The sequence below is a fragment of the Halobacillus rhizosphaerae genome, from assembly GCF_046719735.1.
Taxonomy (GTDB): domain Bacteria; phylum Bacillota; class Bacilli; order Bacillales; family Halobacillaceae; genus Halobacillus_B; species Halobacillus_B rhizosphaerae.
Genome location: NZ_JAUTWQ010000015.1, coordinates 57,672 through 115,342, shown reverse-complemented (window position 1 = coordinate 115,342; position 57,671 = coordinate 57,672). Strand labels below are relative to the sequence as shown.

At 40.4% G+C, this 57,671-nt stretch carries 55 protein-coding genes and 1 pseudogene (2 of these 56 cut by a window edge); 16 read left to right on the top strand and 40 right to left on the bottom strand.

What is annotated here, in order from left to right; all coding sequences use genetic code 11:
• The 3 genes in view from Q7A53_RS16165 to Q7A53_RS16155 are tightly spaced (at most 14 nt apart) and all read right to left on the bottom strand, a layout consistent with a single transcriptional unit that may run on beyond the window.
• Positions 1-373: the 5' portion of an ABC transporter substrate-binding protein gene (locus tag Q7A53_RS16165; RefSeq protein WP_411790218.1), read on the bottom strand. Its footprint begins 941 nt before the window's first position; only the first 373 of its 1,314 coding nucleotides appear in the window; the start codon lies at positions 371-373; the stop codon falls past the left edge of the window.
• Positions 370-1,302 (bottom strand): DUF1861 family protein, encoded by a 933-nt coding sequence (locus tag Q7A53_RS16160; RefSeq protein WP_411790217.1) that lies wholly within the window; start codon positions 1,300-1,302, stop codon positions 370-372. Before Q7A53_RS16160 ends, Q7A53_RS16165 begins: the two co-directional genes overlap by 4 nt.
• A 14-nt stretch (positions 1,303-1,316) precedes the next feature.
• The gene (locus Q7A53_RS16155) at positions 1,317-2,384 is read right to left on the bottom strand and encodes a BtaManbiosPhlase (RefSeq protein WP_411790216.1); all 1,068 of its coding nucleotides are present in this window, start codon (positions 2,382-2,384) and stop codon (positions 1,317-1,319) included.
• 263 nt (positions 2,385-2,647) lie between these two features.
• On the opposite strand from Q7A53_RS16155, the gene Q7A53_RS16150 reads away from it, so the two are divergent.
• The gene (locus Q7A53_RS16150) at positions 2,648-3,691 is read left to right on the top strand and encodes a LacI family DNA-binding transcriptional regulator (protein WP_411790215.1); all 1,044 of its coding nucleotides are present in this window, start codon (positions 2,648-2,650) and stop codon (positions 3,689-3,691) included.
• A gap of 178 nt (positions 3,692-3,869) precedes the next feature.
• Here Q7A53_RS16150 and betA read toward each other — a convergent pair whose 3' ends face one another.
• Together betA and betB are read right to left on the bottom strand one after the other, a co-directional pair.
• A complete protein-coding gene (gene betA, locus Q7A53_RS16145; protein WP_411790214.1) occupies positions 3,870-5,552 on the bottom strand; it encodes a choline dehydrogenase in 1,683 nt (560 codons plus the stop codon).
• A 135-nt stretch (positions 5,553-5,687) separates the two neighbouring features.
• A complete protein-coding gene (gene betB / locus Q7A53_RS16140; protein ID WP_411790213.1) occupies positions 5,688-7,160 on the bottom strand; it encodes a betaine-aldehyde dehydrogenase in 1,473 nt (490 codons plus the stop codon).
• 277 nt (positions 7,161-7,437) lie between these two features.
• Between betB and cudC the strand changes: the two genes are divergently transcribed.
• Both cudC and Q7A53_RS16130 read left to right on the top strand, forming a co-directional pair.
• Positions 7,438-7,989, top strand: a complete 552-nt coding sequence (cudC, locus tag Q7A53_RS16135) for a choline uptake/conversion transcriptional regulator CudC (RefSeq protein ID WP_411790212.1) — start codon at positions 7,438-7,440, stop codon at positions 7,987-7,989.
• Between the two features lie 186 nt (positions 7,990-8,175).
• On the top strand, positions 8,176-9,066 hold the full coding sequence (locus tag Q7A53_RS16130; RefSeq protein ID WP_411790211.1) for a glycine betaine ABC transporter substrate-binding protein: 891 nt from the start codon (positions 8,176-8,178) through the stop codon (positions 9,064-9,066).
• A gap of 155 nt (positions 9,067-9,221) precedes the next feature.
• On the opposite strand, the gene trxB is transcribed toward Q7A53_RS16130, so the two are convergent.
• From trxB to Q7A53_RS16090, 8 genes are all read right to left on the bottom strand, one after another.
• Positions 9,222-10,169 carry a thioredoxin-disulfide reductase gene (gene trxB / locus Q7A53_RS16125; protein WP_411790210.1) on the bottom strand — a complete coding sequence of 316 codons (948 nt, stop codon included), beginning with the start codon at positions 10,167-10,169 and terminating at the stop codon, positions 9,222-9,224.
• Positions 10,170-10,391: 222 nt separating this feature from the next.
• On the bottom strand, positions 10,392-10,814 hold the full coding sequence (arsC, locus tag Q7A53_RS16120; RefSeq protein WP_411790209.1) for an arsenate reductase (thioredoxin): 423 nt from the start codon (positions 10,812-10,814) through the stop codon (positions 10,392-10,394).
• Between the two features lie 24 nt (positions 10,815-10,838).
• Positions 10,839-12,137 (bottom strand): arsenic transporter, encoded by a 1,299-nt coding sequence (locus Q7A53_RS16115; RefSeq protein WP_411790208.1) that lies wholly within the window; start codon positions 12,135-12,137, stop codon positions 10,839-10,841.
• Positions 12,138-12,150: 13 nt separating this feature from the next.
• Positions 12,151-12,495 carry an ArsR/SmtB family transcription factor gene (locus tag Q7A53_RS16110; protein ID WP_411790207.1) on the bottom strand — a complete coding sequence of 115 codons (345 nt, stop codon included), beginning with the start codon at positions 12,493-12,495 and terminating at the stop codon, positions 12,151-12,153.
• 335 nt (positions 12,496-12,830) lie between these two features.
• Entirely contained in the window at positions 12,831-13,340 is a 510-nt protein-coding gene (locus Q7A53_RS16105) for a pyridoxamine 5'-phosphate oxidase family protein (RefSeq protein ID WP_411790206.1), read from the bottom strand.
• Positions 13,341-13,589: 249 nt separating this feature from the next.
• Positions 13,590-14,969 carry an FAD-binding oxidoreductase gene (locus Q7A53_RS16100; protein WP_411790205.1) on the bottom strand — a complete coding sequence of 460 codons (1,380 nt, stop codon included), beginning with the start codon at positions 14,967-14,969 and terminating at the stop codon, positions 13,590-13,592.
• A 952-nt stretch (positions 14,970-15,921) separates the two neighbouring features.
• A complete protein-coding gene (locus Q7A53_RS16095; protein WP_411790204.1) occupies positions 15,922-17,106 on the bottom strand; it encodes an alanyl-tRNA editing protein in 1,185 nt (394 codons plus the stop codon).
• 13 nt (positions 17,107-17,119) lie between these two features.
• Complete coding sequence (locus Q7A53_RS16090; RefSeq protein WP_411790203.1) at positions 17,120-17,713, bottom strand: TetR/AcrR family transcriptional regulator; 594 nt, start codon at positions 17,711-17,713, stop codon at positions 17,120-17,122.
• Between the two features lie 256 nt (positions 17,714-17,969).
• Between Q7A53_RS16090 and Q7A53_RS16085 the strand changes: the two genes are divergently transcribed.
• Positions 17,970-19,397: a DHA2 family efflux MFS transporter permease subunit gene (locus tag Q7A53_RS16085; RefSeq protein ID WP_411790247.1), complete on the top strand. Its 1,428-nt coding sequence runs from the start codon at positions 17,970-17,972 to the stop codon at positions 19,395-19,397.
• A 555-nt stretch (positions 19,398-19,952) separates the two neighbouring features.
• On the opposite strand, the gene Q7A53_RS16080 is transcribed toward Q7A53_RS16085, so the two are convergent.
• Positions 19,953-20,870, bottom strand: a complete 918-nt coding sequence (locus tag Q7A53_RS16080) for an aldo/keto reductase (protein WP_411790246.1) — start codon at positions 20,868-20,870, stop codon at positions 19,953-19,955.
• Positions 20,871-21,039: 169 nt separating this feature from the next.
• Here Q7A53_RS16080 and Q7A53_RS16075 point away from each other — a divergent pair, with 169 nt between their 5' ends.
• The 3 genes from Q7A53_RS16075 to Q7A53_RS16065 all read left to right on the top strand — a co-directional run bounded on the left by Q7A53_RS16075 (position 21,040) and on the right by Q7A53_RS16065 (position 24,696).
• A complete protein-coding gene (locus Q7A53_RS16075; protein WP_411790202.1) occupies positions 21,040-22,455 on the top strand; it encodes a hypothetical protein in 1,416 nt (471 codons plus the stop codon).
• A gap of 223 nt (positions 22,456-22,678) precedes the next feature.
• Positions 22,679-23,599: an ABC transporter ATP-binding protein gene (locus Q7A53_RS16070; RefSeq protein WP_411790201.1), complete on the top strand. Its 921-nt coding sequence runs from the start codon at positions 22,679-22,681 to the stop codon at positions 23,597-23,599.
• Positions 23,596-24,696 (top strand): ABC transporter permease, encoded by a 1,101-nt coding sequence (locus Q7A53_RS16065; RefSeq protein WP_411790200.1) that lies wholly within the window; start codon positions 23,596-23,598, stop codon positions 24,694-24,696. Before Q7A53_RS16070 ends, Q7A53_RS16065 begins: the two co-directional genes overlap by 4 nt.
• A gap of 273 nt (positions 24,697-24,969) precedes the next feature.
• On the opposite strand, the gene Q7A53_RS16060 is transcribed toward Q7A53_RS16065, so the two are convergent.
• From Q7A53_RS16060 to Q7A53_RS16040, 5 genes are all read right to left on the bottom strand, one after another.
• On the bottom strand, positions 24,970-25,986 hold the full coding sequence (locus Q7A53_RS16060; protein WP_411790199.1) for an oxidoreductase: 1,017 nt from the start codon (positions 25,984-25,986) through the stop codon (positions 24,970-24,972).
• A gap of 222 nt (positions 25,987-26,208) precedes the next feature.
• A complete protein-coding gene (locus Q7A53_RS16055; protein ID WP_411790198.1) occupies positions 26,209-27,120 on the bottom strand; it encodes a PTS system mannose/fructose/sorbose family transporter subunit IID in 912 nt (303 codons plus the stop codon).
• A 27-nt stretch (positions 27,121-27,147) separates the two neighbouring features.
• Complete coding sequence (locus tag Q7A53_RS16050) at positions 27,148-27,954, bottom strand: PTS mannose/fructose/sorbose transporter subunit IIC (protein ID WP_411790197.1); 807 nt, start codon at positions 27,952-27,954, stop codon at positions 27,148-27,150.
• A gap of 29 nt (positions 27,955-27,983) precedes the next feature.
• Positions 27,984-28,952, bottom strand: a complete 969-nt coding sequence (locus Q7A53_RS16045; protein ID WP_411790196.1) for a mannose/fructose/sorbose PTS transporter subunit IIA — start codon at positions 28,950-28,952, stop codon at positions 27,984-27,986.
• 429 nt (positions 28,953-29,381) lie between these two features.
• Positions 29,382-29,759 carry a DUF956 family protein gene (locus tag Q7A53_RS16040; RefSeq protein WP_411790195.1) on the bottom strand — a complete coding sequence of 126 codons (378 nt, stop codon included), beginning with the start codon at positions 29,757-29,759 and terminating at the stop codon, positions 29,382-29,384.
• 135 nt (positions 29,760-29,894) lie between these two features.
• Between Q7A53_RS16040 and Q7A53_RS16035 the strand changes: the two are divergent.
• A pseudogene (locus tag Q7A53_RS16035) lies at positions 29,895-30,213 on the top strand (ABC transporter permease); the annotation flags it as partial.
• 271 nt (positions 30,214-30,484) lie between these two features.
• On the opposite strand, the gene Q7A53_RS16030 reads toward Q7A53_RS16035, so the two are convergent.
• Genes Q7A53_RS16030 through paaA form a run of 11 tightly spaced genes read right to left on the bottom strand, consistent with a single transcriptional unit; the run spans position 30,485 to position 38,850 of the window.
• Positions 30,485-30,718 carry an indolepyruvate ferredoxin oxidoreductase subunit alpha gene (locus tag Q7A53_RS16030; RefSeq protein WP_411790194.1) on the bottom strand — a complete coding sequence of 78 codons (234 nt, stop codon included), beginning with the start codon at positions 30,716-30,718 and terminating at the stop codon, positions 30,485-30,487.
• Between the two features lie 22 nt (positions 30,719-30,740).
• Entirely contained in the window at positions 30,741-31,940 is a 1,200-nt protein-coding gene (locus tag Q7A53_RS16025) for a thiolase family protein (protein WP_411790193.1), read from the bottom strand.
• Between the two features lie 14 nt (positions 31,941-31,954).
• Positions 31,955-32,767 carry a 3-hydroxyacyl-CoA dehydrogenase gene (locus Q7A53_RS16020; RefSeq protein ID WP_411790245.1) on the bottom strand — a complete coding sequence of 271 codons (813 nt, stop codon included), beginning with the start codon at positions 32,765-32,767 and terminating at the stop codon, positions 31,955-31,957.
• A 59-nt stretch (positions 32,768-32,826) separates the two neighbouring features.
• Complete coding sequence (locus Q7A53_RS16015) at positions 32,827-34,353, bottom strand: aldehyde dehydrogenase family protein (RefSeq protein ID WP_411790192.1); 1,527 nt, start codon at positions 34,351-34,353, stop codon at positions 32,827-32,829.
• Positions 34,354-34,374: 21 nt separating this feature from the next.
• Positions 34,375-35,154, bottom strand: a complete 780-nt coding sequence (locus Q7A53_RS16010) for an enoyl-CoA hydratase/isomerase family protein (RefSeq protein ID WP_411790191.1) — start codon at positions 35,152-35,154, stop codon at positions 34,375-34,377.
• A 2-nt stretch (positions 35,155-35,156) separates the two neighbouring features.
• On the bottom strand, positions 35,157-35,930 hold the full coding sequence (locus Q7A53_RS16005; RefSeq protein WP_411790190.1) for an enoyl-CoA hydratase/isomerase family protein: 774 nt from the start codon (positions 35,928-35,930) through the stop codon (positions 35,157-35,159).
• On the bottom strand, positions 35,923-36,228 hold the full coding sequence (locus tag Q7A53_RS16000) for an EthD family reductase (RefSeq protein WP_411790189.1): 306 nt from the start codon (positions 36,226-36,228) through the stop codon (positions 35,923-35,925). The genes Q7A53_RS16005 and Q7A53_RS16000 overlap by 8 nt, the downstream gene beginning before the upstream one ends.
• A 14-nt stretch (positions 36,229-36,242) precedes the next feature.
• On the bottom strand, positions 36,243-36,740 hold the full coding sequence (gene paaD, locus Q7A53_RS15995) for a 1,2-phenylacetyl-CoA epoxidase subunit PaaD (protein ID WP_411790188.1): 498 nt from the start codon (positions 36,738-36,740) through the stop codon (positions 36,243-36,245).
• Between the two features lie 18 nt (positions 36,741-36,758).
• Positions 36,759-37,571 carry a 1,2-phenylacetyl-CoA epoxidase subunit PaaC gene (paaC, locus tag Q7A53_RS15990; RefSeq protein WP_411790187.1) on the bottom strand — a complete coding sequence of 271 codons (813 nt, stop codon included), beginning with the start codon at positions 37,569-37,571 and terminating at the stop codon, positions 36,759-36,761.
• Positions 37,568-37,924 (bottom strand): 1,2-phenylacetyl-CoA epoxidase subunit PaaB, encoded by a 357-nt coding sequence (gene paaB / locus Q7A53_RS15985; RefSeq protein ID WP_411790186.1) that lies wholly within the window; start codon positions 37,922-37,924, stop codon positions 37,568-37,570. The genes paaC and paaB overlap by 4 nt, the downstream gene beginning before the upstream one ends.
• Positions 37,925-37,956: 32 nt before the next feature.
• Positions 37,957-38,850, bottom strand: coding sequence for a 1,2-phenylacetyl-CoA epoxidase subunit PaaA (paaA, locus tag Q7A53_RS15980; RefSeq protein WP_411790244.1), 894 nt, complete (start codon positions 38,848-38,850; stop codon positions 37,957-37,959).
• Positions 38,851-39,163: 313 nt separating this feature from the next.
• Between paaA and Q7A53_RS15975 the strand changes: the two genes are divergently transcribed.
• Together Q7A53_RS15975 and paaX are read left to right on the top strand one after the other, a co-directional pair.
• Positions 39,164-40,501, top strand: coding sequence for a LuxE/PaaK family acyltransferase (locus tag Q7A53_RS15975; protein WP_411790185.1), 1,338 nt, complete (start codon positions 39,164-39,166; stop codon positions 40,499-40,501).
• Positions 40,502-40,631: 130 nt separating this feature from the next.
• Complete coding sequence (gene paaX / locus Q7A53_RS15970) at positions 40,632-41,477, top strand: phenylacetic acid degradation operon negative regulatory protein PaaX (RefSeq protein ID WP_411790184.1); 846 nt, start codon at positions 40,632-40,634, stop codon at positions 41,475-41,477.
• 28 nt (positions 41,478-41,505) lie between these two features.
• Here the strand turns inward: paaX and Q7A53_RS15965 are convergent, their stop codons facing one another.
• Entirely contained in the window at positions 41,506-42,030 is a 525-nt protein-coding gene (locus tag Q7A53_RS15965; protein WP_411790183.1) for a gamma carbonic anhydrase family protein, read from the bottom strand.
• A 63-nt stretch (positions 42,031-42,093) separates the two neighbouring features.
• On the opposite strand from Q7A53_RS15965, the gene Q7A53_RS15960 reads away from it, so the two are divergent.
• The 6 genes from Q7A53_RS15960 (at position 42,094) to Q7A53_RS15935 (ending at position 47,335) form a co-directional block, all read left to right on the top strand.
• The gene (locus Q7A53_RS15960) at positions 42,094-43,035 is read left to right on the top strand and encodes an NAD(P)H-dependent flavin oxidoreductase (protein WP_411790182.1); all 942 of its coding nucleotides are present in this window, start codon (positions 42,094-42,096) and stop codon (positions 43,033-43,035) included.
• A 216-nt stretch (positions 43,036-43,251) separates the two neighbouring features.
• Entirely contained in the window at positions 43,252-44,253 is a 1,002-nt protein-coding gene (locus tag Q7A53_RS15955; RefSeq protein ID WP_411790181.1) for an NAD(P)/FAD-dependent oxidoreductase, read from the top strand.
• Between the two features lie 53 nt (positions 44,254-44,306).
• Positions 44,307-45,671 carry a hypothetical protein gene (locus tag Q7A53_RS15950; RefSeq protein ID WP_411790180.1) on the top strand — a complete coding sequence of 455 codons (1,365 nt, stop codon included), beginning with the start codon at positions 44,307-44,309 and terminating at the stop codon, positions 45,669-45,671.
• Positions 45,672-45,681: 10 nt separating this feature from the next.
• Entirely contained in the window at positions 45,682-46,458 is a 777-nt protein-coding gene (locus Q7A53_RS15945) for an enoyl-CoA hydratase-related protein (protein ID WP_411790179.1), read from the top strand.
• Between the two features lie 15 nt (positions 46,459-46,473).
• On the top strand, positions 46,474-46,875 hold the full coding sequence (locus Q7A53_RS15940) for a thioesterase family protein (protein WP_411790178.1): 402 nt from the start codon (positions 46,474-46,476) through the stop codon (positions 46,873-46,875).
• A gap of 10 nt (positions 46,876-46,885) precedes the next feature.
• The gene (locus Q7A53_RS15935) at positions 46,886-47,335 is read left to right on the top strand and encodes a hotdog fold thioesterase (protein ID WP_411790177.1); all 450 of its coding nucleotides are present in this window, start codon (positions 46,886-46,888) and stop codon (positions 47,333-47,335) included.
• Positions 47,336-47,548: 213 nt separating this feature from the next.
• On the opposite strand, the gene vanZ-A is transcribed toward Q7A53_RS15935, so the two are convergent.
• The 9 genes from vanZ-A to Q7A53_RS15890 form a co-directional block, all read right to left on the bottom strand.
• Positions 47,549-48,043 carry a glycopeptide resistance protein VanZ-A gene (vanZ-A, locus tag Q7A53_RS15930; protein ID WP_411790176.1) on the bottom strand — a complete coding sequence of 165 codons (495 nt, stop codon included), beginning with the start codon at positions 48,041-48,043 and terminating at the stop codon, positions 47,549-47,551.
• Between the two features lie 43 nt (positions 48,044-48,086).
• Positions 48,087-49,016, bottom strand: coding sequence for a VanY-A/VanY-F/VanY-M family D-Ala-D-Ala carboxypeptidase (gene vanY / locus Q7A53_RS15925; protein ID WP_411790175.1), 930 nt, complete (start codon positions 49,014-49,016; stop codon positions 48,087-48,089).
• A 102-nt stretch (positions 49,017-49,118) separates the two neighbouring features.
• Positions 49,119-50,219, bottom strand: coding sequence for a HAMP domain-containing sensor histidine kinase (locus tag Q7A53_RS15920; RefSeq protein ID WP_411790174.1), 1,101 nt, complete (start codon positions 50,217-50,219; stop codon positions 49,119-49,121).
• Entirely contained in the window at positions 50,212-50,910 is a 699-nt protein-coding gene (gene vanR, locus Q7A53_RS15915) for a vancomycin resistance response regulator transcription factor, VanR-F/VanR-M family (protein ID WP_411790173.1), read from the bottom strand. The genes Q7A53_RS15920 and vanR overlap by 8 nt, the downstream gene beginning before the upstream one ends.
• 678 nt (positions 50,911-51,588) lie before the next feature.
• A complete protein-coding gene (locus Q7A53_RS15910) occupies positions 51,589-52,407 on the bottom strand; it encodes a carbohydrate ABC transporter permease (protein ID WP_411790172.1) in 819 nt (272 codons plus the stop codon).
• A 1-nt stretch (position 52,408) separates the two neighbouring features.
• Positions 52,409-53,299, bottom strand: coding sequence for a carbohydrate ABC transporter permease (locus Q7A53_RS15905; protein WP_411790171.1), 891 nt, complete (start codon positions 53,297-53,299; stop codon positions 52,409-52,411).
• Positions 53,300-53,376: 77 nt separating this feature from the next.
• A complete protein-coding gene (locus tag Q7A53_RS15900; protein ID WP_459178596.1) occupies positions 53,377-55,383 on the bottom strand; it encodes a glycoside hydrolase family 31 protein in 2,007 nt (668 codons plus the stop codon).
• An 85-nt stretch (positions 55,384-55,468) separates the two neighbouring features.
• Positions 55,469-56,692 carry an ABC transporter substrate-binding protein gene (locus Q7A53_RS15895; RefSeq protein WP_411790170.1) on the bottom strand — a complete coding sequence of 408 codons (1,224 nt, stop codon included), beginning with the start codon at positions 56,690-56,692 and terminating at the stop codon, positions 55,469-55,471.
• Positions 56,693-56,857: 165 nt separating this feature from the next.
• A protein-coding gene (locus Q7A53_RS15890) for a substrate-binding domain-containing protein (protein ID WP_411790169.1) crosses the window boundary here: on the bottom strand, positions 56,858-57,671 show its 3' portion. The gene runs 215 nt beyond the window's last position; only the last 814 of its 1,029 coding nucleotides appear in the window; its start codon lies off the right edge, out of view; it ends in the stop codon at positions 56,858-56,860.

The window sequence follows — 57,671 nt, the reverse complement described above, 5'->3', positions numbered from 1 at the left end:
GTTCGTCATAACCATCAAATTCGTCTAACGGCACTACGGCACTGCTTCCAGCAAGCTGAGCAGCAAATCCCCGGGAAATGTTTTCAGATATGGCAGGGGCATTACCAGCAGCAATCGCGGATTGAATACCCGCTTCAGAAGATGGACTTTCCGGCATTGGTGAAACTTTGATTTTCACATCTTCGTTTTCTTTCATATATTGTTTTGCCATGTCTTCCCAGAATACTTGCTGCGAAGGGTTAGGGGCTGCCCAGAAGTCAAACTCAACCTTTCCATCTCCTTCCCCGCTTGAACTATCAGATGAACAACCTGAGGCGATAAGAGCTACGACAAACAGTAGAATTATAAAACGATAATTACGAAACTTTTTCATACGTGTTCTCCTCCCTTAATTTGAAATGGATCCGGAATTCTGATCTTATGGGCTTCTGCATCACTGACCCCAACATACAACTCCACTTCTCCATGACCCACCTGAACGAGACCTCCGCTAAATAATACATCAGTTAAATCTTCACGTTTCGCTTCCCCTCCAGGAAAGTCGTCTCGAACGGCAATGATCTTCATCTCTTCCAGCTTCATCTCCTTGCGGTTCAATAAACAGGTCATTGGATAATAGTGGCGGTTCCCTGCTCCATCAAACCGGGCGATATGGCCAAGTATTCCAATCTTCCCACCATCGAAGAGATAAAGCTCATTCGCCCCGCCCCACTCTTCCTTTACGAAATGCTCCTTTAGCAATGGTGCATCCTCGATAACTTGAGCGGTCAGTTGATCAAGCGTTTCAATTTCGGTATAACCAATCTTTCCTCGTCCCCCTTTTTCTCCTTGAGGACGGGTGCAAATGCCAATTCGGTGGTCAGGCAGTTCGACTAAACGAATGTCCTTCATTCCTTTTGGTCCTTCTGCAAAGCGCTGCAGTTCAGAGATGTTCGCCCCTTTGTAAAACACCGTTTTCCATTGGAGCGCCCCTTCCTTTGCAGGATCTGGAGCGACTTCTACACCGCCAAATACGAGTTGCTCATGGATGGTGACTATAAAAGGATCTTGAAGCTCAAACGTGGGGGCAGCTTTTCTTGGTTTCCACTCCTCTCCCTCTTTTGAGAAAAACATGACCTCAGAGTACTCGGATTTCCTTGGTTCTACTCTGCCTGCGATTACTTTTTCATTTCTATCGGTAAATGGAGCGGTAATGTTGTAGACATCACGGTCTCCTACACCGGTAAAATGGAGCTTTTCTCCCTTATTGGGCGTGGATTGTTGTCGAAATTGATTCAGCAGTTGTTTGACAGTTAACGTCATCACTCTTCCCTCCCTTACACATCCGTTAGTCGAGATAATATGTCATCCAATGCTACCTCACAAACAGCCATTGATGTATCCGATACACCATAATAAATGCGCAAGCTCTGATTCTGTAACGTGACACCACAAGTGAACACAACATCACCAAAGAATCCATTAGTCTCGTAATCCGCTTCCGGGGCCAATATAGGTTCTTTCGTTTTAGCAAGAACTTTGGAAGGATCCTCTAAATCAAGCAGCACCGCTCCCAAGCAATAGCGATCGTCTCTATCTGCCGCATGATAAATCTCAAGCCATCCTTGGCTAGTTTTAAACGGGACGGCTCCACCGCCAATCCGGCCATTATCCCAGCCGTCTTCACTTAGACCTAACAAATGTTGATGATTTCCCCAGTATAGAAGGTTGTCCGACTCTGCCAGCCAAATCTCCGGCTGTCCAATCCCCTTAGGAACAGGGCGGTGAAGAGCGTAATACTTGCCATTCATCTTCTCCGGGAAAATAGCAACATCCTTATTTTCCGGGGGAAAAATCAGTCCTAACCGTTCATAACTTACAAAATCCTTTGTAGAAACGAGACCAACCGCAACCCCTTTATCAGATATCGCGCTGTATTGGATATAATATGTATCTTCAATTTGGGTCACCCGCGGATCTTCAACGCCCCACGATTCAGCAGCTATTTCTGGATAAATAAACGGTGCATCATCAACGGTGAACGATTTTCCATCTGAGCTTCTGGCAATTCGGATATAAGATAAGGAAGTTAAGAAAGCTGTTCTTCGTTGTGTTTCATTGAAAAGGATAGTGCGCGGATCCGAAAAGTCATAACCTTCGTCATCTTTTTTCAGAGACAGCACCTTTACCTGCGGCTCTCCATATGAAAAATCAACCACTGTAGTTTTTACTTCATCAGGATTGTTTTGGACGGGACGCTCTGCTACTCTTAAAAGAAGCAATGTTTCCCCATTTAACTCCGCCACACCTGCATTGAATACTCCGATTACTTCATGATCATCATGGTAAGCAGCAATATCTTCCGGCTTTAAAATTGGATTCTTCTCTAGACGATGCACAATCATGTCATTCTGATCCCCCATTCTTCATTGAAAACCCTTACATGAATTATTAAATAAAAAACATGACAAACATTATTATTCTGTTAAGTAATGTTATAATTAACCTTACAAACGATTATACTATTACTATTTGTCATGTCAATAACATTTTCTGTCTTAGCAAAGTTCTTCATTATCATTGAATTAATTGGAAGTTTTAAGTATATTATTAAGTAACGTTACAAAATAATGTTCGGATGACTGTTTATAGAAAGGTTGACTTATATATGAGAAAAAGAGTCACAATGCAAGACATTGCAGATCGACTGAATATATCCAAGAATTCTGTCTCTCAAGCTCTGTCTGGGAAACCGGGGGTGAGTGATGAGACGCGGCAGCTCGTGCTGAAAACTGCAAAAGACATTGGCTATCACTATAATCCAGGCAATGGTAACACGAAAGAGGAAGAGAAAATCACAGGCAATATTGCTTTAATTGCTTCTGAATTCGCCTTTTCCATGAAAAGCTTTTTCGGAGAAATTTACTTAAGTGTAGAAGAAGAAGTTAATAAGCGAAATAAGAACCTGCTGATCCAATCCATCAATAACCACTCAAGAGATCAGCTCATTCTCCCACCTTTTATTGAAAAACGACAAGTCGATGGCATCTTAATCTTATCTCATATTAGTAATGACTATATAAATAAGATTTTAGCTACAGGTATTCCGACCGTATTGATCGATCACCACCACCCGGAGATTAAAGCAGATGCCATCCTTACTAATAACCGTTTCGGCGCCTATACAGTTACCAAGCACTTGCTGGAACTGGGTCACAGAGACATCGCATTTGTAGGGAACATTGACTTCTCGCCAAGCTATCAAGAGCGCTGGGAAGGCTATCACCTTGCCCACAGAGAATTCGGAATAAAACCAAAGGAAAACTTTCAATTGAAAGATGCCCTGGAAGAAGCGCCAGTCATTAATTACTTCATTAACCAACTTGAAGAAAACCCGACCGCCTGGGTTTGTGTAAATGATGGGTTAGGCTACCTTGTGACTTCCGGCTTACAGTCACTCGGATTTAAAGTCCCTGATGATGCTTCTGTCTGCAGCTTTGATAATGGCCAGCTGTCTCAGCTGTCTACACCTTCGATTACGACGATGGACATCGATTTCAAAGCCTTCGGACAAAATGCGGTTGAAAAGCTGTTCTGGCGGATGGACAATCGTGATGAACCTCATCAGGAAGTTTTGCTGCCGACGACTTTGATTGAGAGAGAATCGACGACCAAGGTACGGAAAAAGAATAAATTAAAGCAGAATTCATAGAAAAACCAGCTGATAAATCCCCCCTCATTACTTGCTAAACCAAAAACCCGCACGATTGTAAATCAATTGTGCGGGTTTTTGATATGTAAACTACTTCTATAAAAAAGAGAAGGTACTCTTTTATAAACGTACGCTCACTAGCGAATACATTTAGAAAGAGTCCTTCTCTCTGAGTTTATTATTTAGTTACAGTACCTGCATCGGCTGGATGTACGCCATGACGATAGAAGTCAGCGTCAATTGGATCCAATGGTTTGCGTCCAAGGATGAGGTCCGCTGCTTTTTCGGCAAGCATCAAGACAGGTGCGTGGATGTTCCCGTTCGTAACGTAAGGCATAGCAGAGGCATCGACCACTCGCACATTGTCGAGTCCGTGAACCTTCATCGTTTCTGGATCTACTACAGCCATTGGGTCTGAAGCTGGTCCCATTTTCGCTGTACAAGACGGGTGAAGCGCGGTTTCCGCATCTTCTTTTACCCACTCCAGGATTTCCTCGTCGGTTTGAACGTTAGGACCAGGTGAGAGTTCCGCAGCATTGTAAGGTTTCATAGATGGCTGTGCCATAATCCTTCGAGTGACTCTTACTGCTTCCACCCATTCACGTTTGTCCTGTTCCGTAGAAAGATAGTTGTAAACCATGCTTGGATGCTCTTTCGGGTCTTTGGAACGAATCTTTAAGGACCCGCGGGCATCTGAGTACATAGGTCCGACATGAACTTGGAATCCGTGATCCGTAGGTGCCTTTTGGCCATCATATCGAACAGCAACTGGAAGGAAATGATACATGAGATTCGGGTAATCGACATCTTCATTCGAACGGACGAAACCGCCGCCTTCGAAATGATTCGTCGCTGCCGGCCCTGTGCGTCCGAACATCCATTGCAATCCGATCCAAGGCATGCGGGCTTTATTTAAATTCGGCTGTTCAGAAACAGGAAGCGGACAAGCATGCTGGATGTAAACTTCGAGGTGATCCTGGAGATTTTCTCCCACACCTGGAAGGTTCACTACCGGTTGAATTCCAAGAGATTTAAGGTGTTCAGCTTCACCTACACCTGACAATTGCAACAGCTGCGGCGTGTTAATCGCACCACCTGAAAGAACGACTTCACCTGCTTGAACTTGGTGAGTCTTTCCGTTGCGCTGATAGGTCAACCCCTTTGCTTTCGTACCGTCGAAGTCAATGCTCTTAACAAAAGCTCGCGTTCTAACGGTTAGATTCTCACGCTTCATAGCTGGATGCAGATAAGCGCGGGAAGCAGACAACCGCTGCCCTTTGTACACATGCTTATCGAACGGTCCGAATCCTTCCTGGCGAAACCCGTTCACATCAGGGGTTCTTGAATAGCCAGCTTCTACTCCTGAGTTAAAGAAAGCTTGGAATAAAGGATTTTTAGCAGGTCCACGTTCTAACTTAATAGGACCGTCGTGACCGCGAAGATCATCATCCGGGGATGCTAACGCGTTTTCCAATCGTTTGAAATAAGGTAGGCAATGGGCGAAATTCCACGTTTCCATTCCAGTATCGGCTCCCCACCGTTCATAGTCCATCGGGTTACCTCGTTGATAAATCATACCGTTGATGGAACTAGAACCGCCTAGTACCTTTCCGCGGGCATGCTTGATACGTCGTCCATTCATATAAGGTTCAGGATCTGATTCATATTTCCAATCGTAAAGGCTTTTTCCTGCAGGATACGGCAGAGCTGCCGGCATCTGGATCAATAAGTCCCAAGAATAATCACTGCGCCCCGCTTCTAAAACAAGTACACTTTTTTTTCCGTCTTCACTTAAGCGGTCGCCGAGTACAGAACCCGCACTGCCGCCGCCAACGATAACAATGTCAAATGATTCAGTCATAATTTGTTCCTCCTTGCATGGTGAATTCGGAAGGAAAGGGTTCAGACCTGTGCTCCAAACCCCTGCTTCCTTTATCAAATCTATTTATCTTTTTAATTCATTACTTAGTCTGCAATTAATCTATAGAGAATGAACTTAGAACCAGTTCATAGTTTCAGGTTTATGGTTACGGAAGATATGCTTGGTTTCTGTATATTCTTCCATGCCTAATCGGCCAAGTTCGCGGCCAATACCTGACTGCTTGTATCCGCCCCACGGAGCATGCGGGAAGTAAAGATTGAATTCATTGATCCAAACCGTACCCATACGCATTTTCGCTGCACAGCGTTCTGCTTTCGCAATATCGTTTGTGAAAACACCGCCGGCAAGACCGTAGATGGAGTCATTCGCAAGCTTAACGGCTTCGTCTTCTGCTTGGAATTTCTCAATCGTAATGACAGGACCAAATCCTTCCTCCTGCACAACACTCATGTCAGTCGTGCAGTCTGTGAAAATGGTAGGCAAGTAGAAAAAGCCATTTTGTAATTCAGGATCTTCAGGGCGCTTACCACCAACGGCAAGTGTTGCTCCCTCTTTAACCCCTGCTTCTACATAATTTTCTACTTTCGCAAGGTGTTCCGCTGAAATAAGCGGTCCCATTTGCGTATCTTCATCAAATCCGCTTCCTAATTTAAAGTTCTTCACTCGTTCTACAAGGGCTTGAACGAACTCATCGTGGATGCTTTCTTCGACGATGAGTCTTGTACCAGCGGAACAGATCTGTCCTGCGTGGAAGAAAACACCGTTTAACGCCTGATCAACGGCTACTTCGAAATCTGCGTCAGCAAAGATAACATTCGGATTTTTCCCGCCAAGCTCTAGGGCAAGATTCTTCACATTGGAACTCGCCGCCTGCATAATTTTCTTACCGGTATCAATGCCGCCTGTGAAGGAAATAAGATCAACATCTGTACTGCTAGACAGCTCTGAACCGATGGCAGCGCCTGTACCAAGAACCAGATTCGCTACACCCGCAGGTACGCCAGCTTCTTCGATCAGTTCAAATACTTTGATCGTCGTAAGCGGAGTAATTTCACTCGGCTTCATAATTAAAGTGTTTCCTGTCGCAATCGCCGGAGCCAGTTTCCAGGACGCTTGTAGTAAAGGATAATTCCAAGGAGTGATTTGTCCGCAAACCCCCACAGGTTCGTAGACTACTTTACTGCTGGAATTTGGAATAGGAGAATCGATCAGCTCTCCGCCATCCTTATCAGCAAGCTCTGAGAAATAGCGGAACACTCCAGCGATATCCTCCATGTCTCCACGGCTTTCTTCTACTGTTTTGCCTGTATCCAGTGATTCTAAATGAGCAAGCTCTTCCTTATCTCTTTCAATAAATTCAGCAATTTTCCTCACGAATGCCCCTCGCTCTGTTGCTGGGGTTGACGACCATTCGCCAAGATCAAAGGCTTCTCTTGCGGCAGCGATGGCTGCTTTGGCGTCTGATTCATCACCTTCTGGGACCTCGGCAATGACTTCCTGATTAAATGGATTAATAATCGTACGCGTGTTTCCTGAGTTTGCGTTCGTCCATTCTCCGTTAATGTATTGTTGTAGTTTTAGATTCAAATCTATCACTCCAATTTTTTAAATTAAGTTTGTTAAAAATTTATTTAATAACTAAAACACTAACATGTCTTTTTTAGGCTGTCAAAATAAGTGACAGATGATAAAGAAATCATTAAAATAAAGGTAGATGGTTAGAATGAGAAAGAGAATAACCGTTTTAAATAGGAAAAACCACCCCGTTCATTTGACATTTCATCTCAACAAGATAACATTAAGTTTATAAAGAAGATTCGATAATTATTTAACACGGTTTACTTTATATTGAAGGAGCGACCTTATGAGTGAATCTAATGAAAGTTCCAGAATTAAAATGGAAGAAGCTAAAGATAAAGTCATTGGTGCCATTGCAGAAACAATGGATTTATATGGGGTCACCCCCGCCGCTGCCAACTTATATGCGACCATGTACTTTGAGGATCAGATGACACTCGATGAAATGCGTACAGAGCTCGAAATGAGCAAACCAAGTATGAGTACCAGCGTCCGCAGGCTCCAGGAAATAGATATGGTGAAAAAAACATTCACCCGCGGTTCCCGGAAGCATACGTATGTAGCGGAGAAGAATTTCTTCCGCTCCTTCATGGCCTTTTACTGTCAGATGTGGGAACGAGAAGTGAAAATGAATTTCGAAGCGATCGAGGAGTCACAAGAAGATTTCATAGAGATTATCAAAGATCCTGACAGTACTCCAGACATCGTAGCAGAAGCCAAGAAATACTATGATCAATTAGAAGAATCTAAAACCTACTACCGCTGGCTCGATGATCTAGTTGCAAGTATAAGAAGCGGTAAGATATTTGAATTCCTGCCTAAAGATCGACGAGATTAAGGTACAGAAAGCTATCAGGCAGTTTAATGGCAAGCGGCTATTGACTGCCTGGTCCTCTGACTATTCCCTCTTTTTTTAAAAAATAAGCAGGCTTCGTTTTGCTTTTTTGTTAAATAAATTTTTAATACATTAAACTTTAAAGATGTATTTTAAATAATAAATACCTTCATGAAAGGAGTTTTGAACATGAATAAGCGGAAAACAGGATTTATGTTATTTTTAGCTATACTTATGGCAGCTGTACTCACAGCATGCGGAAGCACGAGCGGCGAGGATCAATCAGGATCAGACTCAGAGGAAAAGAGTAAAGAAATAACGATGGGCCAAATTAACTGGGCTGAAAATATTGCCATAACTAACATGTGGAAGGTCATTTTAAAAGATAAAGGCTATGACGTGAAGTTAAAGAATTTGAACATGGGATCTACCATGAAAGCATTAGAAAATGGCGATCTGGATGCTAGTTTAGAAATCTGGCTGCCCGTTCAGGATGCTAACTATCTGAAGAAATATAAAGATACGGTTAATTTCTCCGACGCTACTTGGTATGACCATGCAAAAGTAGGGCTTGTTGTTCCTGCCTATTTAGATGACATTAACAGCGTTAAAGACTTAAACGCCCATAAAGATATGTTCGATGGCAAAATTGTCGGGTTTGACCCTGGCGCCGGAACGATGGAAGTGACAGAGAAACTAATTAAAGACTATGACCTTGATTACGAACTGCAATCAAGCTCTGAACCTGCAATGTTAGCTGAGATTGGCAAAGCCATTGACGACAAAGAACCTATCGTTGCCCCGCTTTGGAGTCCTCACTGGGTATTCTCCAAATATGACCTAAAATTCCTCGATGATCCGAAGAAAACATTCGGTGGTGTTGAAAAGATTCACCATGCGACAAGACAAGGATTTGCAGACGATTATCCAGAAGTAAGCCAATGGTTTAAGAACTGGAAAATGAATGATAAACAAATCGGCTCGCTGATTGACAAAGTAGAAAACAGCGAAGAACCTCTTGAAGGCGCTAAACAGTGGGTAGATGAAAATCAAGATTTGATTGATGAATGGGTAAAATAACACGCCTAGAAAATATAAAGAAGCTGGTCTCCCATTATGGCAGAGACCAGCTTCTTTTGTTTATGGAATAGATACTAAGAATGTATTCCTGAGGCTATACAATTTATATAATCTTCAGCTGCATCTTCACGGATTTCAACTGTTTGCAGCTTTATTTAAAGACTTTGACTCCAGTCCATGATCGTTTCTCCTTCAATATATTTCTCCGCATCCATGGCCGCCATACACCCTGTGCCCGCAGCTGTAATCGCTTGACGGTACTTTTGATCTTGAACATCCCCACAGGCAAATACTCCCTGAATATTAGTATTTGTTGTCCCAGGCTCCACGAGAAGGTAGCCTTTTTCATCCATATTCAGCTTACCTTTAAGAAATTCGGTGTTAGGATTGTGTCCGATCGCTACAAAAATTCCATCGGTATCCAGAATTTCTTCTTTCCCCGTGTCGTTATCTTTTACTTTTAATCCAGCGATCTTCATACCGTCCGATACCATTTCTACAGGCGTCTGATTGAGCGCCCAAGTAATTTTCTCATTGTTTTTGGCACGGTCCTGCATAATCTTAGAGGCACGTAATTCGTTCCGGCGATGAACAATCTGAACCTCACTTGCAAACTTTGTCAGGAAGTTCGCTTCTTCCATAGCAGAATCTCCTCCGCCAACGATGATGACTTTCTTATCTCTAAAGAAGAATCCATCACAGGTTGCACACGTACTTACGCCTTTTCCGATGTTTTCTTTTTCTCCCGGGATTTCAAGCAGCTTGGCTGATGCTCCGGTGGAAATGATCAGAGACTGCGTCGTTACCTCTCCGATTCCATCGATTGATAACGTAAAGGGGCGTTCGTCAACTGCGGCATCGGTTACCCATCCCCTCTTGAACGTCGCTCCGAATCTCTCTGCTTGTTTCCTCATATTATCCATAAGCTCCGGCCCCATAATGCCATCTGAAAATCCGGGAAAGTTCTCTACTTCTGTGGTTAAGGTAAGCTGCCCGCCTGGCTCCGGCCCTTCAATAACTAAAGGTTCCATGTTCGCTCTTGCTAAATAGATCGCTGCTGTTAATCCTGCAGGTCCTGTTCCTAAAATCACTACTTTTTCCATGGTCATACCCTCCAATAAATGTTTCATCTTCATCTATTTCCTAACTTACTCTTTTTTCATTGGTCCGTTGAATAATAGCATTATCTTATGTGGAAATACCTTTACCATTCTCCGATTAAGTCTACTGGTCAAGTCCCACAGTTCCCTTATGATCCTCTATTAAAGTATAGACCTCGGAAACACCGGTTAAACATTTAGTAATCCTTGCCTTCATTCGTAGATTTAGTGCTTCTCTTCAGCAAATTGCTGGATACGATCAGCTATTTGGTCGCGAACACGCTGAAAGACCTCCCATTTCTCTTCTTCGTTACCTTCTGCCTTAGCTGGATCGTCGAATCCCCAGTGGAAGCGGGTAACGTGTGGAGGAGTGATCGGACATTTATCCTTCGCATCCCCGCAGAGAGTAATGGCAAAGGCTGAGTTGCTTAAAATATCTGCATCAATAATATCAGAAGTCTGATCACTGATATCAATATCCACTTCCTTCATCGCTTTAACAGCGTTAGGGTTCAGTCCGTGTGATTCAATACCAGCTGAACGAACATCAAACTCTTCTCCAAGATATTTCTTTCCAAAACCTTCTGCCATTTGACTACGGCAAGAGTTTCCTGTGCAAAGAAAATAAATAACGGGTTTGTTAGACATGATACATTTCTCCTTTTGTTAAGGTCATGATAGAATCAACAGCCAAACATAGAGACCGGCTAATGTAATAAATAGTGTGGGAACGGTTAGTATTACTCCAATTTTAAAATAGTAGCCCCACGGAATTTTTACTCCTTTAGCGGAAAGGACATGAAGCCATAATAAGGTAGCTAAAGATCCAATCGGTGTAATTTTCGGTCCAAGATCAGATCCGATCACATTAGCATAAATCAAGGCGTCTTTCATCGTCCCTGTCGCATCGGTACCAGAGATAGCAAGCGCATCAATCATAACAGTTGGCATGTTATTCATGATCGAAGAAAGAATAGCAGCAATAAATCCCATAGACACGGTGCCGATAAACAGTCCCTGATCCGCCGTAGCTTGGATAATATTAGCGAGAACATCCGTTAATCCGACATTTCGCAGTCCATATACCACCACATACATCCCTAAAGAGAAGAATACGATCGCCCAGGGTGCCCCCTTCACCACTTCTCCCGTTTTCACAGCAGCACTTCTTCGTGCCATGATTAAGAAGAAAATTGCTGCAATTCCAACGATAAAAGAAACGGGAATGCCTAGAGGCTCACTGGCAAAGTATCCAACTAACAGCACAGCCAGGACACCCCAGGACAGGCGGAACATTTTGTGATCTTTGATAGCTTCGCTCGGCTTTTTCAGCTGTGAAAGATCATACCGTCCAGGAATACTCTTCCTGAAAAATATAAATAACACAAGAACACTTGCAGCTAAGGAAAATAAGTCCGGGATAATCATTCGCGAAGCATATTCAACAAATCCAATATGAAAGAAGTCTGCAGAAACAATATTCACCAAGTTACTAATGACCAGCGGCAAGGACGTAGTATCCGCGATAAATCCACTAGCCATAATAAACGGAAGAATCATAGCTTGCTTAAAGTTCAAATTCCTTACCATCGCTAATACAATCGGTGTCAAGATTAGTGCGGCTCCATCGTTTGCAAACAAGGCAGCAACCACTGCACCCAATAAAGTAACGTAAATAAACATGCGTCTGCCATCACCTTTAGCTGCACGGGCCATATGAAGAGCGGCCCACTCAAAGAAACCTATCTCATCCAGTATTAAAGAAATAATGATAATTGCCACAAAAGCGAGTGTCGCATTCCAGACAATATCGGTCACCGCAGCTACATCATGAAAGTCCACGACGCCAAAGAGTAAAGCTAAGATAGCTCCCGTACAGGCTGACCAGCCTATACCGAGGTTTCTAGGCTGCCAAATGACAAGCACTAAGGTAAGTAAAAAAATAATAATTGCTATAATGGCCAAATTCAAAGGAATCCCCCTACTAGTCGCATTGGATTCGTAAACCGGCGTCCTCCAATGCGGTTAATTTCTCTTTTTGATCCGGTATTTGTTCTAAAATCTTCTGAATAACTGGGTACGTTTCATGTTGGGCGTTTATGGAGTAGAAGATCCACTGCCCTCTCCTCTGTTCTTTAACCAGCCCTGCATCCCGTAGTTTTCTCAAATGCTGACTGATCGAAGGCTGGCTCATTTGTAACACTTCTACAAATTCACAAACACAGCATTCACTATCTTTGATGAGCCCCATAATGGTTAACCGGGTTTTGTCTCCTAGCAGCTTTAATGTTTTGGCTGTACCTTCTAACTCAATGATGGTTTCCTTCATAAGAATCACCTCGATTATTAGTATATAAGTATATGCTTATATTAGCAATAAAAATGATCCACTTTGAATTACGGAAGACCGTTCATTTTCTTTCCCTTTGATTATACAAAGGGAAGTTATTTTGGCGAGAATGGAATTATAAACGCCTAAACGCCTAGCTTAGCTAGAAATCTGATCTATGTACACGACTTGAAAACAAAAAAGAAGCCAATCCATATTTTTTAGGATTGACCTCTTGATTACTAGTTATGATGGAGAGGATAGTCACTCGTGCACCACCGATTTACATGGCGGTTCGATCCTTCAGCTTTTTATCAAAATATACCTAAATAAAATTATCGTTTGTCTTCCTCAAAGCGAACCGTATCTTTTAAATCATTGCCGTCTTCAATTGAATGACTGCTTGCCACTTTTTTCGCAAATTCCTTAACGGTCTTGACGCTTAATCCGGATTCCCAGTATTCAGCGATTTCGGGTTTCACTTTAACCAAGACAACATTCGGATCCTCAGCAGAAGTGTTCAGCACTTTTTCAACAATCTTACTCATGTACTCTTTCTTCTTCTGCTCATCTTGGACAAATTCTGCCGTACCGCTGATCGAAACATAGGATCCGCCTGCATAAGCTAAGTTAACGGCAGGATTAAGGTTGATGTCCTTATATTTCTCTGTATCTTTCTCTGTAATAAACCAGATCTCTTCTTTATCCATTTGTACTTCCTGGGTGTGCATCGGCCGTGACATTAGCTTACCTTCGGGAGAAACGGTGGTCAGCATGGCTACCTTTTCATCTTTAATTAAGTCTTTAATATTCTTAATGGTTTTCTCGTTAGTTTGTTCAGACATATCCTTTACCTCCTTATGATCTTAGCAGCTTTTACTTTCCTGAAGAGGAAAATGAAGCAGTCTGCTGTCTATCACATCTTCTTCCCCCTTTTCCCGTAGAAAGGTTCGATTACACTTATCCCAGCCACGGACCGTAAAAGAGACCCTTCTTCCTATTTCTATGTACCTTCATATAATAAAAAATAGAATCTCCTCCGTCCATTTACTAGTTAGAGGGGATTCTATTTTTTTGCAGGGCGTAACCAGCCCTCAATTATCAACCAGCTTATTCGGATTCATAATTCCCTTTGGATCAAGTGCGGACTTGATCGCCTTCATTACTGTCAGCGCATTTCCATGTTCCCGCTCCTGATATTTCATTTTGCCAAGTCCCACGCCATGCTCCCCTGTGCACGTTCCGCCACAAGAAAGCGCATAGGTAACAATCTCTTTATTAAAATGTTCCGCCTTCTGCACTTCTTCCGGATCGCTTGTATTAATCATCAGTAAAGCATGATAATTACCGTCTCCCACATGCCCCAGAATTCCTGATACTAGATTTAACTCGTTAATTTTCTCTCTCGCATGTTTGATAGCCCCGCCAAGCTCTGTGATAGGCACACATACGTCCGTGACCATTAGCTTCCGTTCAGGATTGCCGTGAATATAGGCATAAGCCAAATTATGACGAGCATCCCAAAGTTTATTTCTCGAGGCGTTATCCTTTTCAAATTGAATGTCTTCACATTGATAGTCGGCCACTATTTCTTTCGTAAATAAAACGTCATGTTGGAGACCAGGTTCATTACCATGAAACTCAAGAAATAAGGTCGCTTTTTCTTCGTAATCCGTTTCACTGAAGCGATTGACCTGTCTGACGGATGCTTCATCGACTAACTCAACGCGGGCAATTGGTACGCCTGCCTGCAGAATCGCTACCACAGCATTCACAGCATGATCCACGGTTGGGAACGCAGCGCGCCCTGCTGTTATATGTTCGGGTATCCCATAAAGCTGCAGCGTTAATTCTGTAATGCATCCTATAGTACCTTCAGAACCAACTATAAGACTCGTTAAATCGTAACCAGAGACCGATTTTCTAGCCAAATTCCCAGTTCGAATAATTTCTCCATCCGCCATCACCACTTCCAGGTCCTGAACCTGATCTCTCATTACCCCGTATTTGACCGACGTCGTCCCACTGGCATTCGTTGCCGCCATACCTCCAAGAGTAGCATCCGCTCCAGGGTCCACAGAGAAAAAGAGGCCATACTTCTTCAATTCTTTGTCGAGCTGCGAACGCGTCACCCCGGGCTGGACTTTGACAAGAAAGTCATTCTCCCGCACCTCAATCACTTTATTCATCGCTGAAAAATCAATTGAGATTCCTTTATTATAGGGGATTGCATGCCCTTCTAAGCTCGACCCCAGTCCAAAGGGAGTCACAGCAATTTGGTGCGCATCCGCTATTTTTATAATGTGACTCACGTCTTCCGCACTTTCTGGAAAAACAACAAGATCAGGAGCGTTCCAGGCGTGGTAGGACTCGTCTTTGCTGTGATGTTCAAGTATGGTTTCGTTCGTGGTAATTTGGTATTCGTGCAAGTGACTTTTTAATTCATCTACTAAGGATTGTATCGTTTGTCTCATATGTAATCCTCCTCGTTTTTTATTGTATTGGGTCACATTATACTTATTTGTTTAATAATTACAATAATTCTGACTAGGTGTAACAGACCGCGCACAGATTTTCGCCACTCTCCTTTAATAAAAACAATCCCCTCAGCTATCGTGCTGAGGGGAAGCTTATTACTTTGGACGACGTTCTTCAATACCAATTAGGATTTCGAATTCGTTCCACATAGGAGATACCTCCTTTTTTGAGTCGCTATTCAAAAACTTAATGTTATAGAATTAACAAGCCCACATAACTGAGCACCTATGAATTTTCTTTTGCAGCACGTTACCTTTTAATCTCTGCATGATTTATAAAGATCGCTCACTTCTACCTCTGGCAGCACTTTCTTTTTTTCTCTTCCTATAGATAACGGTTGACCCAAAGAAAATGATGGAGACATATAAAAAATCCGCCGATTTTATGAGCAGCGGATTACGTTAGGAATTAGAAGAATATGAAAAATGGTGCACATCGAATTTCAGCCGTACGACCTGGCTGCCCTTACATCCAAATCCATAGGAGATTATCTCAGTATCTTTCTCTTTTTTCCCTAGCAACCGTTAAGTTGCCAGGTTAGTACATCCTATGAAATGACTAGAATGATGAGTGGGTTTTTTTCTTTAAACGGTGATATTTGGATAAATTACTCATGAAACTATGCTTGCTTGATAGAAGAAACAAACGTAAAGTTCCAGGCAAATAGAGATTCAAAGTAGAGATGCAGGTCGAAGGGAATATGAAATAAGGAGATATCCATCTGTTATTTATGATCTTTAAACCCTTGTGCCTGCTATTAACCCACTAAAAAACCTCTCAATCAATTTTGAGAGGTTTTACATTTTCTGGTATTCATTTCGCTAACTAAGCCAGATCAGATGAATTTAACATGCCAAAACATTCAAAGCACTCATCTCTCTACCAGGTTCAAAGTATTCTCTTAATCTGTTCAGCAAACTCCGCTCCGTCCAGCAGCCTAGGACCTCCACCCTGGACAAACTCAGGTTTTCCTCCTCCTTTTCCTTCAATAAGAGGCATGGTTTCTTTTGCAATTTCATTCATATTTCGATCAATTTCCGCACCACGGGCCAGGACAAACTGGAGCTGCTCCTGCTGTTCACTAATGAGAATCAGATAGGAGTTCGGCGCTTTTTCCGTGATCAATTTCCCCAGTGACTGGAGCGTTTTAAACATTCGGTCCTTAAAAACACGCACAATGACTTGAGCATTTTCAGCTTCAGATATGATTTCACGAGCTTCGTACTGAAGCAGGTGTTCCTCCATTTCAGCCAATCTCTTATCCTTCTCCTTGCTTTCTTTGATCAGCTGATTGACTTCTTCGGGCAGCTGCTGTTCCGGCCTGGAAATGAGCTGCTTCACTTCTGATAAAATGCGGTGCTTTTCCTCTAACCTGTCTAACACACGATAACCGCAGACAAACTCAAGGCGGACCTGCTGTTTATTTTTTGTCCAGCCAAGAAATTTCACAGCCATGATCTCTCCCGTAGAGCGTGGGTGTGTGCCTCCGCAGCCGTTGTAATCAATTCCCGGAATGATAACTAACCGAATATCTCCATCAACGGAAAGCGCCTTACGAAGCGGGTACGCCTGTGCTTCTTCTACAGACACCCACTTCGTTTCAACTGGCTCGTTTTGAAAAATCAGTTGATTAACCCGCGCTTCAGCTTGCTGCAATGTATGCTCGGAAAGATGATCGGTATCCAAATCGATCGTGACCGTATCTTTCCCTAAATGAAAGCTCGTGGTCGGAATACCGAACTGATCTTCAAATACTGCGGAGATAATGTGCTGACCGCAGTGCTGCTGCATATGATCAATCCTGCGTTTTTCATCCACCCTCCCATTCACTTGCAACGTATCTTTAGGAAGTTGTTCTTCTATGTAATGACGCACCTCATCCTGTACTTCTTCTACATCATAAACATATACTCCATTGATCGTTCCTTGATCATGCGGCTGTCCGCCCCCTGTTGGGTAGAACGCCGTCTCCTCAAGGACTACATAAATGCCTCGTTTGTCCTGATCCACCTTATTTACCATCGATTCGAAATCCAGAAGATAGGGATCTTCATAGTATAATTTCTTCGTCATGCCTCTTTCCTCCTTAATCAACATCCAAGTCTGATCTCGCTGTTTCGCCCCGGTTTCTCAGTAAATAGAACTGCTTCGCCATATGTTCAGGAGTGTATGGCCTATCGTTTTTCAGCCAGGCAATGATGGTTCCGATAAGGGCAGAGGAATCATACCAGACTAGAAAATCTTTTTCGATTCCCACTCGTTTCGCATAGGAATCCTTTCTTTCTACTCTTGTTATAATCCGGTGGGTTAAATATTCTAATAAGCGCTCCCGGAAGATAGGAAGACCTTTGGAAGTAAGCACCACCTTATAAAAATCGGCATTTTCTCCGATGTAGGCAAGCATCCGTTCAATGACCTTCCATCCTTCTGTTTGATTCGTGTCCTTACGTGCTGTTTCATAGACCTCAGCCAGCTCCTGCAGCATATCCTCTGCCATCTTTTCCTGCATGTCCGGGATATCGCGATAATGCAGGTAGAAAGTGACCCGATTGATTGTCGCCCGTTCTGCCAGCCGATTCACAGTAATTTTTTCAAGATCCATTTCTTTTATCAATGCGATAAAAGCATCTTTCAACAACTGACGTGTGCGGATCACCCTGGGATCCAGTTTCTTATCCATCACGGCTGCTCCCTTCTTCATTTACTCTATAAAAAACAAAACTTAAACGACACATTAAAATATTTTGTAAACTAATAAACATTTTATAAATAATTGTTCGTTGTAGTCAATGGCGGAGTGTACTATACTCTAATTTATACTTCGTTAACTATACTACAAACTGTAAATTAAATCACGAATCATAAGGAAAGGATGTATAGAATTGAGTGCCACAGCAGACACAGGTTCGATCAAGAAATTACCTATTTTAACCATCATGATTCTGGGTGCTTTCTTTGTAATCTTTAACCAGACAACAATGACAGTTGCGCTTCCCCCTTTAATGGAAGCCTTTGATATTAAACCATCTACCGGACAATGGCTGACAACGGGATATATGCTTGTGAACGGAGTATTGATTCCGGTCACAGGCTTTTTAATGAAACGATTCTCGACAAGACAGCTGTTTCTTGCAGCCATGTTTATTTTTCTTACTGGGACGCTCGTTTCAGCGCTCGCCCCTGCGTTTTATGTACTGCTGACAGGACGATTGATTCAAGCCGCTTCCACTGGTATTGTCATCCCGCTGCTCATGAACGTTGTACTATCCCTGTTCCCGCCAGAAAAACGCGGGACGGCGATGGGAACTGTCGGGCTTGCGATCATATTCGCACCCGCCATCGGACCAACTTTGGCAGGATATATTTTAGATGATTTCCCGTGGCAGGTTTTGTTCTACGGCATGATCCCGTTTGTCGTCGTAATTATTATCTGTGCGTTCATTTTTCTAAAGAATGTTTCCGAAACGACCGCGAGCAAGCTGGACTTCCTAAGCTTAATCCTATCGACGATTGGCTTTGGAGGACTACTTTACGGATTCAGTGAGGCAGGACAGGAAGGGTGGTCGAGTACTGAGGTCATCATTTCACTTGTGATCGGTTTCGTTACCATAACAGCTTTCACTTACCGGCAGCTCCGTTCCGTAGAACCGTTTCTTGATCTAAAAGTATTTAAATACAACATGTTCTCTTTGACGACGATCATTAACTGTACCATTACCGTCGTCATGTACGCGGACATGATTCTGCTGCCGTTATACTTGCAGAACGCACGCGGGTTCACGGCTTTAGAATCTGGCGTACTTATGTTGCCGGGTGCCTTATTAATGGGGCTGATTAGTCCGGCCATTGGAAAAGTGTTCGACCGCTTCGGCGTAAAGTGGCTGTCTATTATCGGCATTGCCGTGGTGCTGGCTACGACTTACAGCTTCACAAATCTGACCGACTCCATCAGCTATACCACGCTTATTGTCATGTACGCAGGACGGCGGATCGGCATGGCGTTGTTCCTTATGCCACTCCAGACGGCAGGATTAAATCAGCTGCCAAACAGCCTGAATGCGCACGGAACGGCCATTTCCAACACCGCCAGGCAGGTGGCCGGTGCGATTGGAACCTCGCTATTAGTCACCATCATGACCACACGCACGAAAGATCACCTGCAGGATATGATGACGAGCGGAGCAAGTGGAACGAAGCAGCACCTGGTGATGGAAGCGTCCATTCAAGGAATTAATGATGCCTACTTTGCTATGTTAGTCTTTGGATTGATTAGTTTAGTCCTTTCCTTCTTCCTGAAGCGCGTGAAACAGGCACCTGAAGAGTCAACAGGGACACAGAGCCAGACATTAGCAACCGAATCATAGAAAAAGCCTGGCACATTTGGAAAGGTTCACGGATTGAAAGTCGACCATCACGAAACCCCTGCAGGCAGAAAAAACCCTTGCAAGTATAGGAGAGCTGACCAGGCATTTAAAAACTGCCTAATAAGAAGGAGAATTTTAAACAGCCTCCCGTAATGAAATTACCTATTAAAAAGCTGTGACTGGGACAAAATCTGGTCAGGCATTATTAAACCCTAACTGTGAAGGGATTACATTACTTCACAGTTAGGGTTTTTTGTGCCCGGCACGAGGTAGGATTTCTTGACGTTTCTCTTAGTCAATTCCCCTTATGAATAGAAAATAGGGAGTGAAAAAGAGCAAAGCGTAGGAAATACACGGAGACTTCTGCGGGAGGAAGGCATCGGTTGGACCCCGGAGTGCAAAGCACGAGGAGGCAAGCCAGCCGCCCGCGAAAAGCGGAGTGTATTTCCGGAGCGGTCATTCGGAATAACACCCTGCTTTTCCCTTAATTATTGTCCTTTAGTTGGCAGACATTTGCTTTAATCCCAGAGCACTTCCTCTTGTGAACCTTCGAGTTTAAGGCAGATCGTTTCCTGCTGCACGATAAAGCTCATACCATTCTTCCCTTGTCAGCTCGACCTCTGAAGCTTTGGCAATGTCCTGCATCCGCCCTTTGTTCATCGTGCCAACCACCGGCTGGATGTTCGCGGGATGACGCAGAATCCAGGCAATGGCAATCGCTGAGTCTGTTACCCCTTTTTTCTCTGCGATTTCCTGAAGCTTTGCGTTCACGTCCGGGAATGCATCATTTCCGATAAAGGGTCCTTCAATCATACCGTGCTGGAAAGGAGACCATGCCTGGATGGAAATATCATTCAATCGGCAGTATTCAATCACATTACTGTCACGTACAATCGCCGGATCATTCTGCATATTTACATTAAATCCAGCATCAATCATCGGTGTATGTACAAGACTTAACTGCAGCTGGTTTACAATGAGGTCATCCTGTAAATACTTGCGCAGGAGTTCCATTTGCATGGGGTTTTGATTACTTACGCCAAAGTAACGAACTTTTCCGCTGTCTTTTAATTCTGCAAAGGCTTCTGCAACTTCCTCAGGTTCCATCAGAGCATCCGGGCGGTGCAGCAGCAGGCTGTCCACATAGTCCGTTTTTAACCGGCGCAGACTTCCTTCGACAGATTCTAAGATATGATCCTTGGAAAAATCAAACATCCCATCGCGAATACCGCATTTTGTCTGCAGCTTCATTTTCTCACGAACATCTTCGTTCATATGGATCGCGTCAGCAAAGACTTTTTCAGATTCTCCACCGCCGTAAATATCGGCGTGGTCGAACAAATCGACACCACAATCCATTGCATTCTCAATGACTTCCGCTGCATCCTTCTTACTGAGTTTATTGATGCGCATGCAGCCTAAAGAAATTTCGCCAACTTCCAGATCGCTTCTGCCTAATTTAACTTTTTTCAACATAGACACCTCTTTCCTGGATTTGGTTTAATCTTATCATTTTCAAGAAAAGAAAGCGTTTAATTCAACTTCCATGAATTTCAATAATGTGCAATTTTAAGCGAATTAACCTTCCATATGATACGATATGAACGATTCATACTATTAAACAAGGATTGGAGCATGCATCATGGTACAAAAGGCAAAACGAGGATACACCCTTTTTATAAGTTTATATGTGATCCTATATTTTATTGTTTCATTCATAGATGGAGAGATTCTCTCTACCTCTCTTTCCTTATTCGGTCTTGCTGCCTTTTTGCTTGGCTACTTCTTTCTGCCGATCAAGCAGGCTGGAATCTCACTTTTAATTCTTGTCATTGCTTTGAGCATCCATCTCTCTGCAGGAACTTCGCTCATTGAAGGGGTTTTATCTGGATTTAGTGTGATGGGCGGACTAATTGCCCTCTTACTGATCGTTCCTGCAATCAGCTGGGTATTCGAAGAGAAGCCATACATTCAATCCGTCATCAACTTCGCTCAGAACCTGCTCAACACGAGTCGCAAGTTCTATTTCGGAATGATGGTGATTACGCAGATTATCTCTTACTTTTTATTATTCGGTGCGATTCCTATGGTGTACAGCATGATCCACGACTTCTTAAGCAATCAAAAAGGAGAGGCATGGGAGAATTATAAGGGAACGGCATTGCTGCGGGCATTTTCGTTAACCACTATGTGGGTGATCAGCATTCCGAGTTTCATTTTCGCCGTTCATGCGCTCGATGCATCGCTTGGTTTATGCATTTTACAAGGCTTTATCGTGTCCTTTGCTGGTATTTTGTTATCGGTCCTCTTCTCCCATTTTCAAGAACGACATTACGGGATCGATCTTACGGCAGGTATCCAGGAAGAGCTCGCTAAGATCGCCGATGCAAAACAGCAGGATACGAGAGGAAATCGAGATGCGCTGGAGTTCGTATGGTTATTTGTAACCTTATTCGGTTCCATTTTCCTTCTTCATGCGATTTGGAACGTGGAATTACTGCTCATCATCCCGATCGTGATCGTCGCTTGGATCCTTCTTTACTTTATCGTTCGGAGAAGAACCAGGGCGATTAAGGAAAATGGGAAAATCTATTTAACTAAGAACATTCCAGATAAAGCCCAGCAGTTTTCCATTCTATTAGCAGCTGGATTTCTAATCCAAGCCGTGAATCAGTCTGGCTATGGCAAATATATTATTGACGGACTCTTTTATATAATAGACGCCGTTCCGTTCTTAAACTTCTTATGGGTCCTTCCTTTTGTGGTGATCATCTTAGGATTTATCGGACTTGGTCCCTTAACAGTCATCGTACTCGTTTCAGGAATCCTACAAGGCGTCGATCTTCCCTATCCGCCGGAGATCGTCGTTCTTGGAATTACTTCAGGAAGTGTGATTTCGATCATGGTATCTCCGTTGATTTTACCTTCAATTATTTTGAGTTCTGTGAACCGGCTCAGCATCGTCAAAAATGGATGGCTGTTCAACTACAAATACGCCATTGCTTTTTATGTAATGGTGCAGCTTTACCTTCAATCATTTGTCCTGTTCTTCTCATAATACTCTCGGTTAAAAGCGATCCACAAATGGGTCGTTTTTTTAGTTATAGATCGCTCCCCCATCATAGACTTAAAAAGGAACTAGTTAGGTGATAGAAAACTGTAATGAACTTCAAGTAGAAGTACGCATCAGAGAAGAATAAAGATATTATGCAGGTTTATGAAACGATCATAAGCCCTCTAATTAATTTCATGGTATATTGAAAGTGAATGGAGTTGATGTGATGTCAAATACAATGATCCATGTTGAAAAACTAGTAAAAAAATACGGAAACATGACCGCAGTCAATGGCGTTGAATTCGATGTAAGTGCCGGTGAGGTTTTTGGCCTGCTCGGACCTAATGGAGCTGGAAAAACCACTACGATTGAAATGCTTGTTGGCCTTCGTAAGCCAGATGGCGGAACAGCTACCCTATCAGGTTTCGATATTCGCAAAAAAATCGAAAAAGTTAAAGAGGTTATCGGTGTTCAGCTGCAATCTACATCACTGTTTGAATTATTAACCGTTCAAGAAATTATGCATATGTACGCAAGCTTTTATCCAACTCATGTCCCTATCCCAGAATTAATTGATGAAATGCTTTTATCCGAAAAGAAAAAGAATCGAATTAAAGGCTTATCAGGAGGACAAAAGCAGCGTCTTGCCATTGCCTTAGCCATTATTCATGACCCCGATATCATCTTTCTTGATGAACCAACCACTGGGTTAGACCCTCAAGCGAGGCGAACGCTGTGGGATATCATCGAAAACTTAAAAGCAAAAGGAAAAACCATCGTTCTCTCCACTCATTACATGGATGAGGCTCACGTATTGTGTGATCGCATTGGGATTATGGATCAAGGAAATTTGATCGCCTTGGATACGCCATCCAATTTGGTTAGAGAACTGCATTCTGACAGCGCCGTGGAATTCACACTCCCTGCCGATGAAGATGATACATTTATTCACCAATTACAAGGAGTTACTCAAGTCACTCGCAGACAGGAATGGTATGTCGTCTATACCGACGACCTCCAAGTAACACTCATTGATTTAATACAACATTCCCAGCAAAAAAACCTTAATCTACAAGATTTACAGACGAGAACAGCGACACTCGAGGATGTCTTTATACATATGACCGGAAGGAGTTTAAGAGAATGAAAGCTTATTGGCAGTTAACCTTAGCGCAATTAAGGATATTCGCACGAAATCGCCAGGTGCTTTTCTTTACGCTCCTCTTTCCTATTATTCTAATGTTGACACTCGGATCCTTTCTTGGAGACAACGGAGGCACGAGTATTTCCATGGCCGTTATCGACCATGATGGATCCACCGCTTCCAAGCAGCTGCTCTCCACTTTTCAAAAAAATGAAGCCATTCAACTTGATAAGAGCAACGATGTGGACGCAGCCTTGGATGATTTAAAAACCGATGATTATCAAGTCGTTATGGAAATTCCCAAAGGATACGGAAAACAATTAGAATCTCATACCGATGACAGTAAGGCATTTGAACTTCCCGTTTATTACAACGAAACCAATGCCTCAGCTTCCCAGCTCGGATTAACTGTCGTCAATGCCGCCGTTGATCAGGTGAGCAAAAACATCGAAGACTACTCGCCGGCCGTAGCCGTCCAGCCAAAAGGTGTACGTGCCCTGGATATTGGCTACATTGATTTCTTAGTTCCCGGCATTGTAGCGATGATGATTATGAATAACAACATGAACGGAGTAGCCGGCCAAATTTCTGCCTGGAGAGAGCGAGGAATATTGCGGCGCATGCAAGGAACCCGCCTTAAAGCTTCCACATTTATTGCCGCCCAAATAACCGCCCGGGTAGTACTGAACGGCTTACAGGCATTACTGGTGCTGGTCGTGGCAAGTCTGCTCTTTCATGTTCAAGTCAATGGCTCGTGGCTTGCCCTGCTCACTTTCGTAGTATTAGGAACACTCGCGTTTATGGCGATCGGCTTTATTATCGCTGGCCTTGCCAAAAACCCGGAAAGCGCAGGCCCGATTGCTGGCTTTGCGTCCTTCCCGATGCTATTTTTAGGCGGCGTGTTTTTCCCGATCAACAACATGCCGGAATATCTGCAGCCATTTGTCCATGTCCTGCCGATTTCTCATTTAAGTACTGCTCTGCGTGAAACGATGAATGTTGGCACACCCTTTTTCGCACTTTGGCATCACTGGCTTACATTAGGGGCCTGGTTAGTGGTCGCGTTTATTATTGCGAGTCGGACGTTTAAATGGGAATAAGCGAGAGCGACAGTTTTTCCCTTCCAATAATCTTGTGACGCCTGGGAACAAAACTCATTGAATCATTTCGTTCCATGCATATTTTCTCATAAATAAGAGGAAGATAATGTTCAGCGATTAACAACTACCTTTACTTGAATATGCAAAAACAAAAGAGGTCAATCCAAATATGCGGATTGACCTTGTTCGTTTAACTCTAGAATAATGAACGTATATTATTTCTTTAACCACGTGTAATGAGAGAGCGGTAAACATCAGAATCAGCAATTATTTTTACTTTAAGCTTCCAACTCCAGTTTCTAACATTTCCATTTGCAGCAGCGTCTGTTCATCTGTAATGGTTTTATCTTTACCATTTATGATAGCTTCATATAAATCATCATACACTCTTCCATAATCCCCACTTACTGATTTCACTTTTTCCTCGTGAATTGTCCCTTCCTCATCAATATAAGTCAGAATACCATAATGGTTTAATGTATCTATACCAAAATCCTTGTTATCAGGCATGTAAAATAACTTTAAATGTTCTTCCTGACGATCTTTGGTTTTTTTCACAAAGCATCCTTTATTTCCATGAACGACGAAGCTAGGCCGTTCTTTAAGTCTAAAATAGCTGGATTTTACAGATACTTTTAACTTCCCATAATATAAATCTAAATCGAAATAATCATTCATTCTCCCTTGTCCTAATAATTGTCTTACATCATAATGGATATGATCTGGCTTGCCAAAAAGGCTGATAACCTGATCTAGTGTATGACAACCATGTCCATATAAAAATGATGAATTAGGATTAAAAGTATGAGCAGACTCAGGTACTTCAGGACGATAATAGTCAAAATGCATTTCTACTTCCAGCAAGTCCCCCAGTTTCCCTTCTTCAATGACCTTTTGAACGGTTAAAAAATCACTATCGAAACGTCTGTTTTGATATGACTGCACAATTAAACCTTTTTCATTGGCCAACGCAAACATTTCTTTTGCCTGTTCAGAGGTTTCCATAAAAGGCTTTTCAACTAAACAATTTTTATTATGTTCTAATACTAATTTCGCATAATCATAGTGACTGTCATGTTTTGTACAAACCACAATGAGTTGAATGTCTGTATCATTTAACAATTCGTCTAAATCAGAAGTATAATTTACTCCCTTTATCTTTGCCCAATGGTCATGCCCGGGATTTCTTCGATAAATGGTTTTTACTTTAATATCCTCTCTTTGCAGCACGAACGGCAGATGATATCTGTTCGTGCTTTTTCCATTTCCAATATAACCAATAGTAAGCATAAACAGCCTCCTAAAATCTATTTGTAGTTAACTTTCTCTATTGTATATTTACCTTGTATTCCTTGCCGCTGTTCAGTCTATAAAAGTTCCAGCATAGAAAAAGCACCTCCTGAAATTAAGAATTTTTCATACCAGGAGGTGCAGATCTATTTGGAAGCGATATTCATTTGGGAACGGCTTACATTTGATCTTTGAAAAAGCCCCAATGAAACCAATTCAATTTTACATTAGGTGGATTAAGTGGAATACAATACCCACCGCGAATAACCCAAGAATCATAACAATTGGAGAAACTTTCTTCCTAAGCAGCCACATGCAGAGAAGTGTTATCGCCAATCCGGCCAAACCGGGAATTAAGCTATCCAAATTGTCTTGTAAAGTCGTTACTTTAGTAGAATCTAAGGCAAGACCCGCCTGTTGTTGTTCCAGCGCAGCTTTAATTCCTTCCGGTCCTGAAGGTAATTTATCCCAATCAATATAAGCACCATCGCTAAGTTTAACTGAAGAGACAACCGGTGTGAATGTTACAGAGACCCAACGGTTAACTAATGAACCAAGGATGAACATACCCAAGATTGATGCACCTTTAGTAATATCCCGAAGTAAGCCTCCTGACATATCCTCAGAAATCTTAGAACCTGCTTTGTAACCAGATTCCTGCGTATACCACATGAATCCCATACGGATCAGATTCCATAAAACGAAGAAAAGAATTGGTCCAAGGATGTTACCGGTCATCGCTAGTGAAGCCCCTAACGCTCCAAGGATGGGTCTAACCGTGAACCAGAAAGTCGGATCACCGATACCAGCTAATGGCCCCATCATACCGACTTTAACTCCTTGAATGGCTGTATCGTCAACCGGTGCACCACTTGCACGTTCTTCTTCAAGCGCTAGTGTGACACCAATAACGGGTGAAGCGACATAGGGGTGAGTATTAAAAAATTCCAAGTGACGTTTTAGTGCAGCGGCACGATCTTCTTTTGTTTTATATAATCGTTTGATCGCAGGGATCATTGAAAAAGCCCAACCACCGTTTTGCATACGTTCATAGTTCCAAGAACCTTGAATGAACGTTGAACGCCACCAAGTAGAAATGCGATCTCTTTTTGTTAATTTCATTTCCTTTGCCATCTGTTTGTCCTCCTCCTTTAGTAAGAATTAGTAAGAATCTATAATTTCCCCTATCGGATCTCCAGTATTTCCGTTTCCACCATTACCTGAACCGCCTTGTTTGGAAAGTGCTAAATAGATTAGTGCAAGAGACACACCGATAGCACCAAGACCGATAAGAGTGATTTGTGAGACAGTCGCTAATACAAAACCAATCGCAAAGAATGGCCATACTTCTTTTGTAGCCATCATGTTAATAACCATTGCATAACCAACGGCAACAACCATTCCCCCGCCGATTGCTAAGCCTTCAGTCAGCCAGTCCGGCATAGAACTAAGTAAGTCTCTAACAGGACCCGCGCCCACAGCTAGAATCAATCCAGCAGGAATGGCAATACGTAACCCTTGCAAGCAAATGGCAACAATATGCCAGAATTCAACTTTTCTAATATTTCCTTCTCTAGCTGCAGCATCCATTAAATGGACCAGCCCTGTTGCAATCGTACGGACAATAATGGTCAATAATAAACCTGCAACGGCTAGCGGAATAGCAATCGCAATTGCCGAGGATACCCCCGCTTGACCTTGTCCACTTAAAACTAAAATAATTGCAGAAGCTACTGATGCTAACGCAGCATCCGGGGCCACGGCAGCGCCTATATTTGCCCAGCCCAAAGCGATCAGTTGAAGAGTACCGCCTAAGATAAGAGTAGGTACTAAGTCTCCTGTAACCAGGCCGATCAACGTACAAGCAATTAGCGGCTGGTGGAATTGGAATTCATCCAAGATGCCTTCCATACCAGCTAAAAATGCTACGAGCAAGACTAAAATTATTTGAATAATATTCAAATCCATGATTTTTGCTCCTCCTTTTTCACTGTGGATTATTTCTGTCTATTTAACTCCGCTTGAGCACTCTTGATGATTGAATTCATGTTCCCTTTCGAATCATTCGGAACTTTACGTACATCGAAAGTCAAACCAGCTTCTTTTAACTTGGCGAAAGCATCAATGTCATCCTGGTCAAAAGCAAGAACCTTATTCGGTTGAACTTTACCAGGTGAGTGTGCCATGGAACCCACGTTGATGGTCTCCAACGGAACGCCGCCTTCAACTGCTCTAAGTACATCTTGTGGATTTTCGAAAAGAAGTAACGCGCGCTCGCCGCCAAAATGTTGATCATCTTTGGCAAGTTCAATCATTTTATCAACAGGAACCACATGCGCCCTTACACCTGAAGGAGCTGCCTGTTGGATTAACCCTTTACGAAGTTCATCCTTCGCTACTGCATCCGATACAACAATGATCCGTGTAGGCTGTGTCGTTTTTGTCCAAGCAGTTGCTACTTGTCCGTGAAGTAAACGAGTGTCGATACGTGCTAACACGTACTCAAATTTACCAGGAGCAAATGATGTGGAGGACTGGCTAGCAGCTCCCGCAGAATCTACAGGTTCTAATTCTTCAGGGCTTACTTTAACCCCTTCTTTAGCCGTGCCTAAAATATGTGCTGCAATTTCATGCGCCGTGTTCATTGAGAAGCGCGATGCATAAGCCTCAATTAACATGGGTAAATTCACACCAGCAACGATTGCCCAATTGCCATTATGTTCTTCAACCAAGCCGTTTGCCTGGTTAAATGGCGTACCGCCCCAAAGATCGACTAAGAATAATACTTCGTCTTTGTTTTCGAAAGAGGCGATTGCTTTTTCCATTTTTGCCTTTACATCATCAGGTCCTTCATTCGGCATCAATGTAACAGCGGTTACATTTTCTTGTTCTCCAAAGATCATCGCTCCAGATTGCAAGATACCATCGGCAAATTCACCGTGACTAGCAATGATAATACCTACCATTTTTTTACCTCCTATTCCTATTGTTAAAGTTTAAAACCGTGGGTACTAGTAAACTCCTAAAGTATTTCTTCAACTCTTCGAAAACGATTACAAATTAAAAAAAATAATAAAAAAAGGCATGAATAAAAAGCCAATTAAATGAAGAAATGGGCATAGAACAGCCTTGACTCTTCGTTTTAATCAATACTTTTTACTCATGCCTGATCGAATCAGTAACACGTAAAAAAAACATAGGATAATTATTTTTAATTTTAATTTTGCAAACGCTGTCAATGAATTGTTAACAAGAACTTCATACTTTAAAGAGTTTCCAAGGAAAATTATAGCACACCGAATATTCCTCTTTCAAGAGAGAAATGAGTTTCTAGGTACCAATTTGATAGTTATTCCCACAAAAAAAGACAAGTATCTACTTGTCTTGCATAATAACTACTTCTTTTTTTTAAGTGTACTCTTAAAACCATGTTTGATTACTTGAAAGAAACTTAAAGATTGGACCATATTCTTTGACTCAACATATTCTCGAATGGTTCGCAAAACTCTTTTCGGATCTTTAGAAGAAAATGAAAATGTCCCATTCCGTTTAGTCTGGATAGCGTAACGCGGAATCCATTTCCCTTTGAAGAGAATGGAAGCGATTATGTAATCAACTTCTTCCCATGGGATTTGAATAAACTTACGAGCATCACGATCATTAAAGAATTCAAAACCTTTATCTCCGATCATGATCTTACCATACTGTGAAATTCCACTATGTGAGGTTCCATTCATAACTAAATCAACTTTTGTATTAATTGATTGGACCATTTGATCTACACCCATTTCTCTCTTTTACTATTAGTAATCATTATAAACACGTTTGATCACTTTAAGCAAAAAAACTTCTTTAAGGGGACATTGGGGACAGGAACCTTGTCCCTTCGCGTTAAGAAATATTCTTAGATATTGGGCACACTCACGTTTATGGCGATCGCTTTTATTATTGCAGGGCTTGCTAAAAACCCGGAAAGCGCAGGCCCGATTGGTGGCTTTGCGTCCTTCCCGATGCTATTCTTAGGCGGCGTGTTTATCCCGATCAACAACATGCCGGAATATCTGCAGCCATTTGTCCATGTCCTGCCGATCTCATTTATGTACTGCTCTACGTGAAACGATGAATGTTGGCACACCCTTTTTCGCACTTTGGCATCACTGTCTTACGTTAGGGGCCTGGTTAGTGGTCGCATTTAATATTGCGAGTCGGACGTTTAAAAGGGAATAGTAGATATTTAACCATAAAAAAGGTAGGGCAGAAGATCGTCTTATTCGATTTCTGCTCTATCTTTTTGTTATCTATGATGGATAAGTTCGAGATGTATCTATTTACTCACTATAAGACAAAAATTGAATTCAGTGAGTAACACCTAATTATACTCTGACTAGGAAAAAAGAAATCAACCCTCATGTACGGATTGACTTCTTTTTACTAATATATTAGTGACACAAAGTAAAGTAGTCCATTCACTACAAATCTCTTGAATAGGAAGTATTCATTATTCAAAAAACGCTTTGTTTTCTCCAATATATTCTCTTTCTGTTTCAGGAACTTCGTCTTCCATATAAATTGCTTGTACTGGACAAGCAGCTTCACATGCTCCGCATTCGATACAAACATCAGGATCAATGTGAAACATATCTTTTCCCTCTTCAATACAATCCACAGGACATACTTCTATACATTCAGCAGCTTTTTCGTCTTTACAAGGGGAAGTAATTACGAAAGCCATAGAACATTCACTCCTTAAAAAATTAGTATCTTTTGACTATCATTGAAATTCCTTGTCCAACTCCAATACACATAGTTGCCAATCCTTTTTTACTTTCTCTCTTTCTCATTTCATGGACCAACGTTGTTAATATTCTTGCCCCACTTGCTCCTAAGGGATGACCGTAAGCAATGGCCCCTCCGTTAACATTCACTATATCCGAATCCAAATCCAGGTCCCGTATACAAGCTAGAGATTGTGCAGCGAAAGCTTCATTTAATTCAATTAAATCTAAATCATTTACTTTCATGCCAGCACGCTTTAAAGCTTTCTTTGTAGCATCAACTGGACCTATCCCCATAAATCTTGGCTCTACCCCTGCTACAGCTGAGGTAACGTAACTGGCAAGTGGTTCCACACCCAATTCCTCCGCTTTTTTTCTGCTCATTAGCAATAGAGCGGAGGCTCCATCATTTATTCCAGAAGCATTACCGGCGGTGATGCTTCCTTCTTTAAAAAGTGAGGGAAGTTTTCTTAACTTTTCTCTTGTGGTAGTAGGACGAGGATGTTCATCTTCCGTTATGGTATATGTACCTGTTTTACGATCTTGAAGAGTTACAGGTACAATCTCATCTTTTAAACGGCCACTATCCACTGCTTTTTTCGTCTTTATTTGACTGTTGAATGCAAAATCATCTTGGTTCTCTCGGCTAATATCATAAAGGTCCGCAACATTTTGTGCTGTTTCTGGCATAGAGTCTGTTCCATACTTTTCTTCCATAGACGGATGCGTAAATCTCCATCCAATTGTCGTGTCATGAAGCTCCGCCCCCCCTCTTTTAAATCCTTTGTCCGGCTTACTCATGACGTAAGGAGCGCGAGTCATACTTTCTGTTCCGCCCGCAATCATAATATCACCTTGGTTCAATGATATAGCTCTAGCTGCATAAGTTACTGCATCTAGCCCTGAACCACACAAACGGTTTATTGTGGTAGCTGCAACTTCTTTTGGAAAGTCTGCTAATAATGTAGACATGCGAGCTACATTTCTATTATCTTCTCCTGCCCCATTTGCATTGCCCATAACCACCTCTTCCACTTCATGCATGGAAACTATGGGATTCCTTTCTCTTATGGCACGTAATACAATTGCCCCCAGATCATCTGGACGAATACTTTTCAAAGCACCGTCATATCTTCCGATTGGTGTCCGGACCGCATCAATAATAACAACTTCTTCCATGAAGGACTTCCTTCCTAATCATATTTATATATGCCCTGATTTGTTTTTCTACCTAACCTTCCCGCTTGAACCATTTGTTCTAACAAGGGCGCTGGCCGATATTTTTCACCGAGAGTACGGTGTAAATACTTCAAATTGTTTAAACGAGTATCTAACCCTACAAGGTCCCCAAGCTCTAAAGGTCCCATCGGAAAGTTCAAACCCAGCTTGATCGCTTTATCAATATCTTTCGCCTCCGCAACACCTTCCTGTAGCATATAAAAAGCTTCGTTCCCGATTAAAGCACTGATGCGACTCGTTACGAAACCAGGAAATTCATTAACTTCCACCGTTTCTTTCCCCATTTTTTCAGCTGCTTCTCTAATCTCACTTACTGTTTCATCACTTGTTTCTAATCCTCTTACGATTTCTACAAGAGGCATTCTATGAACTGGATTGAAAAAATGCATGACTGCCACCTTGGAAGGACGGTTCGTAAAAGAACCAATTTCTGTAGGACTAATAGTAGAAGTGTTTGTTGCAAAAATAGTATGCTTTGGAGCTACTTGATCAGCAATTTCCATTACTTTCTTTTTTAAATCTCTCTTCTCAGGTACTGCTTCAATCAATAAATCTGTATATCCTGAAACTTCCTCTAGATTCGTAGAAGTCGAGATATTTTTAAGTAATTCAATTTTTCTTTCTAAGGTTATTTTACCTAGGTCAACTCCTTTATTAGCCGTTTTTTCAAAAAAATTCTCCGCATCTTCTAATTGGGTGTTAGATACATCCACCAATGTTGTAGAAAAACCGGCGAGGGCAGAGACATAAGCAATGCCTCTCCCCATAACCCCAGCTCCTATCACTGCTACATTTTTAACCTCACTCACTTTACTCAACTCCTCTCTTACACTCCAAAAGGATTTAGGGGTTTAGAACCGTAGTAAGATAAGACACTCTTATCTTCCATATAAAGATCTAATGTTTCCACACAAAGTTCACGTCCAAAACCCGATTCCTTATAACCACCAAACGGTGTGCCAGGGAATGCAGAAAATGGAGTATTCACCATAACAATACCTGCTTCAATTTGGTGGGCTACCCTAGTCGATCTCCCTTGATCTGTAGTCCAAATTGCTGAACCCAAACCGTATTTCGTATCATTTGCTCTTTTAATCACTTCTTTTTCATCAGAAAACTTCTCTACTACCACGACAGGACCAAAGATTTCTTCTCGAACGGCTTCCATGTCAGGAGTAACGTCTGTAATGACCGTCGGAGCATACCAGTGTCCATTTACAAATCCATCAATTTCCAATCTCTTTCCACCCGTTGCAATCGTTGCACCTTCTTGACGAGCAGAATCTACATAACTCTCGATCACTTGAACTTGTTCTTCACTAATAATAGATCCAAGGTGCGTACCTTTATCGAAGGGATCTCCACTCTGAAGCTTCTCTGTTTTCTCAATGAACTTTTCTATAAATTCCTCATAAATAGATTCGTGAATAAACATACGAGAGCGAGCTTCGCAAGATTGACCCGTATTAAAGAAAATCCCGAAAAGTGATCCTGGAACCGCTGCCTCCAAATCCGCATCTTCAAACACTATATTAGGTGACTTTCCGCCGAGTTCTAATGTTAAGCGCTTAAGGGTTTCTGAAGATTTATTCATAATATCCTTACCAGTTGCTGTAGAACCTGTAAACGCTACCTTATTAATATCTTTGTGTTCAACTAGATAATCGCCAACTACTTTACCTGATCCTGGAAGAGTATTGACAACTCCTTCAGGCACACCTGCTTCATGACAGATTTCATTCAACAATATCGCTGTAATCGGAGTAAGGCTCGCAGGTTTAATAATGACAGAGCATCCTGTTGCAATCGCCGGTGCAATCTTCCAAGCTGCCATCATCATTGGGTAGTTCCATGGAATGATTTGAGCACAAACACCTACCGGCTCTTTATGTGTGTAGTTGAAAAATCCATTAGGCATATTGTTAACTGTTCCTCGGTGACCCACGATTGCCCCTGCGTAAAATTCGAAATCCTCAATCGATTGATTAACCTGGACTTGAGCAGCTCCAATGGATTTTCCACTGTTTAAAACTTCTGCCTCTACAAGTTCGTTGAAACGCCCTCTCATCAATTCAGCAATTTTGTTCAACACACGAGATCTCTTTCCTACTGGGTATTTATTTGCCCACTTACCATTTTCAAAAGCTTGACGAGCTGCTTGCACTGCTCGTTCTGCATCTTCTTGGGTTGCTCTGGAAACGGTAGCAATTTTTTGACCCTTTGCTGGATTATATACATCCATGGTCTGTCCATCGCTTCCTTCTACATATTCTCCGTTAATAATCATACTGTAATGATCGCGAATTGCCTCTGTCATTTCTGTAACTTTTTGCTTGGTAACTGTCTTTCCCATGTGAAATCTCTCCTTTGATAATTATTTTCCAGAAAAAGCTGGTTTCCGTTTATTTTTAAATGCGCTCAAACCCTCAATGTGATCCTTTGTTGCTCCAGCAATTCTTTGAGCTTGAGCTTCTTTATTTAACACTTCTTCAAAAGAGTTATTCATACCATCCACCATGTACCGTTTTACTAAAGAAACGGCTTTTGTAGGGAGAGCAGCGATTCTAGTCAAAAATGCTTCTGTTTTTTCATCCCATTCATGATCTTGGTAGACCTCAGTAGCTAAGCCTAAATCGAAGGCTTTCTGACCAGTAATCGGTTCACTTAATAAAGAAATCTCCATTGCCTTTGCATAACCTACGATTCGCGGAAGGTAGTAGATGAATGCAGAATCCGGAATTAGCCCAATATTTATAAAAGCGCTAACAAATTTTGCATTTTCTTTAACTAGTCGAAAGTCTGCAGCTAATGCTAAGCTCATTCCAGCGCCAGCTGCTGTGCCATTCACTAATGCAACTATGGGTTTCGGAGTTACTTTTATAGCTTTCATCATAGGATGATAGCGCTTACGTAAAAAGGATTCATGATTGGTATTTTCATCTATACCGCCTAGATCTTCACCTGCGCAAAAAGCTTTCCCCTCACCTGTTATTCCTATGACTCGAATCTCTTCGTCCTTAGAAGCCATCTTCATTGCTCTTATAAGTTCTTTGTTCATTTGCTCTGTAAAGGCGTTAAACGCCCCCGGTCTACTTATTACAATCAAAGCTACACCTTTGGATTTCTTATATTGGATTGTGTGAAAACCCTCCATTTTCATACCCCCTTGAAAGAAGGTCGTCGTTTGTTTAAAAATGCCTTCATACCTTCTTTTTGATCCTGAGAGTTAAATGTTAAATAAAAATTCTTCCTTTCAAGCTTCATGCCGTCACTTAAACTTCCATCTGATGCTTTATCAACGGCTTCTTTAATAAGCCGAAGAGCAATTGGAGCTTGACCTGCCAATTTTTCAGCCAGACTAATTGCTTCATCTTCTACAAGTTCTGGAGCAACTATCCTATTTATAACACCAAATTCTTTTGCTTCTTGCGCATTCATTTGTTCCCCTAACCAAATCCATTCCAAAGCTTTTGTACGTCCCATGGCTTTTGTTAAAAATTGAGTACCACCTGCTCCTGGCATTACTCCAAGATTAACTTCTGGAAATCCGAATTTTGCACCTTCTGAGGCAACTATCAAATCACAATGAAGAGCAAGTTCGAACCCTCCACCTAAGGCGAAACCATTCACACATGCGATCGTAGGTTTTTTTATAGCCATAAGTCTGTCCCAGACCGCAAACGGATTAAGCAATTCAAGAGAAAGTGAAGATTCCTCCATCATTTCTTCTATATCTGCCCCCGCCGCAAATGATTGACTATTCCCTTTTAAAATCATCACTTTTACTTCATCATCTTTATCAAATAACTCCAACTGTAATACGATTTCTTCTACCATTTTCCTGTTTAAGGCATTCGCTACTTCTGGACGGTTTAATTGGATTGTTCCAATTCCTTCAGCAATTGTAGAAATGATAAATTGACTATTCATTCAACTCCTCACCTATCATCAGGGTCACCAGATTACCCGCAAATGACATTAAATCCTTTCCAGAAGCTTTCCCTTTGTCAGATTTCATTCCATTTTGCAAATCTTCCTGGCTTTCATAATACATTTCGCACATTAGGTAATAGTCACTTGCTCCTTGGGGTGAACCGGTTATTTTTGTTACTTCCATTTTTTTTAATCCAGGAATTTCATTAGTTATTGGTGTATGAACATTAAAGTAGTGTTCATTGAACTCCTCTTCGTTCTCTGGTTGTTCGTATAGTGCAATTAGCTTGACCATAATCATTCCCCTCTCTAATTAGTTACTGAATGTTCAATGACTGGCTTCATAGCTTCAAACGGATTTTTACAAGAAGGACAATATAAAATACTCCGACATGCCGTTGGTCCGAAAATATTTTCTAATGAGGTAAAGGGTGAGTCACAATAAGGACAGTTGACTGACCATTCACCTCCTGGTACGAAGTTTTCTGGAGGTGGAGCTACACCGTGTTTCCTTAATTCTTTCTTACCTTCATTGGTAATTTTATCGGTGGACCATTTGACTTTGAAAGTGAAATTAACAGTACACATAGTTACCCAACCCAACTCAAGAATTTCCTTTTTAACATTTAATTCAATAAAATCGAGGGCTGGACAACCTGCAAATGTAGGGACCATTGTAATTTCGACATAACTTCCATGAACTTGTATTTGATAAACCATTCCCAAATCCCAAACACTGACAGATGGAAGCTCTGGATCGTCAACACGTTTAAGAACTGCCACGATTTCTTGTTCTCTAGATAACATAAACTTCCCCCTCCATCTTCACCAAACTGCTTTACGATCAGTATTGTAAACTTCCGCTAACGTATTCAATGCTTGAGTTAAATCATTTGTGTGATTACCTTCTCTGCCATTAGCACCCCTGTTAACGGAACGACCTTTTTTAAAATCACCGACGCTTTTTTTCACTTCTTCGAGCCAACGATCTTCCAAAGTTTGTTCATTCTCAATTAGTCCATACTTTTCCATGTTATCTGCCATAGGACCCAATCCAATTATTTCATTTTGATAGTGCCAAGCTTCGTCTAGTCGGAATTGAATTTTTTCGATTGCAATTTGATTAGCTTCTAGCAACTGACGAATCCATATCTTCCAATGTGCCAAATGGTAGTTTTGTTCCATTAAGATTTTTTGAGCGATATCTCCTAAAGGTAAGTAAGAACTATCCATTAAAGATTCCAACTTTACCTTTTTAGAAGCTTCATATAAAAACTGACGTACTACTGTAAGAGCCCAATCAAAATGAGGTTCATGAAGGTAATCACCTTCCCCATTTTTTTTCTCAAAATAGGTTGCATTTTTTCGGTCACTTGCAACTCTTTCATGGGCAAGTTCATCAACTTTTCCTTCTCCTAATTCTTCTAAGAGTTGATAGTATAAAAAAGCATGTCCCATTGTATTTTGAGTAATTGAAGAATAGGCAACATCTTCCTCAATATGAGGTGCTAATCCCAACCATTCAGCACCTCGGAAAGAAATGATGAAGTCATCATCGGCCAACTGATAAAGTAGTTCTTTTAGAGTATTAAGATAGGAGGCATCTTTGATTGCTTCTTCAGCTGTTTCAACTTTCATGATTTCTTCACCTCTTTCCAGGACATGATCTCTTTTTCATCTAACATGCCTTGCTCTTTTTCACGCCATTTTTTTCTTAAATATCCATAACCTTTCGTATTCCGGTAATCCTTATTCTCTATTCGTTTTGTCCACTTCTCACGTTCTTCACTAGTCATGGAACGAATATCAGAGCGCCTTACGACCCAAACATCCAAGACACTTTCTCTCCTCATGAAATTCTCTTGTGCCATACTTAGTGCGATTTCTTTGTTTGGTGCTAAAAGGCTGAATTGATGTTGAATGTGAGACTTTTCATTCTTTTTACTAAAAACCTCAAACTCTTGATAGAAATCAGATTCATTTGTGCTCATTTATTTACTCCCTTCTAAAAAACTTGGATTTCTTATGCGAGAGCTTCACGAACCCAACGGTTATTCGTGTAGGCCACCTCACGCAAACGCAATCTCTGTTGAGATCTCGGTCCATTGTTACTTATAATTTTCTTAAATTCATTCCAATCTGGCTGTTGATAAACCCATATTTCTTTATCTTTATCATAATGAACCGTTTCATCTGGAACCGAAAAATCTAAAGAAAAAATACGCGGTAAATACTTATCTAAAAATGCCTGTCGCAACTCTTCATTCGAGCTCTTACGAATTCGATACTTTGTTGTAACTTCCTGTTTAGAAGTACCTGTCGTAGAGGCAGAAGCTGGACCGAAGAACATCAACAAAGAAGACCACCAGCGATTAATGGAGTCTTGTAAAATCTCTCTTTGTTCCTTTGTACCTTCTGCCAAACTCATGATGATAGACTCCCCATGTTGAGCATGAAAGACTTCTTCTTGACAAATTCTTTTGAGTGCACGTTGATAAGGACCATAGGAAGCGTCTAACATGTTGGTCTGAGAAATGATAGCAGCCCCATCTACCAACCAGCCTACTACACCTGCATCTGCCCAAGTTTTCGTAGGCATATGAAATACATTGTGAAATTTCAAATCACCTTTAAGTAGATCTTCCATCAAGTGAACCCTATTTCTTCCGTAAGGTTTCATTAGGTCTTCAGTTACTCTTAATAGAAGCTGCCCATGCCCCATTTCATCTTGTACTTTCGCCATGATCCCAAGTTTTCTCTTAAGGGTGGGCGCTTTTGGAACCCATTCCTTTTCTGGAAGCGCCCCCATAATTTCACTAATTCCATGCATAGATATCAGCTTTATTAGAGTTTTTCTATATTCCTCTGGCATCCAATCATCAGCCTCGATTTTTTCATCTGCTTCAATCTTTGCCATGAATTCATTATATTTCTGTTGATTTTCTATTGAATTCTCCTCAGATGCTACTGTGCCTCCGTATATATACATTTTCTCAACTCCTTATTACGTTTATTTAACGCAATTATATTTTAACGTCATATAAAAGGCAACCTCAAATTTAAATTTAATTTTGAAATAATTTCCATAACCATTGTTTTCACAGTGTTTACAGTGTTTTTTATTTTTTTGAATTTTACAAACATATTGACAGCGCTTTCATTACCGTTTACTTTATTTGTGACGATAATAATACTTTCGTTAATAAAATATCATAAAAGGAGATGGATTCATGTCTTTTTTTTCTGAAAGAGAGACTTGGAGTAAAGACCAGATGGAAGATTATCAGCAGATTGGATTAATAGAAACGGTTAAAAGGGTCTACAATGATGTACCATTCTATAGAAAAGCTTTTGATGAAAACCATTTATCTCCTGAAGACATTCACTCATTAGACGATATTCAAAAACTTCCTTTTACTCAAAAAAAACATCTAAGAGAAAATTATCCTTTCCAATTACTCGCTACTCCCATGGAGGAGGTAATTCGAATCCATGCTTCTTCTGGTACAAGCGGCAAACCAACAGTAGTCGCTTATACGAAAAATGATATGGTTTGCTGGGGAGAAATTGTCGCTCGTGGCATTTACATGGCTGGCGGCAGAAAAGGAGATGTCCTTCATAATGCTTATGGATATGGATTGTTTACTGGAGGTCTTGGTTTACATGTGGGGTCTGAAACTCTCGGCTGTGCTACGGTACCCATCTCTGGCGGTAATACTTCAAAGCAAATTACGTTAATCCAAGACTTTCAACCTAAAATCATCTCCACCACACCTTCTTACCTGCTGAATATTGGCGAATCCATGCGTAAAATAGGTATCGATCCAGCTGCAACTTCTATTGAACGTGCCATTCTAGGGGCAGAACCTTGGTCTGAAGAAATGCGCAAAGAAATTGAAAAAATGTTTAATATAAAAGCTATAGATATTTATGGATTGAGTGAGGTAATGGGACCGGGAATCGCAATGGAATGCGAAGAATGTCAAGACGGTTTGCATATAGCTGAGGATCATTTCTTGGTAGAAGTGATAAACCCTGATACATTAGAGAATGTTCCAGATGGAGAAGATGGGGAACTTGTATTTACCAGTTTAACTAAGGAAGCTCTACCTATTATCCGTTATCGCACTGGAGATATTTCCTCAATTAAAAGAGAAACATGCGTCTGTGGAAGAACCACCACCCGAATGAACCGTGTTAAAGGAAGAATTGACGATATGCTGATCGTACGCGGAGTTAACGTATTCCCTTCTGAAGTGGAAAGGTACATCTGTGAAATAGAAGAGCTTACCCCTAATTATCAAATACATCTCTTTAAAAAAGGAGCACTAGACCACGTTGAACTTCATGTAGAAGTATGTGAGAACTACTTCAGTTCATTACCGAACAATGACCTAAAATGCGAAATGGCAAAAACGCTAATTAGTACTGTGCAACAAAAATTGAAGATGGAAGCTCTCATTTCAATAGAAGTAAAACTAAAAAAACCATTTACTCTCAAACGATCAGAAGGGAAAGCGAGTAGAATCATTGATAAGCGTGAATCATTTACTCCAACTATTTTATAGTTCAAAAAGCGAAGGAGCATGTCTCCTTCGTTTTTTTGGTATGACGAATTTTAAAATTGTAGTAAGATAGTTATTATAGTAAATGGAGCATCTTAAGAAACAATTAAGAGATAAAGGAAAGGAAAAGTTCATGGAAAAATCATTTAATACAAGATCAATGATATTTACACTTTATGGTGATTATATAAGCCAGTATGGAAATGTGATTTGGATTGGCAGTTTAATCACTTTATTGAAAGAGTTCGGCCACAATGAACAGTCTGTTCGAGCGGCCGTATCGAGAATGAACAAACAAGGTTGGCTTACATCTGAAAAAAAAGGGAATAAAAGCTATTATTATTTAACTGATCAAGGAAAATCAAGAATGAAAGAAGCAGCTCGAAGGATTTATAATACAGAACCTCCTTCTTGGGATGGAAAATGGAGACTACTCATGTATTCAATCCCTGAGACGAAGCGGCATTTGCGTGACGAGCTCAGGAAAGAGCTTGTGTGGAGTGGATTCGGCCTTTTATCAAACAGTTGTTGGATAACCCCAAATCCTTTGGAAAAAGAAGCTCAAAGTCTAGTGAAAAAATATGAAATAAGTGAATTCGTAAACTTCTTTCAAGCGAAATATGAAGGATTTGCAACAAACAAAGAATTGATTAATCAATGTTGGGATTTGACTGAAGTGAATGAGAGGTACTCAAACTTCATCAAAACCTATAGTCAAAAATACATTATCGATAAAAATAAACTGGAAAAGGGTAATATGACTGATGGGAGCTGCTTTGTAGAGCGGACCCTTCTTGTGCATGAATATAGAAAATTCCTCTTCGTGGATCCGAGCCTCCCCCAAGAACTACTTCCAGAAGATTGGCTAGGAGATTCCGCTGCATTTTTGTTTAAAGATTATTACGAATTGTTGAAAGAACCCGCTACACGTTTTTTCGAATCAACCTTCGAATCTGGTGGAATGACTTACAATATTTAAAAAGGTCCCTCGCAGGGACCTTTTTTCATCACACTCTTTCAAAAATATTAGCTTGTTGAAATTCCTTTGCATTTTTAGCATAAGTCTCAATCGTTTCCTCAATCATTTCTTTATCTTTTTCATTTAATTCTCGAACCACCTTACCCGGAGAGCCTAGCACCAATGAATTAGGAGGGATTTTTCTTCCTGCCGGGATTAGACTGTTTGCCCCAATAATTGACCCCTCCCCTATTTCCGCACCATCTAATACAGTAGCGCCCATCCCTACCAGACATCTCTTTCTAAGGACACATCCATGGACAATGGCATTGTGACCTACGGATACTTTGTCTTCCAAGATTAAGGGATTACCCTCATATAAATGACATGTAGAATTCTCCTGAATATTGCATTTTTCCCCTATAGTTATCCGATCTTCGTCTCCTCGTAAAACAACATGAAACCACACACTCGAATATTTTCCAATGGTAACATCACCTATCACTTTTGCACCGTCGGCAATAAAAGCGGTTTCGTGAATTTGTGGCTTTTTTCCATTATATTGATAAATCATATTATACCTCCTTTATTTTTTGTTAGTTTTAATATAACATATTTAATACGGAGGTGTTAAATATTGATATATATAAGTGAGTTAATTGGTACCAAGCATCCTATTATCCAAGGAGGAATGGGTAATATTAGCCATCCTTCCTTAGCAATCGCAGTTTCCGAAGCTGGAGGCTTAGGAACAATCGGTGCAGGTACAATGGATCCATCTATAGTAGAAGACATGATACAAAAAATTAAAGCCAACACTTCAAAACCCTTCGCGGTTAATTTACCGATAAGTGTTCATCCAGAATGCAAAAAAATTATTGATCTGATAATCTCTTATCAGGTTCCGGTCGTTACCTTATCAGCTGGTAACCCAACTCCTTTCATAGATGTCTTGAAGAGAAACGGATGCATAGTAATGTGTGTGGTCGCTAATGAAAAACAAGCTAAAAAAGCAGAAAAACAGGGAGCTGATTTAATAATTGCAGAAGGTTATGAAGCAGCGGGCATCAACTCATCGGAAGAACTCACTACCTTTACACTGATCCCGAAAATTACCTCATCAGTTTCTATACCTGTAATAGCTGCCGGAGGCATTGGAGATGGACGGGGACTATTGGCCGCGATGGCACTTGGAGCAAGCGGTGTCCAATTAGGGACTCGTTTAATTGCAACAAAAGAAGCGCAAGTTCATTCATCCTACAAAGAAGCGCTTTTGACTGCTACTTCTTTAGATACCATAATTGTTGGAAGAACTCATAATAAAATTAGGCGTGTATTAAAGACGCCTTACACAAGAGAGTTAGCAAAGAAAGAAGCAACATTAACTAGGGCCGAGTATGATGAATTGACTGATGAAATTCACCATACTCGAAGCGCTATCGAAGGAAATTTAAATGAGGGGCACTTAAATGCCGGACAAGTAGCTTCCATGATTCAAGATATCCCTTCTGTAAAAGAGTTACTGGAGAGAATGTTGGAGGAAGCAAGACAAATTTATCGTGAAAATTTTCCTTTATAGAAAACTCATATAAAAAAACGGAGCGGACAGGCTCCGTTTTTTTATATGGAAATTCCAAAAATTGTATTGACAGTTGTCAGATAATTACTTAACCTTAGTATAACATTTAATTTTAAAACGTAAAAATTCCGTCATACAATAAAAAAGGGGGGGGATTGAGACTTGTACTGTTTTATCCTACTTTAGCTGCGAAAACTTAAAGAGGAGTGATTATTCATGAAAGAAGAATCCTATGACATTACAATTATTGGCGCTGGTCCAGTTGGTTTATTCACAGCTTTTTATGCAGGTATGAGAAATGTCAGCGTTAAAGTTATTGATGCCCTTCCTCAGGTCGGAGGACAACTAGCAGCTTTATATCCTGAAAAATATATTTACGATGTAGGAGGATTTCCAGATATAAAAGCTCAGGACTTAGTAGATCGTCTTTATCAACAGGCAGAAAAGTTCTCTCCATCTTATTGCTTAGAGGAATCAGTTGAAAGGGTCGTTCCATTTGAAAATGGAACCTTTCAGCTCATTACGGATAAAAAAGTACATTACACTAAGGCGATTATCATTACTGCCGGAGCAGGAGCTTTTCAACCGCGTAAACTGAAAGTTAAAGAAGCTTCAAACTACGAAAATAATTGTCTGCATTATTCTGTAAAAGAGTTGAAGAAATTTAGAGATAAAAACGTTCTTGTGTGTGGAGGTGGAGATTCAGCTGTGGACTGGGCGCTTGCGCTTGAGCGGATTGCCAAAAAAGTAACCCTGGTTCACCGTAGAAATAACTTTCGTTCCCATGAGCATAGCTTGAACCTCCTAAAAGATTCGAGGGTCGATGTTAAAACTCCTTATCAAGTAGAACGCATTATCGGAAATAACAATGTGATTAATCAGGTGTTTATTCAAGAAGTCAAAGGTAATAACTATCATTTCTTAGATATTGATGACCTCATCATCAACTATGGATTCGTTACCTCAATAGGTCCGATGAAATCATGGGGAATAAATTTAGAAAAGAATTCGATAAAAGTAAATGCTCATATGGAAACGAGTGTTCCAGGCATTTTTGCCGCCGGAGATGTTTGTTCCTATGAAGGAAAAACAAAACTTATTGCTTCAGGGTTCGGAGAAGCTCCTACTGCCGTTAATTATGCAAAAAAACGTATTGATCCTGAATCACGTCTTCAAGCTGGCCATAGTACAAGTATTTTTGCCTCAGCTGGAAAGTAAATATAATGTCAAGCGCCTTTCCTTTATCTAACTTATTTTAATGAGGTGTTCAATTGAAAATCAAACGAAAATATGGAGAAATTCACCCTGGAATTAATTGGGGACCATTTACATTAAGAGTCCCTGGCGTCCATTTGAAACTCACTCCTAGCCAACATATTCAAGGGGGTCTTATACTACTAGCCACATGTGGATCTATTACTCCCCTCGTAATGCGATACTTTGAAGTTTCTTTTGAAGTCGCTTGGACAGTCAGCCTTGTCATGCTGTTCTGGGTTTTAGGACAAACCATTCTATTCGGAGACATCTATGCAGCTGGCGCCATCACAGCTGGATTACCTTTAACAATTGTATTTATGGAAGCCCTTACACCAGGTGTCCAAGCCATCGAAAGCATGATAGCCCTCACCTTGATCGTTGCCATATTGTTCTTATTTTTTGGTATCACTGGACTTGGTGCAAAATTTAATTCTCTGGTACCTACCACATTAAAAGCGGGAATCATTATGGGCGCCGCAATTGCTGCATTTCAATCTGAGCTGGATCGTTTGGCTTCCATGCCTTTCTCTTTAATGACTGCCTGGATTGTCATTTTAATCCTATTATTCTCCATTCCATTTGCTAACCTTCCAAACAATAAAATAAAACTTTTAGCCGGATCAAATGCATTGCTTGTGTCCTTTTTGATAGCAGGAGCAGTTGGATTTTTCACTAAGGAGTTATCCTTCGATATCTCGTTAGGGTTCTTCGTTCCTCCTATAGGTGAAACGTTCTCCACCCTCTCTTTATGGTCTGTGGGACTTCCTTCTTGGAATACCTTTCTATCTGTCCTTCCTCTTGGAGTTATGATTTACGTCTTAGCCTTCGGAGACCTGCTTGTTGCCCACACTCTGCTGAAAGGTGCAGATGAAAAACGAAGGGATGAAAAAATTGAAATTAATCCAACAAGGAGCCATTATACGTTAGCCTTGAGAAATATTGCTCAGTTACTTACTGCAGGTCCTCTTCTCTGGATTCACGGCCCAATTTGGACCGGTGTACAAGTATTTTTGCTTGAACGATACAAAAAAGGTCGGGAAGTAATGGATTCAATATATTCGGGGCCAATGAACTTTTATATTTTAGCGATTCCATTAGGTCTATTTATGCCGGTTATAGGCATCATTATGCCGCTTTTCCCTATTGCCTTATCCGTTACTCTCATATTGACCGGTTTTGCGTGTGCTTATGTATCCATGTCAATGGTAAAAACAGATGTGGCTCGTGGATTAGTAGTAGCAATTGGTTTTTTAACAGCTACTCTAGGAGCTGGCTGGGGAATCGGTATTGGCATTGCTCTTTATTTAATCCTCATTGGTAGAAGAGAAAATACCAAATCAGAAAAAATTGATTATAAGACAGAGAAAGAAGTCGGGTAGGAGGAATTGGATGACCAAAGTGAAATTTAAAAAAGATGGATTGCTCGCCACGGTTTCTATAGACAGAGAAGAACGATTGAATTCAATGGACTATGAAACTTTGATCGAGTTAGAAAAGGTAATAGAAAAGTTGAAGTTTTCCAAAGACATTAGAGTGGTTGTCTTTACTGGGGCAGGAGAAAAAGCATTCAGTGCCGGAGCAGATCTAAAAGAAAGAAAAAATTTAAATGATCAACAAGTTAGAAGAAATGTTCAAAAAACCAGAGAAGTAATCAATCATATAGAGTTACTTCCTCTGCCAACTATCGCAGCTATCAATGGTTTTGCATTAGGTGGGGGATTGGAACTGGCACTGGTTTGTGACTTCCGAATTGCCGCAGACCATGCACAAATGGGACTTACCGAAGTAAGTTGGGGAATTGTTCCCGGGGCAGGTGGGACGCAGAGGTTAGCCAGGTTAATTGGTGTATCAAAAGCTAAAGAACTGATTTTAACTGCTCGAAAAATCGATTCTGAAACTGCTTACTCCTGGGGAATGATAAATAAACGAGTAAATAAAAATGAACTCCAATCACAAGTAAACCTTTTAGTAAACGAAATTACTAGCAACGCACCTCTGGCTGTTAACCAAGCTAAAATTGCCATTCAGCAAGGAAGTGATACCGACCTTCACACAGGACTTGCGATTGAAAGTAAAGCTTATGAGGCAATTATTCAAACAGAAGATCGAATCGAAGCGCTGAATGCATTTCAAGATAAGAGACCTCCTCAGTTCCAAGGAAAATAGAAAGGAGTTAGATCGATGAATCCAGGTTTAGAGGTTGGAAAATCAGCAACTGTAACGAACAAAGTAACAAAAGAAATGTTTCCATCATTTGATGGAGAAGTTATCCATCCAGTCTTATCAACTGTATCATTAGTCCACCATATGGAATGGGCAGCTAGACGCCTTATACTCCCATACATCACTCCTGAAGAAGAAGGTATGGGAGCTTCCGTGGAGGTCACACACTCTTCTCCTGCTATTGAAGGAGATGAAATCGTGGCAAAAGCTACTGTTGTAAAAATAAAACAGCGTATGATTCTATGTAATGCCGAAGTGAGGTCTGGTCATATAATCATTGGCAAAGGCAGTGTAACCCAGGCCATCATTCCAAAAACCTATATAAAAAAACAAATAGAAGAACTGCAAAAAGTAAAGTAGGAGGAGTTTCTTGAAGAATAACTTTGAGGAAGAAGCAAATATATTCTCTAGATATAAAGAAGAAATCTTTAAAACTATGGAGCAGGATACTTATGCCAATCATTTGGGTATTCAATTAATAGAAATCAAAGAAGGCATGGCAAAAGCTCAGATGACGATAAAAGATTTTATGCTCAACTCTCATCAAACAGTCCACGGGGCTGTTACATTTGCCATCGCTGATTATGTTTTCGCATGTGCTTGTAACTCTTACGGTAAAACCGCAGTAGGTTTATCCACAACAATGAATTTTATGACCGCCGGTAAACCTGGAGCCCAATTAACCGCAATAGCTACAGAACAAAATAAAAACCATAAGCTTTCTTGGTACAATATAAGAATAGAAAGTGATGGTGAACTTATCGCGACTATGGATGCAACTGCTTATAGGAAAGAACATTATTTTATTCCAATCGAATAAAAACAAGACCATAGGTCTATGCACCTATGGTCTTGTTTTTTACTATTATTCCTTCCGGATAGAGGCATCTTCTTAAGAATATAAAAGCCCAATAGAAATACCAATTACATCTGTCGTCATTTTCTCCTCTAAAATAGATTTCATTTCCATTACTTATTAGCTTTCCTAAAATAGGTTCGATATAAGAAGTAATCCATTGATATAAAGAAACTATTAATACATAATTATCAAATGAGTACGAAAGTAAAGCATAATTACGAGCAAAAGTATCCCAGCAAAAATAATAATTCTGTCTAATTTCTTATTACTCAAATACTTATTGCTTACATCATATAATTTCAGCCCAAGAAATCCACCAAAAGTATTTGTAATTATATCTGTTATATCCGTGGCGCCAATTGCGAAGATTAATTGAATGAATTCAAAAGTAAGGCTTAAGGCCATTATAAACGCCAACTTAGGAAAGAATCTTACTTCTTTGAAATTAACATTCAATAGCAATCCCAAAGGTATAAATATAATGATATTATCTACCATTTCCCTATAATTACCACTTTCTATTGAATGATCAGCAAATGGAACCCAATTAAGACTTCTATGTTGATAATGAAATACTGACAAAATGTTGTATTGCAATTTGAATAATATTAACCAGATTAATAGAACTAAATATAAAGCTAGCAATCCTCTAGAGAATAATCTCCTCATATTTCCTTCTCCAACTCCTTAATAATAGACTAAATAATACTGTTCATTCCTTTCCCTGCTTCATTCTGTCATCATGGCTTGTGGTGCTCCCAGGAAACACTGTCACAATTACACCATCCACATTGTTGCCTGATATCTCCCAATGTAGGTTGGTGGGCACTTGAATGGACCGATCTTTTGTTACAGGGTAATAAGAGACTTCATATTTTTCACCATCTATAGTCGTTGAAATTACCTTTTGGTTTTTAAGGAAACCCATATATTCTTCGAGAGCGAAATTCTTTTCTTTCATAATTGCGCTGTGAGGTAATCCCACATAACGGAAATGCCATGGCTCATATTGAATTCCAGTAACATCCTTTTTGCCCTTGGGATAACGTAAAATAAACCCGTATTTCCAAGCATTTTCTTTCAGCCACTGTCCCTCAGGTGCTGACTCCATTTTTGTTAAACTTGATCCCACGTCTAGCGCTAATCCTGAGTTATGTTCACTATAACCTGCAGGCAAAGCGTAAGAAGCACCCATTTCATTGTATAGTTTATCCTGCTCTGCAAAGCTGCGATATCCACTATCGATTAAAAAATGATTAACCCCATCCCTATCAGCATCACTGACCATCTCTGAAAATTTCCGATCAATTTCTTTTGACATATAAATGTTAGGATGAAGTAAACCGTATCCCTTTACCAAGTTCTTATGTTTAGATAAATTGACGACATCTGATTTTACACTGTCTTGATGAACAGGATATTTGTCGTTGATTAAGAGCAAATCTCCCTGATAAACCTGGTCTTTTGATATGGTTAACTTTTTCGTATTAATATTTTTAGAAGTTATACTTTCTCCTATTTGCCCTTCTTCATGTTGCTCATATTTTTGAATTTCTACTTTATTTTGAAATATTGGTGCTTTATTTAAAAAGGCAAAACTTAACCCCAATAAAAATAACAACAAAAAACCCCACTTCTTCATTTTCGCGATCCTCCTCATTCTTATTGATTCTAGAATAGGAAAAACTTTTTAAATAAAGAGTAGGGTAAATTTTAAATTTTTCTTAAATCCTTTTATAAAATTTTATACATGATCAATTGGAACACTTTCCTTTGGCAAACGAACTTCAAATACAGTACGTATTAAACTACTTTCGACATGAATCGTTCCATCATGCTGCTCTACAATATTTTTTGCTATAAATAAACCAATGCCTGTACTATTTTCTTGATGAGTTCGTGATTTGTCACCGGTATAGAACATATCAAAAAGATACGGGAGTTCATTTGAAGGAATACTATCTCCATAATTAACCACTTGAACAACCACATCGTCTTCTTCAACAAACGCCGTAATATCTACATACTGACCTTCATATCCATAACGAATGGCATTGGTTAAAAGATTCTCAAACACTCGAGCTAACATCTCTCCATCCCCCATAATGAGTAAGCGGGGCAGGTCATCCATTCGAGCAATCAAATTATTTTTCTCAAAAAGAGGATACAATTCTTCTTTTAATTGAAGAAGAAGATCACTTAAATTAATTGGCTTTTTTTCAAGTGGTAATATGCCGTAGTTCATTCTAGTAACTTCGAATAATTCATCAATTAGTCGCTCTAAACGCTGAGATTTAGTAAAGGCAATGGTTAAATAATGTCTAACTTGTTCCTCAGATAATTGTTCATCCTTAAGGATTAAATCTAAATATCCTAACACAGAAGTTAGCGGAGTTCGCAAATCATGCGCCAAATTAACAACTAACTGTTCTTTACTGTTTTCGGAGAAATCGCCTCTTTGTATAGCTTCCTCTAATTTTTCACTTGCTTGATTAATGGCTTTTGCAATATCTCCAAATTCATCATTTGATTGAATATTAACCTTATGCTGAAAATTCCCAGCAGCAAGATAATCAATTCCATTTGATATTTCATTAAAATAGGTAGAATAAGGCTTGGTGAATAAATAGAAAACCAATATTGAAAGTAGAATAAACAGGATAAAAAAGAATTTAAAGTCTCCCACACTTTCTATGAAATGACGAAGCTGGGCCAATGGGTCAGTGCGATCAACCATAGTATAATAATAAAGCTGCAGTCCTTTAAAAATTAAGTAAGTTATAATACCGCTAAGAAGCATACTTAAACCAAATAATAGGATTAACCTGGAGCGAAAGTTAGCCATTGAATGTGTACCCCACTCCCCAGACAGTTTTGATTAACTTGTTTTTTCTCTTGTCTTCTCCTAGCTTTTTTCGCAACGTACGAATATGCACCATTACCGTATTACCACCCTCAAAGTAGGCATCACCCCAAACCTGCTGAAAAATATTTTCGACCTTGTAAACTTTCTTTGGATGACTGGCCAATAAATACAAAATATCAAACTCTTTCGGCGTCAGCTCGATGTTTTCACCATAAAGCGAAACGGTGCGATGATCAGGAGAGATCACTATTTCTCCAAATTCCAAGACGTCGTTATTATCCGCTGCTTTAGGTTGATTCAATTTCATAAATCGCCTTAAGTGAGCATTTACTCGTGCAACCAATTCAATAGGGGTAAATGGTTTCGTTATATAATCATCTGCTCCAATCACTAAACCCTGTACTTTATCAAAATCCGAAGTTTTCGCACTTAAGAAAATGATAGGCATGTTATATTTCTCTCTAATTTGCCGGGTTACTTCATATCCATCCAATTTAGGCATCATAATATCCAAAATCAGCAAATCAATGGATTGTGTCTGGATCACATCGATCGCTTCTTGCCCATCAGGTACTTTAATAACCCTGTATCCTTCTTTTTCTAGGTGGATTTCAATTAGATCAGCAATCTCCTCCTCATCTTCAGCAATTAAAATTGATATATTTTTCATCTTTTCCACTCCTACAACAAGCTACATTTCTTGAGCATTTTATGTAAGATGAAGCCTTAAAAAACTTCATCCTTCTTACCTAATCATCAGACTCCTAACTATCTGATCATTAGGTAGAGATTGTGTTTTATTATCTATTATCCCCTTGTTTTATTCAAGAATGTATCTCGGACACAGATCATAGATACCCCACAAATAAAACAAAACATTCCTTTCTTCAACGCACCTAACTTTATAAACGAAATTATTTACTGAGAAGTTTCAAGCAAATAAAAAAAAGACGATCACTTAGAATGCAATCGTCTCGTAAATGGATATTTATCACTTGGAGTTCAAATTACTTTTTTATAGTTGTTGTAAAAAATGGCACATTCGTCATTATCCCTATTAGGGACGGTTATCCATAAATTTGACCCCCTTGGGATCGGAAACATGCAAGCCCACGGAACTAATTGGATAATGACTAACTCCATAATGATATTCAATAGAGTGGAATGGCATTCGTGTTCTCTCTCCTCCAAGCAACTTTAAACAACCAGAATTTATCGTCAATTTTCACAACATCCTGTAAAGACGTTGAGAATATAGCGGTGAGTTTTCTCTCTTTAAAAATGGATTCTTAAGAAATTAAAAAGGTATTGGCAAAACATTAATACTTACCTTTAGTTCTGTAGACCTCTATTTGACGGATCCACTAACCAAACCCTCTATTAATTGTTTTTGAAGAGCTACGAAAATAACAATTACAGGGATTACTGATATCGTTGCAAAGGACATCAAGCTGCTCCATTCAATGCCATACCGTCCAATCGCATTAAATACGCCAGCTGTCAGTGGCCATAAATCCTGATCTCTATTAAATGTGATACTGTAAATCAAGTCTCCCCAAGCAAAAAAGAAAGAAATGGCTCCGCAAACTAAAATACTAGGCAGAGAAACTGGTACGATCACTTGCAGAAAAGCCCTTAGACGGCTGCAGCCATCTATAGTAGCAGCCTCTTCTAACTCCTTAGGAATTCCAATAAAGAAAGTTCGTAACAAAAGAACTGAAAAAGGCACGCCAAGTGTTGCTGTTGCCAAAATGGGTGCAAAATAAGTATTTAATAAATGGAGGTGATTGAACACAATGAACAATGGTGTTAGAACAACCGTTGCTGGAAGCATTTGTGTAACTAAATAAATGAGAAGAATGGTCTTAATTCCTCTAATGTTAAATCTAGCTAATGCATAAGCTGACGGTACAGACAAAATTATTACTAAAATAGTCGCGGACCCTGCTATGATTAGACTATTTAGAAAATAATGTCCTACTCCACCTTGAATGACATTCACAAAGCTTTCTACTTGAAAATTTTCCGGAAAAAATGTCGGTGGTGATTGAGATATTTCAGACTGTGATTTAAATGCAGTGATAATCATCCAGTAGACCGGAAATAAGAATAATACTACAATCACAATTCCGACTACATTTAAGATAAAGTCTTTCCTTCTGCTCATTCTAAAGCACCTCATCTTTCTTTATCATTTTTAGGTAAACTAGACTAATAACGAATAAGATGAGAAACAGGACGTTTGCAGCAGCAGCCCCTACACTAAAATCAAAATCTGTGAAAGAATACTGGAAGGCAAGCGTTGAAAGGACCTCCGTTGAGTTAATCGGACCTCCACCAGTCATAACGTAAACGATATCAAATACCTTGAATGTATAGATGAATCCAAGCATAAGGACTACCATTATAACTGGTCTAAGTAAAGGAAGGGTGATGTAAATCATCTTGTGGAACCAGTTGGCTCCATCCAAGCTCGCACTTTCATACACATCTTTTGGAAGCCCGCTCAACCCTGTCGATAGTAAGAGCATATTAAATGGTATACCTACCCAAATATTAGCGATAATGACACTCCACAATGCTATTTTAGGATCCGAGAGCCAGCCGACGGGATGATCAATGAAATTTAAAGATAATAACATCTGGTTGATGATCCCTTCGTTTGAACCCATCATAAATTTAAATAGGAGTGCAGTAACCGTCATAGGGATCAACCAACTAATCATCATTAACCCCCGTAGTACACCTGCTAATTTAAATTTCATACTGAAAAACAGGGCTAAGAGGAATCCGATTATAACTTGAACAAAAACACTCCCAACCGTATAGATTAATGTATTTGTAATTGCAGTACGAAAGGCGTTATCCTGAACTAGATTTTTATAGTTTTCAAATCCCACAAAGGCTTTGTCAGGTGAGGACAGGTTGCTAAGGTCTACATTTTGGAAACTTAATATGATGTTGTAGAGCAAGGGATATCCGATTAAGAGAAGCATAAATATGACAGCAGGAAGAACAAAGAAATATCCTTCCATCCGTCTGCCAAATTTTCTAAACATAGAAGTCCTCCTATTCTTTTCTTGTCCTTTCTCATGAGATGCTGGTAAATTAGACAACTTACTAATTAACATGTCATTCACCTTTCTTGTATTGATAGATCTGCACCCTCTATCAAAAATAACGGAATGGTATCAAGAGGTGCATCACATTCCACGTATGTACCCCCTTCATGAACCGTTCCTGTATGAGCATTTGTCCACTTACAGCCACTTGGCAGATAAACTGTTCTCGATCGCTGCCCTTGATTCATAACAGGTGCTACTAATAAATCGGGGCCAAACATGTAGGCATCTTCGATTTTCCACGTTTCTAAATCATGTGAGAAATCATAAAATAATGGCCTCATCAAAGGGGTTCCTTTCTCATGTGCTTCTTCCATTATTCTTCTTATATAAGGTCGCAAACGTTCTCTCATTTGCATGTATTTCTTGAATATTTGATAGGCTTCTTCTCCATAACTCCACACTTCATTATCTGCACCGCTCGGACACATTCCGCCACCACTTGCCCCTAAAGGTTCTGAATGCGGTTCTCGATCTCCATGCAATCGAAACACAGGACAAAATGCGCCGTACTGAAACCATCTAATCATACACTCTCTAAAGTCTTCGTCATTTGGATCCCCCCCATGAAAACCACCAATATCCGTGGTCCACCATGGAATACCAGCAAGCCCCATATTCAACCCGATCGTAAATTGATTCTTCAACGATTCAAAACTGGAATCGATATCCCCCGACCATACTAAAGCACCGTAGCGTTGACTGCCTGCCCAGGCGCAGCGCACCAGATTTACGACATTTTCCTGCCCTTCTTCTGTCATGCCATCATAAAATGCTTTGGAGAACATCATCGGGTAAATATTTCCGACCTGCGCATTTGACCCTAGATGATACCGGTAGTTTTCAAAGTCATACACGTTATATTCGGGTTCTGCTTCATCTAACCAAAATATTCGAACCCCTTTATCGTAGTAATTCTTTTTTGCCTTCTCCCATACAAACTCTCTTGCTCCAGGGTTAGTGGAATCAAAGTAAACGGTATTTCCCAAAAAGTCATGGGTAATGCGAATTCCTTTTTCAGTCCTAGTCAGATACCCTTTTTGAAGCATTTCCTGGTAATTCTCACTTTTCTTATCAATGGTTGGCCAAATCGAAACCATCAATTTAATTCCCATTTGTTCTAGTTCATCAATCATCCCTTCAGGGTCAGGCCAATACTCTGGATCAAACCGGAAATCTCCTTGTGTTGGCCAATGGAAATAATCAATTACAATAACATCAATAGGCAGTTCCCTTCTTTTATATTCCCGCGCGACTTCCAGCAGTTCCTCTTGAGTTTGATAACGTAATTTGCATTGCCAAAAGCCCATCCCGTACTCCGGCATCATTGGTACTGTTCCTGTCACCTTTGCATAGGACTCCTCTATTTCAGCGGGAGAGTCCCCGGCAGTAATCCAATAATCAAGCTGTTTGGTCGATTTAGCTGTCCATTCGGTTATGTTTTTTCCAAATGTGACTTGTCCAATGGCGGGATTGTTCCAAAGAAATCCATACCCAAGGCTGGAAAGAGTAAATGGAACACTTGCCTGAGAATTTCGTTGGGCAAGCTCTAACGTACAATTCTTCAAGTTTAAGTAAGGCTGTTGATACTGTCCCATTCCATATAGCCTCTCTTCAGGATTAGACTCAAAGTGCTGAGTTAACTGAAAATCCCCTCCAAGATTAGCTTTAAACTCTCTTGCGTCAATCTTTAAGGCACTGCAAAAATCTTTAACATTCTTACGATTTCTTACATACTCTTCCAAGAGGAGATCTCCATTTTGATTATAAAAAGTAATCTTTCCAGCAGCTGTCATAATAGCTCTGATCTTTCCATTGGTAATTGAAGCTTGATCCTCTTTAATTTCGAGTGTAGCTTCGTTATCTTCTACAGGTAACAAGGCCCAGTCCTTTTCTTCCATGGTGGTTAGAAAAGTAGCCCGCACACGTAAACTGTCTGACCCCCAAGGTTCTATCCAAACTTTCTCACTGTCGTACTCCCGAATCAGTCGATTTCCTTCTGTTTTAAACACACTATCCACATTCTCCAACTCCATTTTTTATATTTATTAGTTCAGGAGCACCCGGTTACTTTATTCCATAGAAAGAAGGCAAACGGGCTCCTGTTTATTCTTCGATTTTTTCTATTTTCTGATCGGCCTCTTTCAATGCTTTCTCAGGTGATTTCGTACCTGTAAGCACCTCTTGAATAGCTAGTTGAATTGATTCAGAGACCTTTGGCCAATTTGCAGATGGTCCACGTGCTTCTGCTACTTCCATAATGGGTATAAATTCTTTAACCTTATCTTCATTTTTCCAATAATCTGCTTCCTCCAGCACATCCTTACGCGTTGGGAAATACCCCGTTCCTTTTGCAAATTGTTCATTCTGTTCAGGTGCAAGAAGCCATTTCGCAAAGTCCCAGGCTCCCTCTACATTTCCATCTTTCGTTATGGAAATATTATCTCCACCTGTGACTGATGAGAACTTTTCATCTTTAGGGATATAAGTCACGCCATAGTCGATACCGCTTTCATTTACCTGATCGATCATCCAAGGTCCATTAATCATCATTGCCAGGTTCCCTGCTTCAAACATACTCGAGAGATCATCTTGAGTCGCCGTCAACACATCTTGACTCATGTACCCTTTATCCAAGAGATCTTTGATAAACTGAAACGTGTCCACAACCTCCGGGGAATCCAAATTCCTGTAATCCCCTCCAGCAGAGTAAATGAACGGATAAAATTGAAACGTAGATTCTTCAGATTTCACGGCTGATAGTCCAAACCCTTTTACATCATCCGTCGTAAGTTTTCCTGCTGCCTCTTCCAACTCATCCCATGTGCTAGGAGGCTTTGAGATACCTGCCTCTTTTAATAATTGTTTGTTATAAAAAAGACCTAAGGCATTTGTAGTAAGAGGGAGACCATAGTTTTTATCTTTATACACCGTTGAGTTCATCGGTCCATTCAAAAATTTCTCCTTCACACCCCATTCCTTAACTTTGTCTGAAAGATCAGCTAGAATGCCCATTGAGGCCAATGAAACATTATTAACGGTGTCCGCGATAATGAGATCTGGCAAACTGCCTCCTGCTGACCCTACTGAAAGCTGTCTGTTCATTTCATTGAAGGGGACATACTCTTCCTTTACCATGAACTTATCTTGCGAGCTATTATACTCATCAATCAATTTGTCGAGGACATCTGCAGACCCTGTATAATGGTGCCAAATCAGTACCTCCTTCTTGCCGTTTGCATCTCCACTAGCTTCCTGGCCGTTTCCACTACATGCAGACATAAACGACACCATAAAAATTATGAGGACTATCAAAAAACTTTTCTTCATTTGACACGCTCCATTCGTTTTGTATTGAGTAAGTAAAGAGTGACTCCAACTTCAACACCATCCACTGCCTTAACACACCGCTCTAGAGACTGATTCCCCCTTCCAATGATGAACAAAATGATTAACGTTCATCATTATTTTATAAATAAAAATACAACCAAAATTTCAGTTGTAGTAATATTTTGAGTTTCCCTTTGTTACGATTTCTAACTTCACAATGTTTTCTTTCTTCTTGATTCCCTTTTCAAGCATTAAGTGATTGAAGGCTAATCTTACAGAAAGACTCCCTTGATAGACAGGGTTCTGACATATGGTAGCCGTAATCATATCTTCTTGTAATAATTGATAAATTTCGGAATTCATATCATGCCCGATGAGAATTGGCGGTTTCGTAAGGTTGAATGTTTTTATTTGTTCAGCGACATCCGCTAATACTCCACTAGCCACATAGATCCCATCGATCTTGTGAACTGTTGATTTCAAATGAGTAAGGGACTTCTCGACATTTTTGTCATAAATTTTTATTGTATTTAGTGAATTTAAATCATTGTAATGCTTAATAAACTCCTTGAACCCTTTGCCCTTCTCCTTCATTTGAAACGTACTGACCTCATCCACAATAATAGCTAAATTTTTTGACTGTTTTGTAAAGTGATTTAATAATTCTCCTGCTAAACCTCCGGCATCACGATAATCGGCACCCACATAAGATAGTCTCTTACTTGAAGGGGAATCATTATTAAATGTATAGATGGGAAAGCCTTTCTCAATCTCTGCATTTATTAGTTCTGTAAGTGATAAATCATCTGTAGGACATATAATCATTCCATCAAATGATTGTGACTGTACAATTTCTTTCACTACGTTTATTTGATCCTTAGTTTTGTAAGGAACTTTATAAATTTCTATATCGAATCCATAATCTTGTATGTCTTCTAAAGCATTTTTTATCCCAAACTCGATTTCTTTCCAAAAATAA

Coding starts and splice junctions, on each gene's coding strand:
- Q7A53_RS16160 (WP_411790217.1), bottom strand. CDS start 1,302: ATGACGTTAACTGTCAAACAACTGCTGAATCAATTTCGACAACAATCC.
- Q7A53_RS16155 (WP_411790216.1), bottom strand. CDS start 2,384: ATGATTGTGCATCGTCTAGAGAAGAATCCAATTTTAAAGCCGGAAGAT.
- Q7A53_RS16150 (WP_411790215.1), top strand. CDS start 2,648: ATGAGAAAAAGAGTCACAATGCAAGACATTGCAGATCGACTGAATATA.
- betA (WP_411790214.1), bottom strand. CDS start 5,552: ATGACTGAATCATTTGACATTGTTATCGTTGGCGGCGGCAGTGCGGGT.
- cudC (WP_411790212.1), top strand. CDS start 7,438: ATGAGTGAATCTAATGAAAGTTCCAGAATTAAAATGGAAGAAGCTAAA.
- Q7A53_RS16130 (WP_411790211.1), top strand. CDS start 8,176: ATGAATAAGCGGAAAACAGGATTTATGTTATTTTTAGCTATACTTATG.
- trxB (WP_411790210.1), bottom strand. CDS start 10,169: ATGGAAAAAGTAGTGATTTTAGGAACAGGACCTGCAGGATTAACAGCA.
- arsC (WP_411790209.1), bottom strand. CDS start 10,814: ATGTCTAACAAACCCGTTATTTATTTTCTTTGCACAGGAAACTCTTGC.
- Q7A53_RS16110 (WP_411790207.1), bottom strand. CDS start 12,495: ATGAAGGAAACCATCATTGAGTTAGAAGGTACAGCCAAAACATTAAAG.
- Q7A53_RS16105 (WP_411790206.1), bottom strand. CDS start 13,340: ATGTCTGAACAAACTAACGAGAAAACCATTAAGAATATTAAAGACTTA.
- Q7A53_RS16100 (WP_411790205.1), bottom strand. CDS start 14,969: ATGAGACAAACGATACAATCCTTAGTAGATGAATTAAAAAGTCACTTG.
- Q7A53_RS16095 (WP_411790204.1), bottom strand. CDS start 17,106: ATGACGAAGAAATTATACTATGAAGATCCCTATCTTCTGGATTTCGAA.
- Q7A53_RS16090 (WP_411790203.1), bottom strand. CDS start 17,713: ATGGATAAGAAACTGGATCCCAGGGTGATCCGCACACGTCAGTTGTTG.
- Q7A53_RS16085 (WP_411790247.1), top strand. CDS start 17,970: ATGATTCTGGGTGCTTTCTTTGTAATCTTTAACCAGACAACAATGACA.
- Q7A53_RS16075 (WP_411790202.1), top strand. CDS start 21,040: ATGGTACAAAAGGCAAAACGAGGATACACCCTTTTTATAAGTTTATAT.
- Q7A53_RS16070 (WP_411790201.1), top strand. CDS start 22,679: ATGTCAAATACAATGATCCATGTTGAAAAACTAGTAAAAAAATACGGA.
- Q7A53_RS16065 (WP_411790200.1), top strand. CDS start 23,596: ATGAAAGCTTATTGGCAGTTAACCTTAGCGCAATTAAGGATATTCGCA.
- Q7A53_RS16060 (WP_411790199.1), bottom strand. CDS start 25,986: ATGCTTACTATTGGTTATATTGGAAATGGAAAAAGCACGAACAGATAT.
- Q7A53_RS16055 (WP_411790198.1), bottom strand. CDS start 27,120: ATGGCAAAGGAAATGAAATTAACAAAAAGAGATCGCATTTCTACTTGG.
- Q7A53_RS16050 (WP_411790197.1), bottom strand. CDS start 27,954: ATGGATTTGAATATTATTCAAATAATTTTAGTCTTGCTCGTAGCATTT.
- Q7A53_RS16045 (WP_411790196.1), bottom strand. CDS start 28,952: ATGGTAGGTATTATCATTGCTAGTCACGGTGAATTTGCCGATGGTATC.
- Q7A53_RS16040 (WP_411790195.1), bottom strand. CDS start 29,759: ATGGTCCAATCAATTAATACAAAAGTTGATTTAGTTATGAATGGAACC.
- Q7A53_RS16030 (WP_411790194.1), bottom strand. CDS start 30,718: ATGGCTTTCGTAATTACTTCCCCTTGTAAAGACGAAAAAGCTGCTGAA.
- Q7A53_RS16025 (WP_411790193.1), bottom strand. CDS start 31,940: ATGGAAGAAGTTGTTATTATTGATGCGGTCCGGACACCAATCGGAAGA.
- Q7A53_RS16020 (WP_411790245.1), bottom strand. CDS start 32,767: ATGGGGAGAGGCATTGCTTATGTCTCTGCCCTCGCCGGTTTTTCTACA.
- Q7A53_RS16015 (WP_411790192.1), bottom strand. CDS start 34,353: ATGGGAAAGACAGTTACCAAGCAAAAAGTTACAGAAATGACAGAGGCA.
- Q7A53_RS16010 (WP_411790191.1), bottom strand. CDS start 35,154: ATGGAGGGTTTTCACACAATCCAATATAAGAAATCCAAAGGTGTAGCT.
- Q7A53_RS16005 (WP_411790190.1), bottom strand. CDS start 35,930: ATGAATAGTCAATTTATCATTTCTACAATTGCTGAAGGAATTGGAACA.
- Q7A53_RS16000 (WP_411790189.1), bottom strand. CDS start 36,228: ATGGTCAAGCTAATTGCACTATACGAACAACCAGAGAACGAAGAGGAG.
- paaD (WP_411790188.1), bottom strand. CDS start 36,740: ATGTTATCTAGAGAACAAGAAATCGTGGCAGTTCTTAAACGTGTTGAC.
- paaC (WP_411790187.1), bottom strand. CDS start 37,571: ATGAAAGTTGAAACAGCTGAAGAAGCAATCAAAGATGCCTCCTATCTT.
- paaB (WP_411790186.1), bottom strand. CDS start 37,924: ATGAGCACAAATGAATCTGATTTCTATCAAGAGTTTGAGGTTTTTAGT.
- paaA (WP_411790244.1), bottom strand. CDS start 38,850: ATGGCAAAGATTGAAGCAGATGAAAAAATCGAGGCTGATGATTGGATG.
- Q7A53_RS15975 (WP_411790185.1), top strand. CDS start 39,164: ATGTCTTTTTTTTCTGAAAGAGAGACTTGGAGTAAAGACCAGATGGAA.
- paaX (WP_411790184.1), top strand. CDS start 40,632: ATGGAAAAATCATTTAATACAAGATCAATGATATTTACACTTTATGGT.
- Q7A53_RS15965 (WP_411790183.1), bottom strand. CDS start 42,030: ATGATTTATCAATATAATGGAAAAAAGCCACAAATTCACGAAACCGCT.
- Q7A53_RS15955 (WP_411790181.1), top strand. CDS start 43,252: ATGAAAGAAGAATCCTATGACATTACAATTATTGGCGCTGGTCCAGTT.
- Q7A53_RS15945 (WP_411790179.1), top strand. CDS start 45,682: ATGACCAAAGTGAAATTTAAAAAAGATGGATTGCTCGCCACGGTTTCT.
- Q7A53_RS15940 (WP_411790178.1), top strand. CDS start 46,474: ATGAATCCAGGTTTAGAGGTTGGAAAATCAGCAACTGTAACGAACAAA.
- vanZ-A (WP_411790176.1), bottom strand. CDS start 48,043: ATGAGGAGATTATTCTCTAGAGGATTGCTAGCTTTATATTTAGTTCTA.
- vanY (WP_411790175.1), bottom strand. CDS start 49,016: ATGAAGAAGTGGGGTTTTTTGTTGTTATTTTTATTGGGGTTAAGTTTT.
- Q7A53_RS15920 (WP_411790174.1), bottom strand. CDS start 50,219: ATGGCTAACTTTCGCTCCAGGTTAATCCTATTATTTGGTTTAAGTATG.
- vanR (WP_411790173.1), bottom strand. CDS start 50,910: ATGAAAAATATATCAATTTTAATTGCTGAAGATGAGGAGGAGATTGCT.
- Q7A53_RS15910 (WP_411790172.1), bottom strand. CDS start 52,407: ATGAGCAGAAGGAAAGACTTTATCTTAAATGTAGTCGGAATTGTGATT.
- Q7A53_RS15905 (WP_411790171.1), bottom strand. CDS start 53,299: ATGTTTAGAAAATTTGGCAGACGGATGGAAGGATATTTCTTTGTTCTT.
- Q7A53_RS15895 (WP_411790170.1), bottom strand. CDS start 56,692: ATGAAGAAAAGTTTTTTGATAGTCCTCATAATTTTTATGGTGTCGTTT.